Origin of the sequence: Dactylosporangium sp. NPDC050688, assembly GCF_040654515.1 — a bacterium.
In the GTDB taxonomy this organism is placed as follows: Bacteria; Actinomycetota; Actinomycetes; order Mycobacteriales; family Micromonosporaceae; genus Dactylosporangium.
The window spans coordinates 1-56825 of sequence record NZ_JBFAIC010000063.1 but is presented as its reverse complement, the minus strand read 5'-3'; the positions used below and the strand labels follow the sequence as shown (position 1 = coordinate 56825).

Genomic DNA, 56825 nt, shown 5'->3' with positions numbered 1-56825 from the left:
CTGGAGAAGGACGTCGGCGGAAGCGATCAGTGGCTACAGCTCTGAACAGCTTTGGAACCTGGTCCCGTCCGAGGGCAGCGACCTGTTCCGCAGCGAACAGCGTCAGGGGGTCGTGGTCTGCGCTGAGGACACCGGCGACTTGATGAAAGCACTGATCCGCTTCGGGGTGACCGACGCATCCCAGGCTCCGGCCGAGGCGCTGTTCGGACGTCTACCACGGGACTGGGACGAGGCCTGGCTGGTTGGCACTATGCCTCCGGATGACGTGCGTCAGGTGGCGGCCCTATTCGCCGAGGCACCACTTGACCGCTGGGTCGAGGAACATCGTGTCGCGCTCGACGCCGAGATCGTGGAGTTGGGATGGGGAGGATGGGGAGCGGAGGATTGGATGCCGCGGCTGCGCAGAGATGCACAGGCAGTCGCGGAGCTCTTCCACGCCGCCGCCGCCAGCGGTGAAGCGGTCATCGTCAAGATTTACGCATAGCGCCAGGCCAGCGCGACTTAAGCCCCGCCGGAACCCAGAGGCCCCCGGCTGGAGGCCCCGCCGGAGGCAAGAGGGCAACTACACGTCGGGATGGCAGGGAGCGCAGCGACCGGTGTCTGCCGGGAGCTACGAGCAACACGCCCGATGAACCCGAGTCATCGTCTGGCCGAGCTCCGACGAGCCGCGAGCCGACTGCTGTCTTTCAAGAGCGCATCGTCCGGCCCAGACGTGGCGTCCCGGCCGGACGGGCTTACGGCGCCGGCGCTTGCGCCGGGCGCCGCTTGCACGCCGAGCCGGGTGACCGCATCCGGGCTGCGCCGAAGGCGCCTTGATCTATCCGCACCGCAACGGCTTCGCCGCGTACGTCTGGGTGATGAAGCCCGACGGCAAGCGCACCCGCAAGTACGTCTACGGCAAGACCCGCGAAGAGGTTCACGACAAGTGGGTCAAGCTGCACGCGGAGGCTGCCAAGGGTCCCGTCGCCACGAAGACCCCGACGATCGCCAGCTACGCCGCGTACTGGCTGGAGGAGATCGTCAAGCCCAACCTGTCGCCGGGGACGTACGTCGCGTACGAGGTTGCCTGCCGCCTGTACATCGTCCCGGGCCTCGGCAAGAAGAAGCTGAACCTGCCCGCCCGCGACGCGCAGACATGGATCAACGAGGTTGCTCGGACCTGCCAGTGCTGCGCCCAGGGCCGCGACGAGCGCCGGCCGAAGGGCAAACGTCGCTGCTGCGCGGTCCGCCGTTGCTGCAAGTCGACGCTGTCACCGACGTCCCTCGGCCACATCCGCCGCACGCTCCGGTCGATGCTCGGCCAGGCGATGATGGAGGAGACCGCGTCGCGCAACGTGGCGAAGCACCTGCGACTCCCTGTCCAACGTCCCGCCCGACGCAACTCGTGGGGCACCGACGACGCGCGCAAGTTCTTGGAGTCGGCCCGCGCTGATGGCGACCCGCTGTACGCCGCGTACGTCCTGGTCCTCGTGCTCGGCCTCCGCAAGGGCGAGATGCTAGGCCTTACCGACGACGCGATCGACTGGGCCGGCTGGGACAGGCGCTGCAAGGAACACCGGGAGAGCTTCTGCGTCGACTGCGTCGCCGAGTACGACGTCACGCTCCAAATTGATCGGCAACTCCAGCGCATCGGCTCGCAGCTCCTCCACCGCGAGACGAAGACCCCGACGTCCGACGCCGGCCTTCCGCTCCCACCGATCTGCGCCGTAGCCGTTCGGCAACGCCACCTCGACACCGAACGCGACAGCGCCGAGGCCGGCCCACTCTGGCACGGCCTCCGTCTGCTGTTCACTACCAAGTTCGGCATTCCGATCGAGCCAAGGAACTTCAATCGCTACTGGGACCGCCGCTGCCTCGCTGCAGGCGTCCCGCGTATTACCGTCCGCGACGCCCGACGGACTTGCGGCCAGGTCTCCTCACAGAAAACCCGCGATGCGCTGAGGCGGCTCGGCGCCAGAGAGAAGTTTGGGTAGCGCCTCATAGATGATCGGCTGCGAAGAAGACTGGACGGTGCCTACGCCGCCACTGAGAGAAGGCTAAGAGGCGCCGATCAGATGAGGTGAACACGCGGAGCTGAGCCGAGAATTTATTGACGCATTCCGACTAACCTTGGATCTGACTTGACGGCAGCGGAGCAGAAGCACATGCGGGTTACGGGCGACGCAGATGGTAGGCAAGGCCTGCTTGACCTGACCGTCAACCTCTCATCGCCACAAATCTTTTCGGGCGAAGATTTTGCTCTGTACCTTCACGTCAAGAACCCATTCGACCGCCCTGTCTGGATCCATCGAGTAGTCACCAATCTACCAGCGACGGTCCGCCAGAAGGTTGCTGATACCGCTCGACCATCAAACGAAAAAGAGGGCGATAAGGGCAAGCCTTCGACCGATCGGTCGTCTGCAATCGATGCAGTTATGTCGCTTATCGAAACCAGGCGAGCCGAATTGAAGGATCTAGAGGATTCGGAGAATCGGACCGACAATGACGTGGTGCGCATACACAGACTGCGGAGACAGATCGACGAACTCCAGGATCGCTTGATTTTCACCGCCTCCAAGGGCGCGTTCGACACGATCTCAGTGCGCGACGCTTCTACGCTCAATGTAAGTGCACGCAACCGGCCGATGCACGTGACCCTTTGGGATGCCTCGACTGTCAACTTCGACGGTTCTGATAATGAGAGCTATGTCGCGTTGCGTGGATCACTTCCCGAAGGTTCTGCCCTCATGCCCGGGTGTGAAGATGCGATGACCATCACACTCTCCACCGCACGTAATCCATTCTTTCTGCCCGCCACCTATCGCTTGAACCTTGTCGTGCATTACAGCTTCGAACCGGAAGCCACGGCGGAGGTATTCTCGAATACAGTTCAATTTACGGTCGCAATTCGGGCGGCTATGCATTCGGTAATGCTCGGTTCGGTGATCGGAGCGGTAGGCGGGGCGGTAGGGAGACTGCTACAGCAATCTTCGGGAAATCTGAGTTCGCTCGACTGGCGCTCTGCGTGGATGCCGATCATTCTTGCTGCGATCTTGAGTATGGCCGCTGCGGTGTTCTCGGCTCGCAAATCTGAAACCCAGTCTTTTGTGACTGTTGAGGATTTCTGGGGTGGGGCGCTGGTCGGCTTCCTGATCGGGTACTCGGGAACAGCGGCATTTCAGAACCTCACGCGGATCCCTGCACCGGGACCAGCGTAGGTACGGGAGGTGGCGACCCAGTGGCACCGCACCTTGGTCGACGTAGGCCCTGTTGCTGTACTTCGTTGCTGTACGAGCCTCCAAAGGTCAGGGCCGGTGCTCGTCGCACCGGCCCTGACCTGCACCTCTGGTGGGCCGGAGGCATCACCATGCGAACCCGGTAGCCACGATCGCCGGTGATCCGCTGCCGCTGCCTTTGGGCAGGTCACGGAGTCGGGCGGGTGCCCGATGACCCGTGAACCGAACTCGCTCGACGCTATCCTCGCTCGTCTGGGCGACCGTGATCCGTTCGGTCATGCACTCTGGCAGGCGCTGACGTGGCCGACACCGAAGGCGGTGCGGTCCGGCCCTGCCGGTTGTGGTCAGTCGACCGGGGAGTCGAGGACGACGAGGATCGCCGCCGCGACCTGTTCGATGTAGTCGATCGTCTGGGTGGTGGTGGCGCCGTCGATCGGGCGTTTGCGGGTGGCATCGTCTGGGTCCTCGTCGTACTCGTGGGCGATCTTGTGCCGTCGTTGTACGAGCTGGCGCAACTCCAGCTGGACCTGTTTGCCGGTGAAGGCAACACCGTCGTCGCTCTGCCGGGTCAGGACAAGCGCGACCCGGTTCCAAAAGTTCGTCGTGTCGTGGACAAGCGCAAACCCTTCGCGGATCTTGTCCGGGTTCTGGTAGACGAGGTGGCCCTGCTCGCGCAGTCGCTGGTCGAGAGCATCGACCAGGGTCTTCTCGCCGGCCTGTACCTGCTCGACCAGGCCGAGCGGAATCTCGAAGGCCGAGAACGCGCGCGGTTTCGGTGTCGCCGGCTGGGCTGCCAGGGCAAGCATTCGGCAGCGGATCTCCTGGCGTACCCAATGGTCGAGTGCGGCGACGCTCTGAACCCAGGCTGCCCGGTAGACATCGGAGACCTCGAAGGATCCGACCTTGAGCTGATCCAGGTGCTGCCCTGCGGTGGCCAGGCTACGCGCGTAGCTGAGGTTGCGCTGCAGACCGGTGAACGGCGCGGAACCGTTGGTCGCGACGGGCAGCTCGGGTGGCGACAGCAGCGGCTGGCCGGCAGCGAGTAGCTGTTCGAGCCGGGCGACGCTCTCCGCCTGGGTGATCCGGTAGACGGTGGTCAGCGACGGTAACGCGCGCACCTCGGCCTCCAGCGAAGCACGCGGCACGTCGGTGCGGGCCCACTGCACCGGGCGGGTGTGACGGATGCCCCCGGGCAGGTCGGTCCTGTAGCGGTAGTCCCCGGCCAGTCGGCCGACCGCCACGTCCGGGCTGGTGCGCCGGAGGAAGAGCACGATGTCCCCGACGGTCATCTTCGAGCGGAACGCGATCAGCTGGATCGCGTAGTTGTCCACGGTGCGCTGGTCGACATCCGGGTAGGCTGCTCGTACCCGCTCGCGGGTCTCGGCCTGCGTGGTGACCGTTGCCAGGTCGCCGGCCGCGGACCAGCCGAGCGCGATCAGTTCCCGTTCCAGGGCGAGTTCGTCGTAGCTGTCATCGCGACCGGCCCGGACGATCCATGCTGTCGTCACTCGTTGTCCTCCGTGGTCGCGATGTCAGTCGGTGCTGGTGACGGGGAACTTGGTGACCTCGCCGTGCCACTGCTTCGTCTCCATCGTGGGGAAGGCGGACAGCGGCAATGCGGTTTCCAGCTCGCGGTCGAACACCGCCCGCCATTCCTCCGGGGCGCCGGTAACCAGGAACGGCCCGATCGGCACCTGCAATGACTCCTCGATCATCTCGACCGGCACGGACTCGCCGGCGATCGTCACATCGCTGTCGAGTCCGGCGATCCGGGCCGACTCGATGGCGCTGTCCAGCTCAGCCATTGCAGCCCAACCGGACCAGGAGATGCCCTCGCCGGAGGCAGAGAAGACGATCCGGCCACCGTCGCGCAACGTGCCGTAGAGCGCGAGGTCCAGGGCGAACCCAGCGCTCGGATCGGCGTTCTCCACTGGTCCCTCGTCGAGGAAGCTCGGGCGGAAGCTTTCCAGCAGCGCGTTCATCGCCTCAGCTAGCAGCGCGCGGCGAGCGTTGAGGAACCGCGAGTAGTTCTCGGTGTCGTGCAGCGCGTCGTCCAGCGGGATCAGGTGTGCGCGCAGTTCGGCCTCGCTCAGCGATGCGACGTACTCACGAGGGCTGCGGCCGTTGATCCGTTTGCTCGCCTGCGCAGAGATGAAGACGAGGTTGGCGAGATCGTTCACCATCACCTTGTCGAACCGGCCCGAGTCCAGCGTGGCTGGGGGGTGGACGTGATGGTGCTCAAGCTTGAAAAGTTCCTCGGCGGGCGGCAGCAGGTCGGCGCCCGACCACCAGTCGCGTGCGCCGTGCGCCAGCGCCACCAGCAGACTCAAGAAGAAGTAAGGGCTCTCCTTAGTCCGGCCGCGCAGGGCCCGCTCGGCGACCTCGGCCCGGGAGGTGTCGATGTCGAGACCTTCGAGCAGGGATCGGATCGGGTCCTCGTGGCGGACTGCACGGATGTCCTGGCTCAGGCGGGTGTCGGTGGAGCCGCTGTAGCGGGTGCGGATAGTGGCCAGCAACAGCCAGTAGACGACGCCGTTCGAGGTGTCCTGGTCGAGGTCGTCACCGCTGCGCTCGCCGAGCAGAACCACCAGCGGAATGAGCACGATCATCGAGGGCAGCGGCTCCGACCGGGTCAGCCCGAGGCGGCTCTGCAACAGCGGGATCAGCCGCCGGAGGCCGCGTTGGACGACCTTCCATCCCTGTTCGAGCTCCGCGTCGCCCGTCTGGCGGAGTTTGCTGTGTGACCAGACCGAGAGGCCGCGGCCGAGGACGACACCGGCCAGCGCCCGGGACAGAAAGTTGACGTCGATGCCCCCGTAGCCCTCGCGCAGCCAGTGCTCGGACTCGCTCTGCAGCTGCGTCAGCACTCCCTTCCACCGGGTCGACAGGGTCGCCATGGCAAGGTCGAGGGTACCGAGACGGCGGCCGCCGCTGTTGACCCGGACGAAGATCTCGGCGACTTCCTCGTACGGAAAGCCTTTCAGGACCTCCATGACGAAGCGCCGGTCACGCAGGGCCTTGATCTTGCTGAGCCGTTCTTCGATTTCGTGATCGGCGAGGGCCGAGCCGGCGTCGAGCAGACGCTGGGTCAGGCGCAACATGCTGGTCTTCGGGTTCAGAACGTCGGCCACCTTGACCCACTTGGGGTCGCGTCCAGTGGCGGCGCTCTGATTCTGGAACTTCTGGTTCTCCACGTGGAAGACGACCTGCGCATCAGGGTGGTCGGTGAACACCCGGTGCAGCGAGGTCAGACGCTGCTGGCCGTCGAGCAGGAAAAGTGGCGGCTTCGTAGGCTCCGCACCGGCACCGTTGACCGACATCGCTCGGGTCTCCGGAGCGTCGTCGGTCTCCCAGAACAGTAGCGAGCCGAAGGGGTAGCCGCGATAGATGGAGTCCATCAGCTTGGCCACCTGGGTCGGCTTCCAGACATACTCCCGCTGGATCTCGGGGAGCAGGATCTCGGCGTCCGAGATCTCGTCGATCAGTTTGCCGATGGATCGCTCGATCCGGTCGACGTGCATCAGCAGCCTCTTCGTCGCGACGGTCCGGAAATGCCAACTGGGCCAGTGCGGATCACTGTTTCCGCCTCGGTGCAGGGATACACAAACTCGGACCCGACTGAGTGTCTACCCCGCAGGAAATTTCCTGTCCACCCCGAAATCGGGCCGGCCGTACCTCCGACGCATCGTCACGACAACTATGGGTGATATGCGGTAGTAAAGCTTCGTCCGATGTGCGCTCCGCGCACCCGAACCCATGCTGAACCCTACGGATCGGTACGGTCAGCGGCATGCCACAGCCCAGCGTCATACCGCTGCTTCGTGAGGTCATCGAGATTCCGGAGCGCACGAGCACCAGCGACTTCGGGCTCCAACTCGCCGGCAGCGACTCCGACGTCGATGCCACCCCTCAGACAGCGCGTGGTCACTGACCGGCTGCAGGGAGACTTCGGACGAGGCACTGGGCCTCCGCGGTCGAAGGGCATGCCTCCAAAGCCCATCTGCACGGCTCGTTCGATTCTGGTTAGTCGCACTTCATGCCGGTTCTGCATGCGCCGTTGCGTGGCGAAATGCGCCCGCGGGCGTACGAGGAAGACAGCGGACGTCATCGCACGCATGCTGGCGGTACGCCCGGACGCGCGTCCGGCAGACATCGCCGCGGAGGCTGGCATGTCCGAGCGGCATGTCCGTCGCCTGTTGACGTCCACCTCCTCTGGCCCGTCGGCTGCGGGTTCGGTGAGAGTTGGACGGGTCGACGGGCAGCCCTCGAACCGCAAGGTGCACTGGTCCAGGCTGTTGACGTGAGCGGAGCCAGGGCTGCGTCAGGGTTCGTCTCGACTTGGTGTGCTGAACGAGATCCCGCCGTGGACGTCGCGTGCCTGCACCACATTGCCCTCGACGGTTCCGGAGACGTTGTTGGCCACGGCGCCATCGCTGGCGGTCAGGTGCGGTGCGAGCTCGCGCCACAGACCTCGCAGGTCCGTCTCGAACGCGGGGTCTTCTGCTGCGGTCTGGGCAAGCGCCTGCTGGAGTTCCTCGATCCGGGTCTCGTCCGCCGGATCGGCTTCGGCGCCGGTGAGTGCGGCCTGTGCGGAGGCCCGACCCTGGAACGCCCGTTGTACCAACCGCGCCAACGCCTCGAACGCGGCCCTGCCGCCCTCGCTGAGGCCTTCGGCGGCCTTCGTCGCCAAGGCGACCGCGATCGCAGTCACCATTTCCTGATCCATCCCCACCACACCCGTCCTGTGCGCCTGGCTGTCGCTGGCTACTGCCGACTGAGTCATTCGAGCGTAGACGCCGATCTATGACTCTGACGCTTGCCTGTCGCACATTCGTCATGATAGCGTCACCGTGGGTAATCTTGATCTCGATTCCTGGAGCAGTGTCGTGGCCGAAAAGTGGGAAGCGAAGCCCTCGGCGTCATTCCTGCGGCGTTGGGGGAAGTCGTCCCATGAGTTGGGGCAGACGTCCGGCGACGGAAGTTGCCCGGATATCTGGGAGCTCGACAATGGTGATGTCGCGATCATCGGATCGGACCTAACCGCTGCATATGAGGCCAGGTTGCCCGACGGGGTGAGCGTCGATCCCGGCGAACGGATCGTGATCATCCCGCGGAAGACGATCCTCGCGGCGAAGGCGGACATCCCGGATGCGTGACCTTCTCGCCGGAGCCGCAGGCGAACGGATGGAGCTGGACGCCTATCTGGCCGACTTCGAGCGGAACTTCTGGGCGACGACCGAGCCCGGGTTCTGGAAGCTGGAGCGCCAGCAGTTCTTCAAGGAACCAGGAAATGCAAGCTGGGAAGCGTTCGCAAAAGGAGACTGGGACGAGTCGCTGCGGATTCTCGAAGCCGGTCGTGGCGACATGGCCGACTACTATCGCAGGACCGCCGAGCGCGAGTTCGTGACACGACGCGTCCGCGTTGTCGAAGAGCCCATCATCCCGTATCTGCAGTGGGAACTTCACGTATTGCGGATGCGGGACGAGTTCGGCGGCGCCGTGCGCGTCGTGGACCGGAACCAGGTCGCCGAGTTCGAGCACGACACTCCGCTCCCGGAGCTCTACACCCTCGGATCGACCGTGATGTACCAGGCCATATACGACGATGACGGGGTGCTTGAGTCGGCCCGCAAGTTTGTCGATCGTGACCTCGTCGTGCGGTGTCAACGGTTCATCCAGGATATGTACGAGATCGGCCGGCCGTTGGCGCCGTTCTTCGCCGATCGCGTCGCGACGCTTCCGCCGCCTCGTCAGCAGTAGTCGAGCTGGACCGGGATGCGGCGATGCCGGTTGGCGAGCCGAACCCGACGCAGCACGTCAACCGGCTGGAGGCGGCGGTCTCGGGCGACGTGGTCCAGGCCCGGGACGTGCACGGCGGGGTGCACTTCCATCGCTCCGAGCCAGGCTTGCAGGTGCTGCCGTCGCAGCTTCCCGGTGACGTGCGAGGGTTCGTCAACCGGCACACCGAGCTGGCGATCCTGACCAGGGTCGTGTCCGACGACCACGGGGATCCGAATGCTGCTGCCGTCACCGTGATCACCGGCACCGCCGGGGTCGGCAAGACATCGCTGGCACTGCACTGGGCGCACAGCGTCCGCGACCGCTTTCCCGACGGCCAGTTGTACGTGAACCTGCGCGGCTACGACCCCGGCCAGCCTGCCGTTCCGGAGCAGGTCCTGGACAGGTTCCTGCGCGACCTGGGCGTGCCCGCCACGGCTGTTCCAGCGCTCCTGGAGGACCGGGCATCGCTGTACCGATCGCTGCTGGCGCCCCGACGGATGCTGGTGGTGCTGGACAACGCCGCGACAACCGGCCAGGTCCGGCCGCTGCTGCCGGGCACCGCCAGGTCGTTGGTGCTGGTGACCAGCCGAAGCCGGCTCTCCGGCCTCGTCGCCCGGCACGGCGCGGTCCGGCTCGGTCTGGACATCCTGCGGGAGGACGACGCCGTTGCTTTACTGGGAACCGTGACCGCCCGGTATCGCCGGAACGACCAGCACCACGAACTGGTCGAGCTGGCCAGGCTCTGCGCCCGGCTGCCCCTCGCGTTGCGGATCGCCGCCGAGCGGGCCGCGAGCCGGCCGATGATGCGCCTCGATGAGCTGATCGCCGACCTGCGCGACGAATCGGGCCTGTGGGATGCCCTCACCGCCGAGGGCGACGACGACGCCGACGCGGTCCGCACCGTGTTCGCCTGGTCCTACCGCGCCCTCCCCGAACCTGCGGCCCGCCTGTTCCGGCTCCTCGGCCTGCACCCCGGCAACGAGTTCGGGCTACCCGCCGCCGCAGCCCTCGCCGGCACCACCGTCCGGCACACCCGGCAGCAGCTCGATGCCCTGGTCGGCGCGCACCTGCTCGAACAGCCGGCACCGGGCAGGTACGAATTCCACGACCTGCTCCGCGCCTACGCCGTCGACCAGGTCCGCCACCTCGAACCCCCCGACACCCGCACCGAGGCGACGCGACGGGTCCTCGGCTGGTACCTGCACACCGCCGACGCCGCCCAGACCCGCATCGCCCCCTTCGACCGGTACCAGCTGACCGCACCCATCCCGGCCGACGTCGAACCTCTCACCTTCGACACCTACGAGGCCGCGCTGCGGTGGTACCAGACCGAACGCGTCAACCTCATCGGCGCGACCCGCGCCGCCGCCGACGCGGCCCTGCACGGCATCGCATGGCGGCTCGCCGCCGTACTACGCGGCATCTACATGCACCAGAACGCCTTCGACGACTGGCTCACGACCAGCAGGATCGGCGTCGCCTCCGCCGCACGCGACGGCAACCCCGGCGGCCAGGCCGAAGCCCTGGAAAGCGAGGCCAAGGCGTACTTCCAGTCGCGCCGGCTCGACGAGGCGGAGACCAGCCACCGCGCCGCGCTGGCCATCCGCCGCAGCCTCGGCAACCGGTTCGGAGAAGCCAAGTCCATCAACGCCCTGGGGCTCATCGGACTGCGCCGCCGCCGACTTCACGACGCCAAGGAGCACTTCGGGCAGAGCCGGGCCATCTTCGGTGAACTCGGAGAACGTCGCTGGGAGGCCCTCATGCGATGCAACCTTGCGGAGACCCTGTGCGAGGTGCAACAACCGCAGGCGGCAGAAGGCCTACTGGGGAACGCGTTGACGGTGTTCCGGGACATCGGAGACCGGTTCGGCGAAGGCAACGCCCTGTTCCTGCTCAGCTGGGCGCAACGAGCGTCAGGCGACACCGACAGCGCGCGGAGCTCCATCGACAGCGCTCTCGCCATCGCCGACGAGGACGAGAACCAGGTATGGCAGGCGCACTGGTCGGTCGAGCTGGGCAACGTACAACGTGCCGCCGGGCAACCCGCCGAAGCGCTGGTGTCCTACCAGCGGGCCGCCGCCATCCAGCGGCAACTCGGCGACCGCAGCCGCGAAGCCCTCGCCCTCGACGGCACCGGCCAGGCATACCTGGACATGGGGCGGGTCACCGAAGCCGCGGACTTCTACCGTGCCGCGGCTCACGCTCACCGCGACCTCGGCGACGGGTGGAACCTCGCACAGACCCTGGACCACCTCGCCGACGTCCTGGACCGCACCGGTTCCGCAGAGGACGCCCGGACGCATCGGCGGCAGGCGCTCGATCTGCTTGTCTCCTTCGACGATCCTCAGGCAACGGCGCTGCGACGACGCCTCACCGAGGCGCTGGAACCCCGGTAGCAGGCGCCGACTCCACGATCCAGATCGGGGCATCGGCACACTCGACCCGGACACCGTCCCCCGGCGTCAAGCGGGTGCGGAAGACTTTCTGGAAGCCGTCGCCGACCTGGGCGACCGGTGCGTGGTCACGACCCATGAACGCGAACATGCGCACCTGGTTGTGCACCTCACGCGCCGAACGCGACCAGTCCACGGTGGAGAACTCCGGTTCGATGAAGCCGGCCGAGGACGCGTCGCCTTCGAGCTGCGGCACCCCGGGCACGCCCCGTACCACCTGGTCGAGGGCGGTAGCGAGCAGATCGGCGAGGACGGGCCGGATCCGCGACGACAGGACTCGCGGCGTGACGTCCTCGTCGAGCGGAATGCCGCCACGCTGAGCCAGAATCGGACCGGCGTCGAATCGTTCATCCATCCGATGGATCGTCACGCCGATCTCCGGGTCGCCGTTGCGGATCGCCCACAACACCGGCGCCGGACCCCGGTACTTCGGCAGCAACGACGTGTGAATGTTGATCACACCGCACCGGGGCGTGTCGAGCACAGCGGCGGGAAGCTTCCAATTGAAGCCGTACACCACCAGCAGATCCAGCCGGTACCCGGCAAGAGCCTCCGCCAGCCCCACCGCGTTACCCGGAAGCAGGAGATCCATCCCCGGCGGCAACGCCCCCACGATCCCACCGATCGATGCGGCAACGTGAGCGTCAACGATGCCGTTCGGCTTCATCGACCGGCAGCACACGTACGCAACGGGAACATGGCCAGCTGCCACACAAGTCGCATGCAGAAGGGCGAACTCGTCCACACCGAACGTCGCCAGCGCAACACGCATCGAACCCGCCATCTCCGCGAGAATACGCGAGCAACCTTTGTGCCATACGGCTTCCTGGAGCCTGGCCAGTCGATGCGCCCGATCACAGCCATCGGCACCTCCTCCTCAATCTGGGCTGCCCCGACTGCCTCGGCGAGAAACGGTCACCCTTACCGGGTCGGCTCATGTCTCCGTCGCCGCGATCGCTACCTTGACCGGCACTACGCTTCGCGTGAATCGGGTCCTCGCTGAGATTTCGGCGTGCCGCCGGGAAAGCAGGACCACGTACGGTTCGGGACTGCTGGCCCGTCATCGGCCTGCTCAGCGGCGCCGACGGTCATCAGGCCGCGACATGGCTTCTGGACCGGTTCGCAAAAGAAGCGTGCGGTAGTGCGCTGACGCGGCAGACCGGTCGACAAGATGGTGGGTGGTACTCGATGTCCGAGGAAGGTGTGGCCGCCGCTGTGGCATCCGCGCGGGCGCTGAGGCAGGTGGCCGCGTTGACCCGCTGGGTGGGTGCGGGCCGCAAGTTGACCCAGACCGGCCAGCTGACCATGGCGGACGCGCGGCATCTCGTCGCTCTGCTGGAGACCGGCGACGCAATCGACCCCGTGATCGGCGACCGGGTGTTCCGCACCCGCAGCAGCGCGGACCTGACCGGCCTCGCCGTCGTGGTGGCCTGGGCCAAGGCCGCCGGCCTGCTCCGGATCGTGCGAGGCCGGTTGGTCCCGGTGAAGAAGAACCAGCGGCTGCTGGACCAGCCGACGGCGCTGTGGGACGCCATGTTCTCCGCATTCGACCAGCTCGGCCCGTCGATCTGCCCCTCCGGTTGGTTCACCTCGCTGCTCCGCGAGGACTTCGCCGACGGGATCGCGGTGCTGCTCGCCAGCATCGCGGAAGGCGGCGGTGCCGTGGATGTCGACAAGGTGCAGGAGCGCGTCTGGTCCACCCTCGCCGCCCGCTATCACCTTGACGATGCCACCGATGAACAGTTGCGTAGCCTGCGCAAGGTCACCGCCCGCGACCTGCGCCGTGCTGTCGACGAACTGGTCGCGCTCGGCGCGCTCGCCGAGGACGACGCGGACAACGGAAGGCTCCGGCTGACCCCGTTGGCCGACCGGACACTGCGCACCCGGCATGGCGCCGTGACGCCCGGCGATCCGGTCGCCCAGATCAAGGTCACGCTCATGGACACCGACCCGCCCGTGTGGCGGCGGCTGCTCGTGCCGGCTGCGATCCGCCTCGACCGGCTGGACCGTGTCATCCAGGCCGCGATGGGTTGGACCAACTCGCACCTGCACCTGTTCATCCACCCCACCGGCCACTACGGCACCCCCGACCCCGAGCTGCCGCTGCACGACGAACGCAAGGCCACCCTGCGCGACCTGGCCGGACGGGTCGGCGACGCCTTCGGCTACGAATACGATCTTGGCGACGGCTGGGAACACGAGGTCATGCTGGAGAAGCTGGTTCCCGCCGAACCGGGCGGCCGATACCCGGCCTGCCTGGACGGCGAACGTGCCTGCCCGCCGGAGGACTGCGGCGGCACCTCTGGATACGAGCAACTCATCGACACGCTCGCAGATCCCAACCACCCCGATCATCACGACATGCTGCAATGGCTGGGCATCGAGAAAGGCGCCGACTTCGACCCGGCACACTTCGACCCCGCCGACGCCGACCGGCGACTCGACACGGTCGTACACACCGCAACCCGCACCGGCTGACCAGGAGACCACTCCCCGATGGCCCGACAGCGACGAGCCCCGGCCCTGAAGGCACTGCGCCCGCACGAGGCCAAGGAGATCCTGGACGCCCTGCTCAAAGCACACCCGGACCTGATCCCCGAGGCCGAGCGACTCGCCGCGGGCATCCTTGACGACACCACCTGGGAGTCGGTCCGCGAGGACGTCACGTACGCGCTGCTGTCGCTGCCGCTGGAGGCGCTCAACGAACGTGCGGGCTACCATCCCGGTCGCGGCTACACCCACGAGTGCGACGCCGCCGGTGAGATCGTCGAGGAGACGCTTGCGCCGTTCCTGGACGACGTCGCCCGGCGGTTGAAACTGGGCATGACCGCATCCGCACACCAGGTCGCCGTCGGCGTGCTCGCCGGCCTGCACACCTGCGGCGACGTCCATGACCGCGACGGCCTGCTCGGCTACGCCGGAGACATGGACACCTATGCCCATTCCGTCTTCACACTGCTGGACAAGCACCGGCAGCCGCTACCTGACGATCTACTCGACACCGCATGCCCAGGCTGGTCATCACGCTAACGGGACATCGTGTCGTCGCGCACCCCTCGGATAGGATGCCGTGTCCCGCAGGGAGAAAGACACCGTCAGCCGTGGGCCTTCGCCCAGGCACGGGGCATGGGCACCAACCGGCGACGGGCGCATGGCCAAGCGGTACGGCTGGAGAAGGACCAGGCAGATGAGCACGGATGACGAGTTGGTCAAGCGGGTACGCACGCTGCGGGCCCAGGGATGTACGCCCAAGCAGATCGCCCGTATGGTCGGGGTTCCCGCCGCGCGGGTGACGGCGTTGGTGCGGGCCGTGGCCGCGGAGCAGGCCGCCGCCGACCCTCACCAGTTGGTCGGCTGCTGGGTGAGTCCGCGGTGGAGTGGTGGGCTGACGGTGACCGGGCATCCCGAGTGGCCTGATGTCGACTTCGACCGGTCCGGGCTGCACGGCGGTCTGGCCGGCGTGGTCGTCGCCCGTCAGGAGCGTCGCCATCGGGTCACGGTCTGCGGGTACCTGGTGGACACCTACTGCCTGGGGTTGAAGAACGCTGTCGGACCGAGGTCGATGGCGTCCGGGGACCTGGACGCGTTCGTCGCCTACTACTTCGACGCCCACGGCGAGCCGCCGCTGCCGGTCGGACTGGATCTCGTCCAGCATCTGGTGTTCGGCGCTGTCGAGCATGCCCGAGGCCTGGGATTCGAGCCTCACCCCGACTTCGACCTGGTCGCTGGGCATCTCGGGGAATGGATGCCACCCAGCACGATCACGTTCGGCCGAAATGGCCAGCCCTTGTACGTCCAGGGCCCACGGGACAACGCGGCCTCGATCACGGCCACCCTCAACCGCACCATCGGGCAAGGCAACTACCACTACGTTCTTCAGACCCGCGGTTAGCCCATCGCCCGCAGCCAACCGGCGCCAGACCCCGGGGCACTCCCACCCGTCCGTCGTGGATCATCGCGTCAGGCACAGAGATCACCTTCCGAGATATCGGCCCGGCCGGCCACAACGAACCTGTCGACCCACCGCCCGGACACCGATCAGGCAACGGCAACCATGACCTGCCGATATCCGACCCGGAACGCAGCCGCCCGCTCGCGCCCCTCTGTTTGGGTATCCGTTTCGGGTGGGCCGCCAGGGACTCGAACCCTGAACCTACGGATTAAAAGTCCGCAGCTCTGCCATTGAGCTAGCAGCCCGCGGATACAGGGTACCGCTCGCCGCCCGGCCGAACATATCGACTTACCATTGAGGCACGTTTCCGCAGCTCAGATGCCCGCAACGAGGGCGTCTCGCCGGCCCGGCCGACGGTCGAACGACCCGAGAATTGCCGTAGGAGCCGGCGGGTGGCGTCTCGGGTGGCGAAGGTGTGCCGAGAGTATTTCGGTGGTCACTGCGGTGGCGGGCCGGGGACTGCCGCCGCTCGGTGGTAGGCGGCGACGAGGGTCGAGCTGATCCGGCCGAGGTCACGCACGTCGTAGCCGGCGGCTCGGCCCCATTCGCGGATGGCGGTGTTGTCCGCCCGGCGCTGGGCCGCATCGGGTCGGCGCTGGTCCGGTCCGCCGGCGCGGTCACTGCCGCCGCGGCTTGTGCGGCGCTGGCTGTCACGGGATGGGCCGCTCCACACGGGCTTCTGCGGCTGGATGATGGTCGCGGCTCGGACGAACGGGTCGAGTGTCTCGCGGAGCGCCGCGGTGTTCGCCGCGGACAGGTCGATCGTGTAGGCGGTGCCGTCCAGTTCGAACAGGACGGTCTCGTCCGCGGAGCCGCCGTCGAGGTCGTCCTCGAGGACGTGGATGGTGCGCTTCACCGTGAGTTCCTGCCATTCGCAGTCGGGTCGGAGTTGGTGTCGCTGGCACCGCGCCATCCCGCCGCGTGAGGTGCGGTTTCAGCAGCGCCGCGGCGGCCGCTGTGTCCGCAGCGAGCAGCGCCGCGTACGCACCCTGCAGGGCGTGATGCAGCGCCGCGTGGGCCGCGGTCATGATGCCGTGCCGTTGGGCGACATCGCGATCGACGCCGGTGTTGGAACGCGGCGCTGCCGGGGTGCCCGCCACATCGGCCAGAGGCGTGGCCCGCCGTCGGGCAGGTCGATCGGTGTGCCGTGGTCGGTGTAGCCGTGCCGCAGGTACAGGACTCGGCTGGCCTCGCTGGACGCCTCCAGGTAGGCCGGTAACCCGGCCCATTCCAGGCGCTCGTGATTGCGGTCCAGCAGGGCGGTGCCGATCCTGTGGCCCTGCCGGTCCGGGTGTACGGCAAGGAACGCGAGGTGGTGGTGCTCCGCAGTGGGGTGGTGCGCGTCGAACGCTGTGTCCAGGGCTTGGAACCGGTCGGTGTACGGGCCGCAGGCCAGCCACCGCCGCCGCTCGTAGTCCGGGATCTGCGGCAGCGGGCTGTCGCGGGGAAACCACACCGCCGCTCCGCACCGGTCTGCGGTGAGCAGCACATCGCCATGGTTGAAGGCGTGCTCGACGAAGATGCTGAAGTTGGCGTACAGCACCCGCTGCCGCTCCAGCGGTTCCGGCACCAGCCACGCGGCGACGTCCAGACCATGGAACGCGGTGGCGATCAGATCCGCGACATGATGGGTGTCGCCGCGTCCGGCACGCACGATCACCGGCGATGGAGTCGTCGGCGGGGTCATCGGACCGGCCGCCCAGTGGTGACGGTGTCGGTGGTGGGTCGCGTGCCGGGCACGCTCAGCCCGAGGCCGATGGTGGCGGCTTTGGCACCCATGCCGATGTTGGCGTACACGTGCGGGCGGGTGACCTTGAGGACCAGCGCCCACCCGACCCCGAGCACCGCGACAGCCGCGTACGTGGCCGGGATGGCCCAGCGCAGCGGGGAGTCGGGGGTGACGCCGAGCAGGGTGTCGAAGTTCGCCGTCGCCAGGTACGTGATGGTCAGCAAAGCGGCCGCCGCCAGCAGCGGCGCGAGCAGCCGCCGCCAGACGTTGTCCAACGCCCGGTGCCGGGCGAAGTACGAGATCACCGCGACAGCCGTGACCGTGACCAGCAGCAGGACCCCGTACCCGCCGCCGGTGCCGGCGGTGAAGAACAGGTGCACCAGCGGGTCCCAGCCGGCCACCGCGTAGGTGATGATGACGGCGAGGCCGACCAGGCTCTGCAGCAGCGACCCCACCTTCGGCGCGCCAGTGCGGGAGGTGTTGCCCAGCCAGCCCGGCAGGACCTGTTCCCGGCCCAGGGCGAACGTGTACCGGGCGATCAGGTTGTGGAAGGAGATCAGCGCCGCGATCAGGGAGGTCAGGAACAGGGCGTGGCCGATGTCGGCGGCCGGGCCGCCGAGCTGGGCGGCGGCCAGGTTGAACACCACCTCCGGTCCCTGCTCCCGCGCGGCGGTCACGATCCGGTCGGGGCCGACCGCGACCGTCATCGCCCACGCCGAACACGCGTACAGGCCGGCGATCAACGCCACCGACGTGTACGTGGCGACCCGCACCGTGCGGCGGGGGTCCTTGGACTCTTCCGCATACACCACCGCGGACTCGAACCCGACGAACCCGAGCACCGCCAGCGCCAGGATCGCCCCGACCCCCGGCGCCGCCAGGTTGCCGGGGGCGAGGGTGTCGAACCTGACCACCCCGTCGGCCGGGTGGAGCAGGTCAGCGGCGTTGAACACGAGCATGACGGCGATCTCGGCCAGCAGGAGCACGGCCAGGACGGTGCCGTTGACGTCGACGCGCAGCACGCCGAGGACGGCGACCAGCGCCCACGCGAGCAGGGCGATCACCCACCAGGCGACATCGAGACTGAGCCACTGGCCGAGCAGCGGTTTCGCGGCGGCGCCGATCGCTCCGTACAACGCCACCTGCAACGCGTTGTACGCCACCAGCGCTACCCACGCTGCGCCGACCCCGAACGGGCGGCCCAGCCCTCGGGCGACGTACGCGGAGAACGCGCCCGCGTTGGCGACGTGCCGGGCCATCGCCACGTAGCCGACGGAGAACACGGCCAGGACCACGCCGACAGCCAGGAACGCCAGCGGGATACCGGTCACCCCGGTTACCGCGAACCCGGTCGTCACCAGGCCCGCCACCACTGTCAACGGCGCAGCCGCCGACATGACGAAGAACACCACCGACGGCACACCCAGCCGGTTCCGCGCCAGGGTCCGAGCAACGACATCAGCACGAGGGAACACATCAGGTCCGGACATCACGACACTCCAGGAATCGAGGGGACGGCAAGGGAATCGAAGCGATGTGCAAGGAGTCGAGGGCATCGGCGAGCCCAGAGATGGCAGCAGGAGAGAGCCGTTCGAGCACGCGGCGATGGGACCGGTCAACGAGGAGCAAGGACGGCGTCACCCACGGCGGCCTCCACGAACGCCAGCAGGTGAAACAGCGACCGGTCCAACCGCGCCACCTCGGCCGACAACCGGGCCATCCCCACCTCGCGGAGCTCCGGCTGCCACAACACCGCACCGGTCAGCCCGGTCACCGCGACCAGCCCCGCCAACACGACATCCGGCACCTCGATCGGTTCCGGTGAGGTCAGCCGCCCGGCCAGCCGGATCGGCCGCCACGCCACCACATTGACGTCCGCCGGCAGCCACGACACCCGGACACGACCGAACCGGCGGCGCTCCTCCCGCCGCCACACCCCGGCACGCGCCAACCGCTGCCCCACCTCGTCCGTTGCCGTCTCAGCCAAGTACGCCAGCCAGGTCCGTACATCACGGTGCTGCGGCTGGGTTAGCAGGTGCGTCAACGTCTCATGCGCCAACGGGTCCTCCGGCGGGTCGCGGCGCACCACACAGATCACGCTGTCGTTGATGGCGATGCGGCCGAACAGCACCAGCTCGCCCAGCAACGCACCCGCCAGCCCCAACCCGAGCGTCCGAGGATGCAGCAGAGACCGCCCGTTCCAGTCCTCACGAGCGATGCAGAAGAACTCATCGGCTAGCAACACACCCCGCACCTCCCACCACACGGCAGGAACGGTCACAGCCCACCCACACCCCGCGATGCCGACCGTGCGGTCTGACGCCATCACTAATCGAATCGTCCACTACGCCTCCCCAGCACGCTCTGGGCGTTGATGCGTATCAGCGCCTCGTCACTCCCGGCATCGAACATCGCTGACGATCCGCACACCCGCCATATCCATGGTGGGTGCCTACCGTGAACCTCACCGTCTTCAGCGACACAACTGGTCAACAAACGCCTACCCGCGAATCCGGATTACTGCGAGCCGACCTGCTGCCGAAGATGCACCGATGCCCGCGCGTTTAGATTGCCGAATGTAGCCGCGCTAGAATTGGCGACTTGCGGCACAAGGCAACAGGCACGTTAGATCGTTGAATTGTCTAGCGCAGTCCGTTCGGCGTCGGTAACGCCGGGCGGCGAAATTCGCCCAGGATGGCTGTCTTGTCCTCCACTGGACACCGACCGGTGGGGCCGTCACGGCGCTGTCACATTCGCGAGCCGGGCTTCATTGCGCGTTGGGCACCGTGCCGAGCCAGGGACGAATGGAAATGTCGGCGGCGAGAAGAAGCAGGATTGTTGCGAGACTTGTCACCTTGCATCGCGAGTCGCAGGCTCCGCTTGCGTCAGCGAATTCTCAGATGATATTCCATCGAGCCAGTTCGTCACGACCACTGCGCAAGGCCGCGATCCGGCGATGAACTTCTCTGGCGGCAACAGAATCAGATTGCGATTTACGAGCGTTTGTAGTGATCATTTTAAGTTCCCGCAATCGGCACAGGTCTTCGAAGTCGGCCCATTTCATGGAATCCCAACCGTATGCGGCGGTGAAGCTAGCAAACGCCACTGGACTTGCTTGAGCGAATCGACGGCAGTGGACCGCAACCGTCGCCACGTCCCACTCAGGCGGACCGATCGACGCACCATCCCAGTCAGCCAAGACGGGCGTGCCGTCAAAGCGACGGAGGGCGTTGCGTGCCTGCGGGTCGGACTGCAACAGGGCCTCGCCGAGCGCGAAGTGCATCCTTGACCACGCCTCAGCGAGGTGTTCGAGGCGTGAACGTAGCAGCTGACGATCTTCGTCGCTGAGTATCGTGGAGGTGGCGATCGAACGATGAATCCCCTCGATCGGCTCGAGTCGTCGCAGTTCGATCGGTGGTGCCGGAAGCGCGTGCAGCACACGCAGGAGCGTGCCGAGTTCCGCGGCGTTGACGGGGTTGGCGTTCGCGGGGTCGAGACGCTGCCACATGGTGATCACGTGCCCGGAGACCTCGAAGGGCTGGTCGAGTCCGGGATACAACTCCACGGTGGGGAAGCCATGGTCACTCAGCCACTCGACGACTGTCACCACAGGTCGAAGGTCGTCCAACGTGACCCCCGGTGGGGCGATCTTCACGACAACATCACCGACGGCGTAAACCGCGTTGGTGTGGTGCCGAAGCAGGATCGCTTCTGCGGCGGAGCGGCCCAGTCGGCGGCAGATTTCGTCAAGCACTGGACGTGTTCGTGCCTCGACGAACATCAGGCTCCTACGGGTCAGGCGAGACGGTTCCTCCAGCCAGCGTACGGGTCTGCGATCGGCACGCCGCAATATAGTGCGACAGGGCCACCACCTCGGGCCCCCGCTTGGACCGCGGGACAGCCTCGACAACATCGGCAGCCCGGGCCAGAACGAGTTCGGTCCGCTGGAGCCGAGGCAGCTCATCGACCGCCTTCTGAGCTTCCGCCGCCGCTTCAGCCGTGCGCCGATCGCTCGCCAAGCACATCGCCTGGTCCAGCCTGATCAATGCGGGATCGATCAACGTCTTGACGGGGCTCGCCTGGTACAGCTGGAGCGCCGCTTCCTGCACACCGTATGCCGCAGCGGTGTCCCCGATCCAGGTGGTGGCGCCAGACAGGTAGAACAACAGCCGCTTGGCAGGGAATCGGAACGCCTCGTCGCTGTCGGCATCGCCAACCTCATCAAACGACCGGCGGGCCTCTCCGATCGCAGCACGCGCCGCATCCACCGCGCCCAGCCGCGCCAGCGCCCGCGCCCGGGCAGCAGCGGCGAGCGCGCTCGATGGCGACGCTGCCTCGGACAGAGCCAACGCCGCGTCCGCCAGGGACACAGTGCGGCGCGGATCCCCGAAGTAATACGGCAGCATCGCTGCCTGCGCCCGGACCAGGACACGTAAACGCGGCTCTGCACTGTCATCGGACGCGACGAGGGCTGTTCGATACCACAACTTCGCCTGCCTGATTTCACCAAGACGCATCAGGGCATCCGCACACATGGTGGCAAGCAACGCCGCGGCACCGGAGAGTCGAGCCTGAAGCATCGCCGGCTGCCTGCGACGCGACAGCGCCTGCACCTCGGCGCACTCACCAGCAAGCCGAGTCAACATCAGTGAAGGCGCGGAGGCCGGATATGCCTGAACGTGCTCGGCGACAGATTCTTCGATCAACTCCATCTGTCGTGGCGAGACGGTCGACGAAGCCAACGCCTCGTCAAGCCCAGCCCGAATCCCGGCCAGCATGTCCAGATCGGCCGTGGGGCCATGATCTGCTGCAATGTGCCCGACTGAGCGCCCATCCACGTTGTCGCTGTGCCGATTGAGGGCGCTGAGCGACTCGGACTCCAGCAGTCCGACACCCATCGCGGGCCGGGGAATCTGCAGGCCGACAGCGACGCGTTCCAGCACCTCATAGGCCGTTACTTGGCGGACATCTTTTGCGATCTCAGCAACCCGGTTCGCCGACAGTCCGACGAGCGCGCCGATCGCGTTGTACGAGATGCCTCGCGCATGCACGAACCGGAAGATCGTCGCAACATCGCGCTTGGCCAGGAACACTCCGATGGGTCGACCGTCCCATGTTCCGGTGACCCACCACGCTGGATCGACTGCTCCCGGCAAGTCAGACGCACCTTTCTCGATCACTACTTCGATGCTGAAGACATTCCCGGAGATGCCAGGTGTCCATCCAGAATTGACCAAACCCGCTCCGGGACGGGGTATCAGCGAGGAATGCAACGGTACGCACGCGCCGACGAATTTCAAGTGCTTCGGGTCCCGCAGGTTACGGCGCAAATTTTCCGGTCCGACGAAGTGATTGGGCCTGACGAGCGCTACTGCGACGATCACTGCCGCTCAACCTATAAGCTATGCGACGTGACTAGTTCTGCGGTTCGCGTCCGCTTCGCCCCCTCTCCCACCGGCATGTTCCATGTCGGGAACGCCCGGTCGCTTCTGTTCAACTGGGTGCTGGCCCGGCAGTCGGGCGGGACGATGGTCCTGCGGATCGAAGACACAGACACCGCGCGGAACCGTCCCGAGTGGGTGCAGGGCATCCTCGACGCGATGGCGTGGCTTGGCGCTGGGCCCGAGGAGTACGAGGGGCCGCTGTTCCAGTCCGACTACGTCCAGCACCACCAGGCCGCCATCGACCGGCTCCTCGCAGCCGACCGGGCGTACTACTGTGACTGCACTCGTGATCAGGTCATCGCGCGAACGGGTAGCGACCATAAGGGTTACGACGGCTTCTGCCGCATGCGCGGGCTGGCCGGCGGGGAAGGACGCGCCCTGCGGTTCAAGACACCCGACGAAGGCACCACCGTGGTGGTCGATCTGGTCCGGGGCAAGCCGGCGTTCGAGAACGCGTTGATCGAGGACTTCGTGATCGCCCGAGGCGACGGTTCTCCGGTCTTCCTGCTGGCGAACGTCGTGGATGACATGGTCATGGGCATCACGCATGTGATCCGTGCCGAGGAGCACTTGCCGAACGCGCCGAAGCAGCAGTTGCTGTGGGAGGCCCTCGGCGCGGAGCCGCCGGTGTGGGCGCATGCTCCGATCCTGGTCAACGAGAGACGGCAGAAGCTGTCGAAGCGTCGTGACCGTGTCGCCATGGAGGATTTCCGTGCCGAGGGGTACTTGGCCGAGGCGATGCGGAACTACCTGATGTTGCTCGGGTGGGCGCCGTCCGGTGACCGGGAGATCATCCCGTGGGAGGACATCGTCACGGAGTTCCGCCTGGAGGACGTCAACCCGTCTCCGGCGTTCTTCGACGTAAAGAAGCTCCGGGCGTTCAACGGCGACTACATCCGAGCGCTGTCGGTTGCCGAGTTCATCGAGGCGTGCCAGCCGTGGCTTCGCTCGACTGACGCTCCGTGGCTGCCGGAGGCGTACGACGAGGCGACGTTCGAGGCCGTGGCTGAGTTGGCGCAGACGCGTATCGCGCTGCTGTCCGAGGTGGTCCCGATGGTCGACTTCCTCTTCCTCGACGAGCCGCCACATGACGACGCCGCCTGGGCCAAGGCGATGAACGGCGACGCCCGCGGACTGCTGGACGCTGTGGTCCAGGCTTACCAGTCGATCGAGTGGACCGCGGAGGCGCTCAAGGCCGCGCTGGAGGCCATCGGCGCCGAGCGTGGACTGAAGCTCGGCAAGGCGCAGGCACCGGTCCGGGTAGCGGTTACCGGCCGGACGGTCGGGCTGCCGCTGTTCGAGTCGATCGAGGTGCTTGGGCGGGACAGGACGTTGGCGCGGCTCCAGTCCGCCATCAGTCGACTGGCGTAGGCCACTGGGCGGGCAAGCTTTGCCTACCCGCTCAGTGCGTCTTGGACGGCCCAGTCCGGCGCTATCGCCGGGGATGCACATTGTCCGGCGAGCTGCGTTGGGCTGGCAGGTAGCGATGGTGCTCTTCGGCGACCTGTGATCGCAGGTCGCCGAAGTCGGTGCCGAGCACCTCGTCGCTGAGCGCGAACACCGTCGGCGCAGCCGGTCCCAGCAAGCGTCCGGGCGGAAGGCGGTCGCTCTTCAGGGTTGCGGTCAGCAGCCAGCCCCGCGGGGATCGAGTCACGGCGAGTCGCCCGTCGCCGGTGCCTGCTTCGGCGAGCGTGAGCTGCCGGTCGTTCCACTGGACAGTCGCAGCCCGTGGTCCGTTCTCATCGATACGGCTTGCCGCAGCGTAGAGGGTGTAGGTGCTGCTCGCGGTGAAGATCTCTCCGGCGAGTCGTTCGACCGTGCCCGTTTCAACGTCGCGGTGGTCACGGGCGAGCATGTTCGCCAAATGGAGCTGTACACGGAGGTGCGACGGCACGGCTTCCATCGCCGAGGTGAGTCTGGCGTTGAAGTCGGTCGGTCGGAACCCTGCGTGTGTGAGGATGCCGTCGACGGAGAACCCTCCGCGGAATCCGAGCCGTTCGCGAAGGCCGTCACCGAGGTGCCTTGTCATCGTGGCGAGTTCGGCCATGTCGGCGAGCGTCGGTACGGCACCGGTGCAGAGGAACGTTCCGGATGCGGGCCGCAGCAGCGTGACGACTTCCATCGGCGGGAACGGCACGACGTGCCGGTCGAGGACGAACCCATGGAGGCGTACCGGCGTGCCGTCGAGCATCGGCATGACCCGTGCCCTGTACGAACCCGCCTGCAGGATGGACAGCGCCGATGGCGGGTCGGTGCCCCGCCACCACCACATGCCGTCGGCGCCCGCCGTCGGACCCGCGCCGGTCCGTTGACAGGCGCAGACCACGCCGGCGCCGAGGTCGACTTCGGCGCCAGCCGTGGCGAGGTTGGAGGGTCCGTCCACGATGATCGAGGCGGCTCGTGGAACGGCGAGGCTGTCCCACAACGCGTCGACCACAGTCTTGTCCTCCCCGAGCCGCCAACTCGGGTGCCGCGCACCGAGTCGGCGCCGGTCGCCGGTTCGGGGTGGGTCGAGTGGGTCCGGCAGCACCAGCGTCGCCCGACGGCCGGGATCGAATGCGTTTGCTGCCTCGGTCATCCAACCCGAGCCATCCAGGCCGGCAATCAGATCGTGGTAGCGGGCCACCTGCTGGCTCGCGCCGCGCACGGCGCGGTGCGTGGCGTTCGGCAGCGCGTTGTCCAGTGCGAGCGCCAGGCATCGGTTGGCTCCGAGCAGATCTCGCCAGGCGTCGGCGTCGTCTTGGCGCCCGCAGACGGCGATGAACGGTCCGTCCGGCAGCGCGCGGAGCAGTTCATGCGTCGACGCGTTCATGGCCGTCGTGTCCATCGCCGGTCGGTGCGTTCGAGGATCAGATTGGCCGGCGTTCGGTGGATGACCTCGTAGGCCGAAGGGCCGAGGTGGCGACGTATCGTCTCGCGGGTCCGATCCGGCTGGGTGTCGTCGTATTCGATGATGACGATCGACGGTCGGTGGCGGGTCGGCTCGAAGGAGTCCCAGACGTCGAGTTCCGTGCCTTCTACGTCGATGCTGATCAGGTCGATCTCGTCGATGCACGCACGTTCGAGGAGGGTGTCCAGTCGTTCGCAGGGCACCATAATCTGCTGGTAGTCGTCGCCGTGTCGGTGCAGACCCGACCATGACGGCTTGTGCGCGTACATGCCAAACGGTCGGAGCCCCGGGATCGACGAGACCGCGCTGGTTTCGACGACACAGCGCCGTCGCCGGAGCGGCTCGTGGTTGCGTGGATCGGCGTCAACGCAGAGCCCGCGCCAGCCAAGGTGCTCAAAGTAGAGACTGTTGCTGCCGCGTCTACCGTCGCCGGCTCCGACATCGACGAAGACGCCGCCAGGTGCGATGTCGAAGGTGGTCGCGAGCCAGTGGTCCTCGCCCCATTGCGCCGAGAACGGTGGTCCCTGGGTGTACGGCTGCATGACTACGCCCTCCATTGCTGGATCAGGTGCTGTTCCCGGGCGGGGTCGAGCCAACGCTGGGACCAGGAGCGACGAACTGTGTGCCAGGCGAGGCAGTCGTCGATCGTGTCCCGCAGCGAGCGGTACGTCAGCCCTGCGGCCAGCGCGCGGCTGCTGTCCACCGCCATAAGGGCTCGTTCGGGGCTGTCGTTGGTCAGCCAGAGCGGGACCTCGGTCCACGGTCGCACGCGCTGGCTTCGGGCGTACCGTTCACCGACCCAGCACGGCACGGGCGGCTGCGGTGACCGGTCCAGCAACGCCTCGATGAGGTTCTGGGCAGTGATCGAGCGGCCAGCCACGTTCACGATGCCCTCGACGTCACGGTCGACGGCGTCGCGGAGAAACTTGGCGACATCGGAGGCGTCGATGATCTGTACCGGTTGGTCCGGGTCCATCGGTACGAGCGCCTCGCCGCCGCGGAGGACGTGTTCCAGCCAATATGTGAATCGGTGGCTGTAGTCGTGCTTTCCGACAACGAGGCCGAGACGGGCAACGAGGAGCGGAATGCCGGTTCGCCGGGCGCGTCCGCGGAGATGTCGCTCGCAGCGCAGCTTCCTGGTCGCCGATGCGCGGGTCGGGTCGGTGGTGTCGGCCACGATGGTTGGAGACTGCTCGCGCAACGTGGACGTCGTGAACTGACGACGGTAGACGGCGCAGGACGAGACGAAGACGTACCGGCCCACGTCCGTCAGCAACGGCGTCAGCGGTGTCACGTCATCGAGGTCGACGGCGCTCGTATCGATGACCACGTCCCACGGTTCGCTGAGCACGGCACGCGCTTCGGCTGTAGGGGCACGCCGGTCGGTGAGGATATGGCGGGCGAGGCCGGCGAAGGGTGAAGGTGAATGCCCGCGGTACAGGACGGTCAGGTCGTCGCCGCGGGCGAGGCATTCGGCCACGAGGTGTCGGCCAATAAAGCGGGTCCCGCCGAGCACGAGGATCTTCACGGTGCACCGGCCCCGGCCGCCGCTGTCGCGGCGTAGCCCAGCACCAGCAGGCGTCGCGGGCGCCCGGATTCGTTCGGGCCGCTGGCGTGGACCAGTGCCGAGTCCCAGACCAGCATCGAGCCCGCCGGGGCGAGCAACGCAACGGCGTGGCTGTCCGGTGCGGCGTTGTCCGGCACCACGGGTCCCTGTCGTTGGGTCGCGATCATCTCAATGTCGCGGTGGTGGGTGCCGGGCCAGACCTTGAGCGCCCCGGTCGTCGGCGTGCAATCGTCGAGGCAGAGCGCGACCGTGACGACCTGGTCGTGTCCTTTCGCCCGGTAGTACACGGCATCGGTGTGCTTGCAGACCTCCTCGCCGAGAACCGGCAGATCGGTCCATGCCGCAGGGACGTCAACGGTCTGCTTGTACATGAACTTGCTGTCGATCAACTGGGCGGCGCTGCCGAGCAGGTCGGTGGTCACCTGGTGCAGCAACGGCCCCGCTGCGAGCACGGCTGCGGTCGCCGCGAGATCCAGCACGGATTTGATCTTCAGGACGTAGAGCCGGCCGGACGGCAGGCGCCACCACGTGAGCCGAGGGTCGGTGACGCGCTCATGCGCCATCGTGTCGAGCATGCCGGTCAGCGCCGCGTCGGCCTCCGCCCGCAACCTCGTGATCATCGCTGGCGGAACGATCTCGGGCAGCACGAGGTACCCGTCCTTGGTGAACTGCGTGCGGTTGAGCGGTACCGAGTTAGGGACGGTCGAGGGTGTCACCTCAGGCTCCTCGCTTGGTGGCGATCGGGACGAGGAAGTCGCGGGTCGGCTTCGTCCAATGCGCCGGGGTCTCGTTCGCCGGCAAGGTGTACGGACGTGCCTCCCAGGTCGCGAAGTGCCGGTCGAGGACGCGCCGCCGGACCGGGTCGAGCACGTTGCCGCTGTGGAAGAAGCTGAACCTGCCGCCGGGTCGCAGGCACGGCACGGCGACCTGCTCGACGAACTGCGCGAAGTCGGCATTGGCATGGCCGTCAGGCGGCCAGGTGTCGTACATGATCGCGTCGAAACCGTCCGCGGGCAGGTTCAGCACCTGCCACGGTTCGGTGAGGACGGTGGCTCGGCCGCCGAGCCGGGTGAGCACTCGTCGGTGGGTCAGTCTGGCAACGCCGTCGTGCGGTTCTACCGCGGTGTACGACCCGACGCTCGTCGTGGCGAGTTGCTCGGCGAAGACGCCGAGACCGAGCCCGATCTCCAGCACGTCGGATGAGGAGCTGCCGTCGGTGAGACCGGTGGCGTGGAGGCGCATCAGGTCCGCTTCGGCGAAGAACATGACGTACTGGCTGCCGATCCGGAGACCTTCCGAGTCGACGATCGCGGGCAGGCTCCGCAACGTGGCGACGTGGCGCTGATGGATCTCGGAGAGCTGCAGCGTCATCGGGGATCACCGCTGCGGAACCGGGTGAGCGGGTCGGTGGCCAGGAAACGGTCGGCGAACTGCGCTGCCTCGTCGATGCTGCTCCGGACGATCCGTTCGATAGCGGTTCGGGTGGCGGTGTCGACCGCTCGGTCGAGGGCTACAAGGACGTGGGCGGGTTCGGTCAGGCTCCCGCCGTTGCGTGCGGCGATGGTGACCTCGGCGTAGACGGATGTCTCGTCGAGGACGCGGCGGGCCGCTTCCGCGGTGACGGCGGTGTAGATCTTGCCGACGTGATGGACGGGGTTCTTGCCGGCGGGTGCCTCGCAACTCGCGGGACGGAGCGGCTCGATGGCACCGCTGTAGCGGTTGCCTCGCCCGACGGCTCCGCAGTCGCCCTTGCCGAGCGACGTCCCGAACGGCGCGAGGTAGCCGCGGCCCGGGGCGTCCTTGGTGTTGAGGTGCAGGGCGAGGTCGGTGATGTCGTGTGCTCGCGGGTCTTGGTCGAGCAGCGCCTTCAGCTCCGCGGACACCGCCGTCTGCGTCTCTGCCAAGGCGTCGCGGTAGGTGGCCCAGGAACCGACCGCTTCTGGATGAAACGGCACTGCGGCGGTCACGTCGAGCATTGAGCCGACCCGGACGACCATGACCTTGACGTCGGTGCCGATCATCGGACGCAGTTCACCGAGCCCGTTACCGGTGACGAGGCGTTCCAGCCGGATCGCGAGATCGGCGGCGAGTCCACGGCGGCCGGCGCCGACGCAGATCACCGTGTCATTGGCGACGGTCTCAGCGGCGAGGACCCGCGGGATGTCCGCGACGCCGGTCGGCCGGTAGAACGCCGGATCGTGGTCGACTGCTGTGCCCCGGGTGTTGTTCACGTGTAGGCGGATGTGGTCGAGCACGCGGGCGTCGCCCAGCGCGGCGGGCAGCACCTCGCAGGTGACCTCGCGGAACAGTTGCTCGATCGGCACTGCGGTGGCGCCGACCTGATCCGTGACCTTCCCGAACAGGTAGGCATCGACCGGCTTGTGGATGTCGAAGCCGCCGAAGCGGACGTCGGCCGCGGCGCCGACGAGGTTGACCTTGTCGACCCAGTGGTTCGGCACGGCACCGAACTGGCGCAGGCACCACATGGAGTACCGGCGGGAGAACGCGTCGGCGACGAGGTCGGCGAGGCTGTCCGGGTGACCGACGCCTTTGCGCTCGGCGGTGTCGAACGGGAGCCGGTCCGGGTCAGTGCAGGCGTGACGGACGGTGAGCTGCATGCTGAGGTCCAATCGTCCGAGGTTCTACAGGTCGTCGGCGTCGTTGGCCGGGTCGTTGAGCTCGGGCGGCTCGACGAGGTAGGACAGGCACTGCGACAGCACCAGCACCCGCTTGGCCGGGCAGGGCTGGTTCACCTGGGCCGGCTGGAATGTGCCGTCGTAGAGGTTGCCGTAGCCGGTGGGCACGGACGCGCATCGGCGGACGTCGCCGGTGACGGTCACCTTGAACGAGGTCACACCAGCGGTGCACGCCTGGCCGCGGAACGCGAGCATGCCGTCGAGGTACGGCCGGTTGAACGGGTACTCACCGGAACCGGCGAGCACGACGGCCTTCTGCTCCTCCGTGTAGCCCTCCGGGTACCGCACGCCCTTGTGCACGCCCTTGAAGACCTTGGCGCGTACGTGGTCGACGCCGAGGGTCTTCAGGCGGTCCAGGTCGGCCGCGAACCGGTCGAGCAGGGGCGGGTAGAGCACGTACAGGGCGGTCACGTCGAAGCCGTGGCGTCGCAGGATCAGATAGTTCTCCGCGTAGGCGTCCAGCTCCAGGCCGCGGAGTTCCCGTTCGGGCTGGTGGATCGCCGCGACGATCTTCGCCACCCGTGCAGGCGGGACCTGCTCGGCGAACGCGGTGATGTCCTTGGACGTGAGGTTGGTGTTGATGCTGATGTAGTGGTGGTCGGTCAGTCCCGCGCACAGCTCGACGAAGCCGGGAAACTCGAACGGCTCCCCGCCGGACATGTGCACCAGGCACACCTTGTCCAGCGCGTCGAAGCGCTGCACGACCAGCGCGGGTGGTGGCTCGTCGAGGTGCTTCTTGTTGAGGACGTGGCGAATCTGCGGGTGGCAGTATTCGCAGAAGAAGTTGCACCTGTTGGTCAGGTGCCAGTCGAACTCCCACTCCCAGGGTGGGGGTGCCTGGGTCATCGCCGAGGTACGCATGCCGGGTCTCCGCTCGCGTCGAGGCTGTCACCCGCCGGCGCAGCCGGAGGCGGTACGCCGGCGGGGTACGTCCAGCACATCCCGATCCGGGAGCTGCGGGGAGGCCATCAAACCGTCAAGAACGTCAATTGCGGCGCCCGTCGATCAATACAATCCGCTACCCTCGCGGTACCGTCAGTCGATCGCGGGAGGGTCGGTGGCCGCTCCGTCGGATCGCACCAACCACGCGATCGCTGCGCACCTGGCCGAGACGGGCCTGACGCCCCGAGGGCTGGCGCGTGAACTCAACCGGCTGTTCGGCGCGGGCACCCTGGCCGAGACCGCCCCCTACCACTGGCGCGACGCCGGCGGCGTACCGCGCAGCCCACTGCCAGCGCTGACCGCGTACGTCATCTCCCGCCGGCTCGGACGGGTCATCACCGCTCGTGACCTTTGGCCCGGGCACAACGAGGTCGCGGATGGCACGCTGGTACTCGAAGCCAGCGCCGGCATGGACGGACCGTGGGTACCCGCAAGCACCATGCGGATCGCGGAAGACTGGCTGCTGGGAGGGCTGGTGGACCGCCGACTGTTCCTGTCCGTCTCCGGCGCGGCCCTCGCCCGTGCAGTCGGGGTGTACCTCGACGCCCAGTTCGGCACCGGGTCCACCGGACTTCCCGCCACGTCGGCCGACGACCCGCTCGTCGACCAGATCGAAGCCAGCGTTCCCCGCCTGCAACTCCTCGACGACGAACGAGGCGGCGCCGCCGGCCTGAACTACGTCGGCGCCCAGATGCGAGCGGTGCTGCTTGTACTTCGCGACGGCGGGCACACCGATGGCGTACGTCGCCGGCTACTCCATGCGCTCGCCGACCTGGCCCAACTGGCCGGCTGGAAGGCCATCGACGCAGCCCAGCCAGGACTGGCCCAGCGATATCTTTTCACCGGGCTCCGCGCCGCCCACGAGGCCGGATACCGGGCGATGGAAGCACACATCCTGGCCGACCTGTCGTTCCAGGCCGCGTCACTCGGCGACGCGGGCGACGGCGTCGTGCTCGGCGAGGCCGCGTGGCGCGCCGCAGCCAGATCCGCTGCCAGCGTCCAAGCATCGGTGCAGTCGCGACTCGCCTATGCCTACGCTGCGGCCGGACGGCCACAAAACTGCGAGCGAAGTTGGCAGGACTCTCACGAACACCTCGCCCGCCGCCACACCGACCGCGACCCGCCGTGGATGTACTACCTCACCGCCAACCATCTCGACTGCCAGGCCGGATACGCCATGATCCTCGCCGGACGTCACGCGGTCGCCAATGGAGCCGGCGCGAACGGACGCGTACTGCTCCGCAAAGGCGCCGCCCTCCTGCGCACCGGCGCATACGCGCGGCGACCTGACGTCCCGTACCAGCGCCGTGCGCTGTACGAAGGTGCCTGGCTCGCCCTGGCCTACACCGCACACGGCAAGCTCGACGACGCGTGTGCGGTCGCCGAACTCGCCCTGCCCCGCCTGGGCCAGGTTCGCTCACCCCGCAGTACCGCCCTGCTCAACACCCTGGCAACCGAGCTACGCCGCCGCAAACGCAACCACACCGTCGGCGAGTTCCTGCCAGCGCTGGAGACCGCCCTCAGCAACCAGGCCATCGAACGACTACCGTCAACGCCGTGAACCAGGTCAAGCCTGACGCGATCGTGATCGGCGCTGGCGTCTCCGGACTGACCACCGCCATCTGTCTCGCCGAAGCCGGTGTCCACGTCACCATCTGGACGGCCGAGCCCACCGAGGAGACCACCTCGATGGCCGCCGGCGCGATGTGGGGGCCCTATCATGTGGAGCCGCTCGACCGGGTCCAGGCATGGGGCGCCGCCACGCTCGACATCCTGAGACGCCTCGCCGATGACCTGGGCACCGGGGTACGCCTCGTCTCCGGCATCGAGGCCGCACGGGAACTGGTCGACCCACCGGCCTGGGGCGGCCAACTCGACCGATTCCGTATGTGCGCAGCGGATGAGCTCCCGCCTGGGTTTGCCGCTGGCTGGCGGTACACCGCGCCGCTCGTGGACATGCCGACCTATCTGGGATATCTGCGACGGCGGCTGGCCGACGCTGGCGGTCACATCGAGCGGCGACGGGTCACGGCCTTCACCGAGGCGGTCGCCGAGGCGCCGGTCGTCGTCAACTGCACGGGCATGGGTGCACGCGAACTCGTGCCCGACCCGGACCTCTTTCCGATCCGCGGACAACTCGTCGTCGTTGAGAATCCGGGACTCACGGAGTTCTTCTCCGAGGACACCGGCTCGTCGCCTGACCTGCTGCACTACTACCCGCACGGCGACACCCTTGTGCTCGGCGGCACCGCGCAAACGAACGCGTGGAGCCGCGAACCTGACCCCGAGGTCGCGGCCACGATCGTGCGCCGATGCGGCGAGGTCGAACCTCGGTTGCGCGATGCGCGGATCATCTCGCACCGTGTCGGTCTTCGACCCACCCGGGAACAGGTCCGTGTCGAAAGCCAGGAGCTGTACGGGGGCCGCATCATTCACAACTACGGTCACGGCGGCGCCGGTGTCACCCTGTCGTGGGGATGCGCCGCCGACGCAGCCGCTCTCACGATCGCCGCACTGGCTTGAGACTGCCGACGTGATCACCCACAACGCCCAGCGCTGGTGCCTGTGACGCGGTGTCCGCCCCGTCTGCACCTCGAACTACCGAGCCGCGCGGACCGGTAGCCGTAGCCCAACGCCGTCAATGCGGGTTCGGGGTGATCGCGTCGATGAGGGCGGCCCAGTTCGTCTCGATGAACACCTTGACGGTTGCCGGTTTCAAGTCGACCGGCAGGATGCCGTCCATGCCGAGCGCCACCCGGTCGAGGTCGTAGCCGCCGCGGCCGGGTTCGAAATAACTCCGGCCCGTGGCGCCGGTCAAGGTCCAGGTGCAGCAGGCGGCACACGAAGAAATGCTGCACGGTGACGCCCGCGTCTCCGGCCAGTCCGGAAACTTGGAGCACCGGCTGCACGTCGCTGACCTCGGCGCCGAGTTCCTCCCGCAGTTCCCGGACTATGGCCTGCTCCACCGACTCGTCGGTGGGTTCGACCCCGCCGCCAGGGGTTGTCCAGTATGGCTCGAGGCCTGGCCTTGTTCGCCGGATTAGCAGCAGCCGCCCGCTGTCGTCGATGAGGATGGCACGCGCCGCGCGCCTGACCACCCCCGTCATCGAAGGCTTCCCGCACTGACCGGCGAAGCCGTCTGACCGGCCGCCTGTCCATGGCTCATCGCGATGCAGTGTCGGGCCGACGCTCAGCGGTGTACAGCGCGGTCACGTAATGATCGATCACCATGGCATCGGGCTGGCCGGCGACCACGTCGGCCACACCGTCGAGTAACGCCTCACGCCGGACTTCGTCGAGCTCACGCACGTTCGGGAAGGTGCCCCACAGCCCGCGTGCGCCGGTCGGCGTCAGCGGGTGGTCCCAGCGGATCGTCTCCACCTCGACCGGCCCGAACCGGCCACCGGACTCCAGCTCCGCTGTCCGCTCGGCGACCCGCATCGGCGCCGGCACCTCTGCCGGGTTCCGCCGCTCGTCAGGCATCCACCGCCGGTACAGGCCGTCGAGTTCGGCGCGCCAGGCCGGGGGACGATCCGGATCGCCGAACACGGTCCACCACACCGCCAACCACCCACCCGGCCGGACCAGCTCTGCCAGCCGGCGCACCGCGACTTCCGCGTCCAGCCAGTGCAACGCCGTCGCGCACACCGCCAGATCGAACTGCCCACCGGGCACCCCCACGGTGGCGAAGTCGCCCTGCACCACTGTCACGTCGTGGCCGGCGAGGTTCGCCCGCAGCTGGGCCGCCAGCTTGGCGCCCAGCTCCACTGCCACCACCGACGCCCCTTCGGCAACCAAACGGGCGGTTACCTGCCCGGTCCCGGGCCCGACCTCCACCACTCGGGCGCCGGGCCGCAGCCCGCAATCGGTGAGGACCTCGAACACCCGCGGCGGGTATCCCGGCCGCGCGGCCTGGTAGTTGTCTGGGTCCTCGTCGAAGCTGCGCCGACGCCGCGCTTGTCGTTCGTCGTCAGCCACAGCCGCCCAACCTACCTGAGGCCGGAAACACTCCCTGTCACGCCGCGCACCAGCGCCGGCACCTGCGCGGCAAGCCCGTGGTCCTGATCTGGGACGGACTGTCCGCACATAGTCCTGTGAGCAGCGGCTTGGCCGGGTTCTTGCCCAGATACGCCAACCATGCGACGAGCAGTGCCGCGACCGCGATGACGACGATGAACAGCAGGGTCGGCGTGAGGCCGGTCGCGGCGGCCAGCAGGCCGACCGCTCCGCCGGCCGCCGCGAGCACGATCCAGGCGGATAATCCTCGTAGGCTGTGTTCCGCCCCGGGTTTGATGGCGCTGGCGACGGCGACCGGCGACCGGCGACCGGCGACCGGCTCGACCACGTCAATTTAGAGGATGCCTTGCCCACACCCGATTACCTGCGCGATCAGCTGGCGAGACTGAAGAAGGAAGAAGCCGATCTTGCGGATAGCCAGAGCAAGGAACGGGACACCGCCGCGAAGCTTCGAGAAAAGGCGGCAGCGAAGGCCACGCAAGCCGGGCGAACAAGGAGCGCATCGTCCGTGACGCGGCTGATCAATGAAGCCAACCGGGCGGAGCGCGACGCCGTAAAGCACGACGAGAAGTCTGCCGATCTTGGGAAGAAGGTTGCCGCGGTGACGAAGAAAATTGCCTCCGTGTCGCGTGCACTGACTCAAGCCGAGCAGACCGCCGCCAGGTCCCGCGACCGCGGTGACCAGCAGCGACGACGAGCCGAACTCCAGCACGCCCGCCAACTCGCAGCACTGTTGAACCCCTCGCCTCAGCCGCCCGCGTCGCCGAAGCCGGAACCCCTGCGGGTCGCCTACCTCACGGCAAGCCCGGAAGGTGAAGAACTTCTGCGCGTTGATCGGGAGGTCCGCGAAGTCCGGGAAGCCGTCAAGCGGGCCCTCCACCGCGATCAGGTAGTACTGGAGTCCTGGCCGGCGGCCACGTTCGACGACCTGTTCAACGCACTCAACGACCAGCGTCCCCACGTGATGCACTTCTCGGGCCATGGATCGCCCACAGGCCTGTTCTTCGACGGCACCGACACCACCGACCCGGACGGCGTAGACGTCGACTTCAGCATCCTGGCGCGCCTGCTGAAGGGCACCGACCGGCCGCCGACCTTGCTGGTGCTCAATGCGTGCGAGTCGTACGAGGGGGCCGAAGCACTACTTGACGCCGTACCGGTCGTAGTGGCGATGGTCGACGAGATCAGCGACATCGCCGCGAAGGCGTTCGCGATCAAGTTCTACGCCGCGATCGCGAGCGGTCAGTCCCTTGCTTCCGCCCTCGTCCAAGGGCAGACCGCGATCGAGTTTCTCACCGGTGAGGGCAGCACCCCGGAAGTACTCACCCGGCCTGACATCGACCTCCAGAACGTCGTCTTGGTGACACCGTCGCCGGTCTAACGTCGCACCATTCGATCGGCCTTCCGTCCGGACGCAGGCTGGCCATGCAACGGCCATGCGGACGGACACAACTCGAACGCTGCTCAAACAGACGAGCGACCGTCGAGCAATACAAATCCACACTGGACTATCAGCCGGTCTAATTTGCGCTGCTCAGATGGCATCTCGCGGTCCGAGCACGACCGAAACCTGACGATTAAAAGTCCGCAGCTCTGCCATTGAGCTAGCAGCCCGCGGTGAACAGCGTACCGTTCGCCGGGCCGTCGGCCGTATCGACTTACCGCTGCGATGCGTCTGTGCAGCTCAGCAGGGTTGCGCGTGGTCTCGGCGGCAGGGGGTGAGGGTGCGGGCGCCGGGGGTCCGGGGCAGGTGATCATGGTCTGGGCGCGGTAGTGGGTGAGAAGCTGTGCGGCGTGGCGGTGACGGAGGATGCCGAGGAGACGATCACCGGGGAGTTGCGGCTCCTGGCGATGTTGCTCGGGGCGGTGCTCGGGACGTGGATCGCGTGGACGAGCCCGCAGCACGGGCAGGAGCCGCGGTGGGTGCTGTTCGCGGTGCTGGCGGCGGTGCTCGGGGCGGCCAGCGGGGAGGCGTTCGGGTTCGGGGCGGCGCGGTGGCGGGATCTCGGCACGGTGCACCGGGTCCGGCTGTTCCACGTGATGCACCTGGTGCTCGCGTCGGTGGCGGTGGCGATCGGGCTCGTGGCGGCCACCCCGTACGTGCTGGGTGAGCAGGGGCTTACCAGTCGCGGGCTGGCGCTGTCCACGATCGCGATCTGCGGGGCGTTGCCCTCGGCGGCGACGTTGGGGGCGGTCCAGCGGGTGGCGCGGCGCAGGATTGACGGCACGCCGGGGCAGCAGCTCAACACGCTGCTCAGCCTGCGGCGGCTGGTGAGCCGGCTGCTGAACCAGCTCGGGTTTCTGGTGCTGCTCGTCACGCTGGTCAACGGGGCGGCGACCGGGTGGGGTGCGGAGCTGCCGAAGGCGGCCGTGCTGTTCTCCGGGGCGGTCGCGTCGTTCGTCGTCGGTGTCATGTACGTCCCGGCGAGCACCACCCTGCGCCGGCGCTGCGCGTTGTTCGTGGACCGGCACTTCCCGCTGACGGACGTGGCGCTGGAGGACCTGGTCGACAAGGCGGAGGAGCGCGCGAAGCTGGAGAAGCTGCTCGGCATCGACCAGACGACGTTCGGGGAGCTGCGCTCGGGGCTGGTGATCATCAGCCCGTTCGTGGTGAGTGCGCTCGCCGCGATCATCCCGACGAAATTCTGAGCAGCACGAAAAAGGGGCCCCGGAGGGCCCCCATTTCACAGATGTCAGTTCGAGGCGTACGTGCCCTCGGCGAACGCGGCGTCGAAGCGGGCCTGCAGCGCGTTGAGCTCGTGGAACTCGCTGGCGTTGTAGGACTCGGAGCCCTCGGCGGCGAACACGCTGTCGGTCTCGGCGGCCGAGTGGTCGTACGAGGTGAAGTCCGACTCCTCGTAGTGCGAGCCGTCCGCGCCGGTGTACTCGACGTGGTGGCCCTGGTCGAAGGACGTGGACTCGGCGGCCGCGTGGTCCTGCTGGAACACGCCGAACTGCGACTGGTAGTCCTCCTGGCTCGCGTCGACCTGGTGCAGCTCGTCCAGCGCCTCGTGCTGCTCGCCGGTGGAGAAGTCGCCGTACTCGCTCATGTCATTTTCCCCTTGTCGTGGAAGCTGTCGTGAAAGTCGTTGTGAAAGCTACGTTTTATGTGGTGTGCGGTGCGTTCTTGCGATGTGCTGAACACTACGGGCCCTGGCGGAGGGTCAAATCCCGAAAACGTGCCACGAGGAGAAGAGCCGGATGCGGGTGAACGAACTGCTGGTCGAGGGCTACGGGCGGTTGCCGGAGCTGGTGCGGGGCGCGGTCGAGGGGCTCAGCGCGCAGCAGCTGACCTGGGCGCCGACACCCGGCGCGAACACGGTCGGCTGGCTGGTCTGGCACCTCACGCGGGTCCAGGACGGGCACGTCGCGGAGCTGATCGACGGCGCCGAGCAGCTGTGGGTGACGGGCGACTGGGCGGGGCGGTTCGGGCTGGACCCGGACCCGGGCAACACCGGCTACGGGCACACCGCGGCGCAGGTCCAGCTGGTGCGGCCGGACGGTCCCGAGGCGCTCGTCGGGTACTTCGAGGCGGTGTCGGCGCGCACGCTCGAGTGGCTGGCGACGCTGACGGAGCAGGACCTGGACCGGGTCGTCGACGAGGCGTGGGACCCGCCGGTGACGCTCGGCGTGCGGCTGGTCAGCGTCCTGGGCGACGACACGCAGCACGTGGGCCAGGCGGCATACGTACGAGGGCTCATTCCCTGACGTCATCGGCGCAAACGTCATGGAGGACACAGGGCCGGCACCGCGATGTGGTGGTGTACTTGATTTGCACGATCCACACCCTGATCGGGAGATACAGATGGACGAGCGTGCACAAGGACGTCACCGCGTCGTGGTCGTCGGCGCCGGGTTCGGTGGGCTGTTCGCGACGAAGGCGCTGAAGAACGCGCCGGTCGACGTGACCCTCATCAACGGCACCGCCCACCACCTGTTCCAGCCGCTGCTGTACCAGGTGGCGACCGGCATCCTCTCCGAAGGGGAGATCGCGCCGCCGATCCGGGAGATCCTCAAGCGGCAGCGCAACGCGAAGGTACTGCTGGGCACGGTCACCGAGGTCGACCCCGAGGCGAGGACCGTCACCGCGGTCGCGCCCGGGACCAGCTACACCGTCGAGTACGACTCGCTGATCGTCGCCGCGGGCGCGTCGCAGTCGTACTTCGGCAACGACCGGTTCGCCGAGCACGCGCCGGGCATGAAGAGCATCGACGACGCGCTGGAGCTGCGCGGGCGGATCTTCGGCGCGTTCGAGCTGGCGGAGCTGGAGACCGACCCGGCCGCGGTCGAGCGGTGGCTGACGTTCGTCGTGGTCGGCGCCGGCCCCACGGGGGTCGAGATGGCCGGCCAGATCGCCGAGCTGGCGCACCGGCACCTGCCCGGGCAGTACCGCAACATCAACCCCAGGCAGGCGCGCATCATCCTGATCGACGCGCTGGACACGGTGCTGTCGAGCTTCGGCGACCACCTGTCCACGAAGGCGCTGCGCCAGCTGCACACCATGGGCGTCGAGGTCGAGCTGGGCACGAAGGTGGTCGACGTCGACGAGACCGGCATCGAGGTGGAGACCCGCAACGGTCGCCAGCGCATCGAGTCGATGACGAAGATCTGGGCGGCGGGTGTCTCGGCGCCGTCGCTGTCGACGCAGCTGGCGAAGGCGACGGGCGCGACCACCGACCGTGCCGGGCGGCTGGAGGTCAACCCGGACTGCACCGTGCCGGGCCACCCGGAGATCTTCGCGGTTGGCGACATGATGGCGCTCAACCGGCTGCCGGGCGTCGCGCAGGTCGCGATCCAGAGCGGCCGGCACGCCGCCGGGCAGATCAAGAAGCGGCTCGCCGGGCAGCCTGACGGGCAGCCGTTCCAGTACTTCGACAAGGGCAGCATGGCGACGATCTCCCGCTTCTCGGCGGTGGCGAGCGTGGGCAAGCTGCACTTCTCGGGCGTCATCGGCTGGCTCATGTGGCTCGCCGTGCACCTGCTGTACCTGGTCGGCTTCAAGAACCGGGTCACCGCGGTGCTGCACTGGTTCGTCAGCTTCATCGGCCGTGGCCGCTCGGAGCGGGTCGCCACGTTCCAGCAGGTCTTCGCCCGGCGCGCGCTGCAGGAGTACCGACAGCACCTGCGGTAGCGGCTATCGTGGCCGGGTGGCAGCGTGTCCCGAGCAGACCAGCGATGGTCGCTCCGGGGTAACCCCGGGGACGCAGGATTGAGCACGGCAGCGCATCGCCGGCGCGCCTCCGCGCTTCGCGCGACTCGGCGCAGGCACGACCGGGACTCGTCGGGGCACGCTGCCCGCGTCGTCGCCGGCGCGCTCGCCGACGCCTTCCTGACTGTCGAGTGGGCGCGGGGCCCGCTGCTCGAGGTGGGCCGCGAGGTGCTGGGCCGCCGGCCGCGGTGGCTCGGCCCGGTCGTCACGGCCGTCCTGCGGGCCTACCCGGAGGCGCCCGCGGACCGGCCCCGCGAGCTGGCCGAGCTCATCAGCGTGCCGTCCCGCCAGCCGATCCGGGTGTGGCGGGCGACCGCGACCCGCACCGTCCGGCAGCGGTGGGACTCCCCGCGCATCGACGACCTGGCCGCGCTCGCGGAGTTTCTCGACGTGACCCCGGACGAGCTGGACTGGTTCGCCGACCGTCGCGGGATCAACCGCAGGCACGGCGACCAGAGGGTGCGGCACTACTCGTACACCTGGATCGGCGACAGACTCGTCGAGGCGCCCAAATCCCGGCTCAAGGCGATGCAGCGCCGCGTGCTGGACGAGCTGCTCGGGCCGTTGCCGGTGCACCCGGCCGCGCACGGGTTCGTCCCGGGGCGCTCGGTGCACACGTTCGCCGCGGCGCACGCCGGGCAGGCGACCGTGGTGCGGCTGGACCTGCGCGGATACTTCTCCAGTGTCACCGCCGGCCGGGTGTACGGGCTGTGGCGCACCGCCGGCTACCCGGAGCCGGTCGCGCACGCCCTGACTGCGCTGTGCACCACCGCGACCCCGCACGCCGTGTCGCGGCGCATCGAGCACCGCACGCCGCACCTGCCGCAGGGCGCGCCGACCTCGCCCGCCCTGGCGAACCTGGTCACGTTCCGGCTGGACCGGCGCCTCACCGGCCTCGCCGCCAGGTTCGGCGCGACGTACGGCCGCTACGCCGACGACCTGGCGTTCTCCGGCCCGCTGTGGCAGCCGGCGCGGCTGGTGGCGGCGGTGACCGCGGTCGTGGCCGACGAGGGGTTCCGAGTCAACCCGGCGAAGACCCGGGTGCGCGGGCGCGGTGACCGGCAGCGGCTCGCCGGGCTGGTGGTCAACGAGCGGCCGGCGGTCCCGCGGGCCGACTACGACCGGCTGCGCGCGGTGCTGCACAACGCGGCCCGCGACGGCCTCGACGCGGCGAACCGCGACGGGCATCCGGACTTCGCCGCGCACCTCACGGGGCTGGTGGCGTGGGCGTCACACGGGCACCCGGCCCGGGCCGCGCGGCTGCACCGGCTGCTGCGCGCGGCAATCAGCCAAAGCGCGGTAATCAGCCAAAGCTCGACAATCGAACAAGGCTCGGCAATCGGATAGCGCACGGCTGCCGGGGAGCTGGCAGCAAGAAGGGCGCCCCACTCCCCGGGACGCCCTTCTGGTCCTTGCGCGTCAGCGCGCGTTCAGCAGCTCAGCGAGCCCGGCCCGACCCCCACCCCGAGGATGCCGACGAAGCGCTGGTACGCCGCCACCCGGCTCTGCACCTGCGCCGGGTTCCGGCCGCCGCACTCGAGGCTGCCGTTGATGCTGCGGATCGTCTCGCCGAACCCGGCGCCGTTGACCATCGCGTTGTGCGGGGTCATGGTGCCCGGGCCGCTCTGCGTGTTCCAGTACCAGAGCGCGGTCTTCATCGCGACCGCCGGGTCGGTCTGCACCAGGTTCGGGTTGCGCAGCAGGTCGATGCCGAGGGCGTCACCGGCGGCCTTGTAGTTGAAGTTCCAGCTGAGCTGGATCGGCCCGCGGCCGTAGTAGGCGGCCTGCCCGGCGGGGCACCCGTACGGCTGGCTCAGGTCGCAGTAGTGCGGGTAGTTCGCGGTGTTCTGCTCGACGATGTGCACCAGCCCGCCGGTCTCGTGGTTCACGTTCGCGAGGAACGCCGCCGCCTCCTGCTTGCGGGTGGCGTCGCTGCCGGTCTTCGCGAACGCCGGGTACGCGTTCAGTGCCGCGACCAGGCCGTTGTACGTGTAGAACGGGTTCCTGTTCGGGAACATCTGGTTGAACTGCGCCTCGCTGACCACGAACGCCCCGTTCGACGGCGGGTTGGTGGTCGGGTTGTTCGGCGGCGGCGTCGTGCTCCCGCCTCCCCCGTTGCAGGTGTACGGATCCCAGTACCAGGTGCTGATCGTCGGGCTGTACCCCGGGTTGTCGTGCTCGGCGATGTAGTACTTGCCGTCGGTGAACTTCACGATGTCGCCGGTGACGTAGTTGCGCCCCTGCACCCACGCCGGGAAGCTGCACCCGCCGGCGGACCCGGTCTGCGTCGGCGGCTGCGGGGTGCTCCCGCCGCACGCGCCCTGGTCCTGCCAGACCCCGCTGGTCCCGGGCGGCGCCTCGTTCTGCGTCCACCACTTGGCGAGGAAGTTGCGGCCGTTGTGGGACACGGTCGCGCCGCCGGTGTAGACCGCCGACGACTGCCACGCGGCCGCGCAGCTGGCCGCCGACGCGGGCAGCATGTTGAAGACCGCGACGACCCCACCGGCGACTGCGGTCGCGGCGAGCATCGCCAACAGGCGCACTCTGGACACCAGATCACTTCCGTTCACATCGACTGCTGTACGCCCATCCGACCAGGCGGGCCCGGCCGGAGCAGCGAACAACATCGAATAATGAACAACCTTTACGGTTTCCCTAAGCTGCCGTGCCCGGGCGGCGCCGGCACGGGCGGGAGCCGGTTCGATGGTGACGGTGCGCGATCGGCGAGTTGCGGAGAACAACCAGGTCAGGCGGGGTATTACCGCAAACGACCAAATGATTTCGTGATTTGCGTCACGTGTTTTTCTTTCCCCCGACTTAGGCGACCTGCTGAGATGCCACCGTGTCGCGAGGTGGGTCACAGCGGCGGACAAGCCGTGCGCTGCGCGGGCTGATCGCCCTGAGTAGGCTGGCCTTCGGTCTCGTCCGACAGGGCACCGCCCCCCGCGGTGCCGGACGCGACTGCCGCCTAATCGCCGGCTCGACACCGGCGAATCGGGGACCCAACCGTAACTGGGGTGAATCTGCGGGTGACCGCGGTAGGGATCGTTCCGTCCCGAACCCGTCAGCTAACCCGGTCGGCGGCCGACGGAAGGAACAACGAGCCAGATGTCTTCACGACATCCCGGTCGGCGGATGCTCGCCGTCCTGATGACGGCCGCCGTCCTGCTCGGGATGGCCGCCATGCCGGCCGCCGCCGAGCCGGGAGACGACACCGGCGACGAGGGGTCCAACGCGACCCTCGCGCAGGTCCTCGACCAGAGCACCCGTGCCTGGATCGAGGCGAAGGACAAGTACGACGCCTCGATCAAGCACCAGGCCGAGCTGACCGCCAAGCTCGCCACGACCGAGGCCGACCTCGCCCGGGTCACCGAGCAGGTGTCCGCGATCGCCGTCGCGGCGTACCGGACGGGGCCGCTGACCACGTTCATGGCGCTGATGGACTCGGGCAGCCCGACCGGGTTCGCCGAGCGGGCCGGCTCGATCGACGAGATCGCCCACCACAACGACAACCTGCTGCGTGAGCTCAACCAGCTCCAGAGAGACCAGAAGGCGCAGAAGGAGGCCCTCGAGGCTGAGGTCAAGCTCCAGCAGGAGCAGGTCGCGGTGATGGCCGCGAAGAAGAAGGAAGCCGAGAAGGGGCTGGCCCAGGCGGGCGGCCCGAGCAACGGCTTCGTCTCCGCCAACCTGCCCCTCGCCCAGCCCTCGCCGCGCAACGCGAGCGGCGGCTGGTCGTCGGAGTCCTGCAAGATGGATGACCCCACCACCTCGGGCTGCCTCACCCAGCGCACCCTGCACGCGATGCGGCAGGCGCAGGCGGCCGGGTTCAAGCGGTTCGTCTCGTGCTACCGGCCGAGCGGGCCGTACGAGCACCCGAAGGGCCGCGCGTGCGACTTCTCGGTGCAGGCCAAGTCCGGCTTCGGCGGGGTCGCCGCCGGCGAGGACAAGGTCTACGGGGCCAACCTGGCGACCTACTTCGTCAAGAACGCGGACCGGCTCGGCGTCATGTACGTCATCTGGTTCAAGCAGGTGTGGACGCCGGCGGTCGGCTGGCACCACTACAGCGGCGTCGGCGGGGACCCGTCCAGCGACCACACGAACCACGTACACCTGTCGATACTGTAAGAACCTCACATCCGCGCCCGGCCGGCCGATAGGGCAACTGTCGACCGGCCGGCGCAGGGTGAGGGGATCCGAAGTGAAGTACCGACTCGTGACGCGCAGCGACTTCGACGGCCTGGTGTGCGCCGTCCTGCTGCGTCACCTGGACCTCATCGGGGACATCACCTTCGTGCACCCCAAGGACGTTCAGGACGGCACCGTCGAGATCGGGCCGGGCGACATCCTGACAAACCTGCCGTACGCGCCGGGCGCCCACCTTGTCTTCGACCATCACCACTCGGAGACCTTGCGCAACACCGGTGACCGCGCCAACCACATCATCGACGCGGAGGCCCCGTCGGCGGCCCGCGTCATCTACGACCACTTCGGCGGCGCCGAGCGCTTCCCGACCGTCTCCGACGAGCTGATGGAGGCGGTCGACAAGGCCGACTCCGCCCAGTACGACATCGCGGACATTCTGCAGCCGGTCGGCTGGACGCTGATGAACTTCCTCATGGACAGCCGGACCGGACTGGGCCGCTTCCGCCAGTTCAGGATCTCCAACTACCAGCTGATGATGCAGCTCATCGACGCCTGCATCGACCACCAGGACGTCGAGGAGATCCTGACGCTGCCGGACGTGGCCGAGCGGGCCGAGCTGTTCCGCGAGCAGCAGGAGCTCTTCGTCGACCAGCTGCGCCGCGTCAGCCACGTCGAGGGCGACGTGGTCGTCGTCGACCTGCGCGACGAAGAGGTGATCTACGCCGGCAACCGTTTCATGGTGTACGCCCTGTACCCCGCGGCCCGGGTCTCCGTCCACGTCATCTGGGGCAAGCAGAGGCTCAACACCGTCTTCGCCGTGGGCAGATCGATCCTGGACCGCACCTCCCCGACCGACATCGGCTCGGTGATGCTCGAGTACGGCGGCGGCGGCCACCTCGCGGCCGGCACCTGCCAGGTCCCGCACGACGCGGCCGAGCGCGTCCTGGCCGAGATCATTGCCAAGGTGGGCGCGCCGCGCGCGGCGGCCATGAGCTCCTAGGCCGAGCCCCTAAGCCGCGGCCAGCTCGGTCTTCGCGCGGTCGGTGACCAGCAGCAACACCCGCCCGGCGGTGGCCAGCTCCTCCTCGCTGAGGCCGCCGTAGAGCCGGGCGGTGATCGCGTCGATGCCGGCGCGGATGTCCTCGAACCGCCGCCGCCCCTCCGCGGTCAGCGCGATGTCCCCGGTCAGCAGGCCGGCCCGCACCGCTGCGTCGACGACGGCCGCGACAGTCGCGGGGTCGGCCCGCAGCCCGCTCGCCATCCTCGCCACCAACGCGTCTCGCGTGACGGATTCGGTGCCGGTGAGATTCAGCGCGACCCACTGCTCGAACGATGTGCTGGTCCGGGCCAGCAGCAGCTCGAGCACGGCGCGCGTGCTGCGCTCGGCCTCGCCGATGATCCGGCCGTTGAGGGTCGTCGGTGCTGTGCTCATGGCGCACTCCTTCGGGTTCAGGGTCAGAACGTGGTGTCCAGCAGGGCGTGCAGGTCCTCGACGAACGCCTCCCGCCGCCCCTGGTCCAGCGGCGCGAGCAGCTGCTCCATCAGCTCCCGCACGATGCCGACGGCCTGAGCGGTGACCTCCCGCCCCCGCGCCGTCAACACCAGCTGCACGGCGCGCGTGTCGGCGGGGTCGGGCAGCCGGTCGAGCAGTCCGGCGGCCTCGAGGGTCCGGGCGAGCTTGGAGACGTAGAGCGGTTCGAGCCCGGTGTGGTCGGCGAGCCGTCGCTGGCTGGGCCGCTCCAGGCCGAGCAGGCTGGCCAGCAGCGAATACTGCGCATGGGTGAGCCCGACCGGCGCGAGCGCCCGGTCGACGGCCACCCGCCACTTCATCGACAGCCGCCAGACCAGGAACCCGGGCGTAGGACCGCTCATGCCCAATAATGTACATGGCTACTATAGCCATGGCTAGTATTCCCGGCCGGGACAGCGAAGAGCGCCGGGGCGGAGGTCGCCCCGGCGCTCTTGGTGTCGCGTTACCGCATTACCCGTAGGTGAGGGCCGGCGTGGGCTCGACTCGGTCGGCCGCGCGGCGCAGCGTGCGGGCGGTGAAGTTGCGCATCTTGGCCATGCTGGCCGAGTCGCGGCGGTGGTCGTCGACGACGGGGGCGTTCGGCATGGCCGAGTTGGCCTCCAGGCGGACGGCTTCCAGCGACATGATCAGGGCGATCGGGGTCATGACTTCTCCTTGGCAGTGTTCGGTCCGGTGGTCGACCTGACCACCAGGGATACGGGCAGCGTCAGGCGACGCAGCGCCGGGTCTTCGGGCGGGTCGAGCAGAAGCTCGCCCGCGAGCCTGCCGCGCTCGACGCTCGGCTGGCGGATCGTGGTGAGGCCGGCGGCTTCCGCCTCCGGGATGTCGTCGAAGCCGGTGACCGAGACGTCCCGGCCGGCCTGCAGGCCCCGCACCCGCAGCGCGTCGAGCACGCCGAGGGCCAGGACGTCGGAGGTGCACAGGATCGCGGTCGCCCGGTCGAGCCGGTCGAGCGCGTGGGCGGCGGCCTCAGTGCCCTCCTCGCGCTGGTTGGCCGCCGCGTTGATCAGCACGACCCGCTCCCACGGCACCCCGGCGGCCAGCAACGCGTCGCGGAAGCCGCGGACCCGCTCGCCGGTCACGTAGTAGCGCAGGTCGGCGAGGTCGGCGTGGACCTGGCTGGTCACGCCGTCGTCGACGATCCAGTGCGCCACCACCGCGATGTCGCGGTGGCCGAGGTTGGCGACGTGCTCGCCCAGCCGTCGGGCCGCGGCGCGCTCGTCGATGCCGACGTAGCTCGCGTCCGGCCCGAATGCCTGCGGGTCCTCGCCGATCACGATCGGCACGCCGCGGGAGCGGACGAGCTCCAGCGCCGAGTGCCAGTCGGGCACGCAGTAGAGGCAGAAGGCGTCGACGGCGGCGTTGCTGATGACGCGCCGGCCGGCCGCCTCGTCCTTGGGCAGGTTGAGCAGCAGCAGCGAGGTCTCCCGCGCCGAGGCCGCCTCCGCGAGTCCGCGCAGGTAGGCCACCGCGTAGGGATCGGTGAACGCCATCGACAGGTTGTCGGTCAGCAGTACGCCGATCGCGTTGACCTTGCCGCTGCGCAGCGAGCGTGCCGTCGGGTTGGGGCCCGCGTAGCCCAGCCGCTGCGCCGCCGAGAGGATCCTGGCGCGCAGCTCCGGGGAGAGCTGATCCGGCCGGCTGTAGGCGTTGGACACCGTGCTGCGGGACACGCCGAGCTCGTCGGCGATGGTCTGCAACGTGGCCTTCACGGGTCAGGTCCTCCCTTCACTGTATCGATCCAGTTCCTTCTGTATCGATACAGTACGTCGGGAGGGGGTCCGTCCGCCAGCCTTTTGCCGGGTCCTGGCATGTGTGCCCTGACACGTGCCCTGACCTGGCCTTTTAACTGTTACGCAATGGCGCGCCACCACGGTTCAACTGCCGGCAACGCATCGATGTTGAGCCGGTCACCTGGCCGGGGGACCGCCAGCGTGATGTCGCGCGCGGCGGCCTCGTCCAGCAGCCGCTCGACCGGCTCCGACCACGCGTGCACGGCCAGGTTGAACGTGCACCAGTGCAGCGGGATCAGCACCCCGGCCCGCACGTCCAGGTGCGCGCTCGCCCCGTCCTCGGGCTTCATGTGGATATCGGGCCAGGCGTCGCCGTACGCGCCGACCTGGATCAGCGACACGTCGAACGGCCCGTGCTGCTCGCCGATCTCCTTGTAACCGCCCCAGTAGCCGGAGTCGCCCGTGTAGAACACGCCGCGCCGCTCGCCTTTGACCGCCCACGACGCCCACAGCGTGCCGTCCCGGCTGAACCGGCGGCCGGAGAAATGCCGCGCCGCCGTGGCGGTCAGCGTGACGTGCCGGACCGCGAACGACTCGTCCCAGTCCAGCTCGATGATCCGGGCCAGCGGCACGCCCCACCGCTCCAGGTGCGCACCGACGCCCAGCGGTACCAGGAACGGCGCCTGCTGGGAACGCGCGAGCGCCTTGATCGAGGCCAGGTCCAGGTGGTCGTAGTGGTCGTGCGAGATCACGATCGCGTCGATCCTGGGCAGCTCCCCGATGCCCAGTGGCATCGGGTGCAGCCGCTTCGGCCCGATGAACGACGTCGGCGCGCACCGCTCGCTCCACACCGGGTCGAACAGCACCCGGACGCCCTCCACCTCGGCGAGCGCCGTGGAGTGCCCCAACCAGGTGACGTGCAGGTCGCCGTCCTGCTTCGCGGGGAACGCCGGTTTCACCACCGGGATCACCCCTTTCGGCCGCCGCGGCTGCTGACCGAAGATCAGCTCGCGCAGCGCGCCGGCCATCGCGCCGTCCGGCAGTGCCTCGCGCGGTACGGGATTGACGAACCTGCCGTCGCCGTACTGCGGGGAGCGCCGCATCCGCTCCGCCCGCGCACCGGACGCCTGGGCGCCCAGCTGGGCCGGAAGGTCACGCAGCGCCCACGCCACCCCACCCGCCGCAGCCGCGACCGCTGCCAGCGTCAGGACCCGTGTCGTCTTGCCCATGCTCCGTCGACCTCCAGTTCACCCGCCATGTCGTGAGCTTCAGCACCAAGCTTTCCATCGGCACCACACCAACGGTTGCACGGATTTTTCCCCGTACCGGATATCACCGCCCGTCACACGGCCTCCCATCTGCGCAAATACGTCGCGTGGCGACGGGGCGCGCCGGGCACCGTGTGGGCGAACAGACAGAACCGGCAGGTCGTGCCGTCTTTCCGGCCCTGTTGCCGAGCATCGAGGTATGGAAGGCTGCGCGCAAACTTCCCCCTTCACGCGTCGGTCACTTTCCCCCGGAGGCCCGTCGTGACCTGGTTCATCAACCAGTCACTGTTGTTCATCATCGTCGCGTTCCTGCTCGGCCTGCTCGTCGGCTACCTCTGGTGGGGCCGTCAGGTGCGCCGGATCCGTACCCAGGAATCCACCACCACACCCTCCACCGTGCAGCCGCTCGTCGCGGCGACGCCGGCCGAGTCGTTGCCGGCCGAGCCCGCCGCCGCCGAACCGGTCGTCGAGGACCCGGCGCCGGTCGCGGTCGCCGTCGCGGAACCCGAGCCCGAGCCGGTCGCGGTCGCGGAACCCGAGCCTGTCGCAGAACCCGAGCCCGTCGCGGAGGCCGAGCCGGTCGCCGAGGCGCCCGCGGAGCCCGCACCGGCCACTGTGGACGTCGAGGTCGACGACGAGCTCGTCGCCGACGTCGAGTCGGCGTTCGCTGCGGTACCGGTGGCAGACGCCGGGCCCGAGGCGGCTGACGCGCCGAAGGCCGAGGACGACCTCGCCAGGATCGAAGGCATCGGACCGAAGATCGCCGCGGCGCTGAAAGCGGCCGGCATCACCACGTTCGCGGCCCTCGCCGACGCCGAGCGGTCCACTTTGGAGGATGCGCTCGCCAACGCCAACCTGCGGTTCGCCCCGAGCATCGGCTCGTGGGGCCGCCAGGCGCGGCTGCTCGCCGACGGCGACGAGGCGGGCTTCAAGGAGCTGACCGACTGGCTGATCGCCGGTCGCGAGCCCACCGCGAAGCCGGCCGCCGCGGCGCCGGCGCCCGAGGTCACCGCGGCATCCCAGGTCACGGCGCCCGCGGAGGCGCCGGCCGAGGTCGCGCTCGCCACCGAGCCCGAGCCGATCGTCGAGCCGGAGCCGGTCGCGGAGCCCGAGCCGGTCGCCGAGCCCGAGCCCGTCGCGGAGACCGCAGCCGAGCCGGAGCCCGAGCCGGTCGTGGCCGTCGAGCCCGAGCCCGAGCCCGAGCCGGTGGTCGAGCCCGAGCCGGTCGCGGCCGTCGAGCCCGAGCCGGTCACGGCCGTCGAGCCGGAGCCGGTCGTCGAGCCCGAGCCGGTCACGGCCGTCGAGCCGGAGCCGGTCGTCGAGCCGGAGCCGGTCGTCGCGGCCGCGGTGGTCGACGACGGGCCGCCGGACGACCTGCAGCGCATCGAAGGGATCGGCCCGAAGATGTCGGCCGCGCTCGTCGCCGTCGGCATCCGCACGTACGCGAAACTCGCCGAGTCCGACGTGGACACCCTGCGCACCGCGATCGAGGCGGCCGACCTGCGGTTCGCGCCGAGCATCGTCACGTGGGCCAGGCAGGCGCGGCTGCTCGCCGACGGCGAGGAGGAGGCGTTCAAGGCGCTGACCGACTGGCTGATCGCCGGTCGTGAGCCCACCGCGAAGCCCGTCGCGGGCGGCGACGCCGGGTCCGCCTCCTGATGGCGGGCTCGACGAAGACCACGACCGTACGGCACGAGCTGCGCAGGGTCAACCCGTTCGTGCCGATCGTGGTCGGCGTGGTCGGGCTGGCCGCGCTCGTGGGCGGCATGGAGGTGCCGTTCCGGCACCACATCGAGAACGTCCTGACCGACCACACGAAGGTCGCCCTGAGCAACGCGGGGATCGACGCCGAGGTGTCGTTCACCGGGCGGGACGGAACGGTCCGCGTCGACTCCGCCGACGAGCGGCAGAAGGCCGAGGACGTGGCCCGCGCGGTCGAGGGGGTACGGGTCGTGACGGTCATCGCGCCGCCGAAGGTCGAGGTGCCGCCCGCGCCGGTCGCGGTGAAGCTGCTCGTGGACGCGGGCAAGGTCACGCTGACCGGCACCGTGTCCGACGCCGCGGCGAAGTCGGCGCTCGGTGACGCGGCGAAGGCGGCGTTCGGCGCCGAGAACGTGCTGGACGAGCTGACCGTCGACGCCAAGCGCAGCAGCGACGGCGTCAAGCTCGCCGCGCTCGCGCCGGTGCTCACCGCGCTCGGCAAGGACACCAAGGCCGGCGTCGTGGACCTGCAGGGCGGCACCGTGACCCTGACCGGCACGGTGGCGTCGCAGGAGGTCAAGGACCGGGCGGAGGTCGCCGCCCGGGACGTGACCGGCATCGTGCGCAACGAGCTGGCGATCGGCGAGGCGAAGGCCGAGCAGGTGCAGACCCAGCTGGTGGCGCTGCCGACGGTCGAGTTCGAGAACGACAGCGCGACGCTGACCCCGCAGGGCCAGGCGGTCGTGGCGAACGTCGCGTCCATCCTCAAGGCCAACCCCAGCATCCGCATCAGCATCGAGGGGCACACGGACAGCACCGGCACCGAGGCGCGCAACCAGGGGCTGAGCGAGGCCCGGGCCAGGACGGTCCTCGACACGCTGGTCTCGCTGGGCATCGCCGCGGAGCGGATGACGTCCAAGGGCTTCGGCGAGTCCCGCCCGAAGGTGCCCGACACCAGCGACGCGGCGAAGGCGATCAACCGCCGGGTCGAGTTCATCGTCCAGCAGTAGGCGCACAAACAAAGCGGGGCCTCCGATCGGAGGCCCCGCTTCGCGTTGCTGGATCTAGTGGTGCACGGGGTACAGCGGCTCGCGCGTGAGGCTGTCCGCCCGCAGCGACTTCGCCTGCAGCGACGCCGCGGTCGGGTCGGGCTGCGGGAGCGCCTCGCACGTGGCGTCGGCCTTGTCGCCGGCCTTGCGCTGCGGCAGCTTGCCGGTCGCGAGGTAGTCGGCGATCGCGTTGTCCACGCACTCGTTGCCGTTGAGCGAGTTGGCGTGCGTGGTCTGGCCGACCTCGGCGAGGAGCGAGCCGTTCGGGAAGCGGCGCCGCGCCTCGAGGCTGCCCTCGAACGGCGTGGCCGCGTCCAGCGTCGTGCCGACGAACAGCACGCTCTTGACCTTCGAGCCGTCGACCTTGACCGGCTTGGACACCTTGCCGGGCCAGAAGAGGCACGGCGCGTTGTACCAGGCGTTGTTCCAGGTCATGAAGGGTGCCTTGAGGAACGTGCGCCAGTTGTCGCGCTCCCAGGTGCTCCAGCTCTGCGGCCACTGGGTGTCGGTGCACTGCACCGCGTTGTAGACCGCGTAGCCGTTGTCGTCGCCGGGGGCGACGTAGTTCTCGTACGCCGCGACGATGAGGTCGGTGTCGCGGTCGTTGGCCCAGCCGGCGAACGCCTCGGCCAGCTCCAGCCACGTCGACTGGTAGTAGCCGGCGTACAGGAAGATGTCGGCGAACTCGTCGGGGCCGACCACGCCGCCGGCCGGTGTGCTGCGCAGCTTGTTCTGCTCGGCGTACCAGCGCAGCTGCACCTCGGTGCCGGTCTTGCCCAGGTGGTAGACCGAGTCGTACTTGGCGACCCAGTCGAACCAGATGCGCTCGTTGCGCTCGAAGGCGACGTCCTGGTCGAGGTTCGCCTGGTACCAGACCTTGCGCACGTCGACGTTGCCGTCGAGCACCATGCGGCGCACCTTCTGCGGGTAGAGGGTGCCGTAGACCTGGCCGAGGTACGTGCCGTAGGAGAAGCCGTAGAAGTTGATCTGGCTGGCGCCGAGCGACTTGCGGATCGACTCCATGTCGTTGACCGAGTCGACCGTGGTCATGTGGTCCAGCAGCGCGCCGCCGGCCTGACCGCAGGCCTTGGCGTAGTTCTTGGACCGGGTGAGCCAGGTCTTCTCGATGCTCTGGTTCCACGGGATGTACTCGGGCCGCGGACCGTTGAAGTAGTCGTTGTCGCAGGACAGGGCCGGAACGCTGGAGCCGACCCCGCGCGGGTCGAAGCCGATCCAGTCGTAGGCTTCGCCGGCGCCGTTGGGGACGAACTCGCCCAGCACCGACAGGGTCAGGCCGGAGCCACCGGGGCCGCCCGGGTTGACCAGCATGATGCCCTGGTAGTCCTTCGCGGCGACCTTGGCCTTGATCCGCGAGACGGCGATCTGGATCTTCTTGCCGTTCGGCTTGCTGTAGTCGAGCGGGACGTCGAGCAGGCCACACTCGGCGCCGCGGCGCTGCAGGCCAGGGCTCGCACACTGCCCCCAGGTGATCTTCGCGGCCCCTGCCGAGTCCGCTGCGGGCGCCGCCGAGGCGCCGCCGGCCGGGGCAACGGCCAGGGCCGTCGCCGCCGCGGTGAAGAGGACGAGCCCCTTCACGGTCTTCCGGTTCACAAATCCTCCCAAAATTGCCCGGATGGGTGTCTCCGGGCAACCGATTCGGGCAAAACACTGTCATGCCGATCGTTGAGGGCGAACCTGACGCGCGGAAGGCGCAGCACCCTTTCCTCCACCCGAGCAAAAACCGCTGTCCAGGGTGGACGGAGTTCGTTACAACGGTCAGGTGCTGCGCAAGTACCCGAGAACACCCCATCTGCAGGGATCCCGCCTGCAGCCGGGCGACCACGACCTGGCCCAGGTTCCCTTCGCGCAGCTCGCCGGCCAGCCGCTGGTCGTGGAGGAGAAGCTCGACGGCGCCAACTGCGCGGTCAGCTTCGACGACACCGGCCGGCTGCTGCTGCAGTCCCGCGGCCACTACCTCACCGGCGGCCCGCGCGAGAAGCAGTTCGGGCCGCTGAAGGCGTGGGCCGCGACCGTGCGGCACCAGCTCCAGCCGGTCCTCACCGACCGCTACGTCATGTACGGCGAATGGCTGTACGCCAAACACACCGTCTTCTACGACGCGCTGCCGCACCACTTCTGCGAGTTCGACATCTTCGACCGGGTCACGGAGCAGTTCCTGGCCACCGATCGGCGCCGCGAGCTGCTGGACGGGCAGCCGGTCAGCTCCGTGCCCGTGCTGTACACCGGAAGCTTCGGCAAACTCGCCGAGCTGACGGCGCTCGTCGGGCCCTCGACCTGCCGCACCCCGGGGTGGCGCGACGCGCTGCGGGCGGCTGCCGTGGCCGGTGGCGCCGACCCCGACCAGGTCGTCAAGGAGACCGACATGTCCGAGGACATGGAGGGCCTGTACCTGAAGCTCGAGGCGGACGGCGCGGTGCTCGGCCGCTACAAGTGGGTGCGGCCCAGCTTCCACACCGCGATCCTGGACTCCGGCAGCCACTGGCAGGACCGCCCGATCGTGGCCAACCGGGTGCGGTCGTGAACGCGTTCGAGCGGCTGTGCCCGGCCGGGCCGGCGTGGACAGTGCCGTGGTCCGGCATCCACGCGGAGTTCGACTGGGTGCGCCGGCTCGACGGGGTGCCGCAGGACGCCGTCCACCACGCCGAGGGTGATGCCGCCACGCACACGCGGCTGGCGTGCGAGGCCCTGGCCGCGCTGCCCGCCTGGCGCGAGCGCCCCGCGGACGAGCGGGTCCGCCTGTTCGCCGCGGTCCTGCTGCACGACGCCGCCAAGCCCTACTGCACGCAGGTCGAGGACGGCGGCCGGATCACCGCGCACGGGCACTCGCGCCGCGGCGACCTGATCGCCCGGCAGGTGCTGTGGGAGGCCGGCGTGCCGATCGCCTGGCGGGAGCACGTGGCCGCGCTGATCCGCCACCACCAGGTGCCGTTCTGGGCCCTGGAGCGGCCCGCCGGCGACCTCGACCGGATCATCCACCGGGTGAGCCTGCTGGCCCGCAACGACGACCTCGGGCTGCTCGCCACCGCCGACATCCTCGGGCGGGTGTGCGCCGACGCCGGCGGGATGCTCGACAACGTCGCGCTCTTCCTGCAGTACGCGGAGGACGACGGCTGCCTGGACCGGCCCCGGCGCTTCCCGTCGGAGCACGCCCGGTTCACCTACTTCCGCAACCCTGCGCGGCTCGCGGACTACGAGGCGTACGACGACACCAAGGTCACCGTGACGGTCATGTCAGGGCTGCCTGGGTCCGGCAAGGACCACTGGATCGCGGTCAACCGGCCGGGCGTGCAGGTCGTCAGCCTCGACGACTGGCGCGAGCGGCTGCGCGTCGGGCCCACCGACGACCAGGGCCCGGTGATCGCCGCGGCGACCGACCAGGCCAAGACGCTGCTGCGGGCGGGCACGCCGTTCGTCTGGAACGCGACGAACCTGACCCGCCAGCTGCGCGCCCGCTGCATCGGGCTGGTCGCCGACTACGGCGGCCGGGTCGAGATCGTCAGCGTCGAGGCGCCGCCCGAGGTGGTGCGGCGGCGCAACCGGGCCCGGTCGCGGCCGGTGCCGGACGGGGTCGTGCGGCGGATGGTCGGCCGCTGGGAGACGCCCGACCCGACGGAGGCGCACCGCGTCGACTGGGTGCTCAACGTCTGACCGGGTTGTGCCGGGGCTGACCGCTCGATCAGCGCCTGATGGGTGACGAGGCGGCGGCGGCGGCGCGCTGGCGCTGCATGGCGAGGGCCTGCAGCGCCGATGAGCGCACCAGCAGCAACGGGTTGAGCGGCTCGTTGGCGGCGATCGGCTGGGCGTACGGGCGGTTCTGGACCGACCAGCCGTCGTGCAGGTCGTACTCGACGCTGAAGCTGCGGTCGGGCGACTTGGCGTAGTCCAGCATGATGCCGGGGCCGAGCGCCCGCGTCGCGACCTCGCCGGCCATGTGCGGGATCGGCGAGAAGAAGAACGCGACCTTCGGCACCGGCTGGAACAGGTCCACGTCGATCAGGTCGAAGATGCCGACCGGCTGGTACATGCCGTGCGTGTCGTGGATGCACAGGCCGGCGCCCAGCTCGACCCGCCCGGTGTTGTCGATCTCCAGGTGGCCGGCCGGTCCGCCCGGCGTGACGATGCCGGCGCCGTCGTTGCCGGCGACCGTCAGCACGCTGCCCAGCGGCGCCGGGTAGTTGTGCGTCGGCACGACCTTCGTGCTCGGGGCAATGCTCTGGTGGCGCGCCGTGAACATCGAGTACGTCTCCTGCCACGTGACCTCGAGATGGCGTTCGAGGTAGTGCACGGAGAGCCAGATGGTCGGGGCGCCGCTCGCGGACGTGGCGACCGCGTGGAGGCCGAAGAGCGCGAAGTGGTGGTCGCGCAGCTGCTCGATCGTGGCCTCGTTCATGTCGATCGTGAGTTTGTGCTGCTCCACGGCTTCCTCCAGGCTTCTGCGGCGGTAGGACCCCAGTGTGGAGCGGTTCGGTTGCACAATCAGGGCATTTCGTGAAAATCACACGCGTTTGGTTCGAGCCGTCTCGATGACCGCGCGGGCCGCCCGGTCGAGCTCGGCGGGGTCGGGCCGGAAGGCGGCGGCGATGTCCGGGTGGAGGCTCGACCTGGCGACCTCCAGCAACCGGGCGCCCACCTCGGCGGCGCTCTCCCCGTGGTAGTCCTGTCCGACCTGCTCGGCGGCGCGCTGCAACGCCGAGCCCAGCTGGGCTTCGAGTGGCTCCTGCAGCTTCTGCGCCGCCGGGCTGAGCTGGGCGTCGTCGAGTGAGACGTGGAGTTCCTGCATGATCCCGCAGTACCCATGCGCCGCCTGTTTCAAGCGCTGCGGCGAGGAGCCGGACCGAGCCCGGCGCGTTGCGCCGACCCCGATACCGGCCTGCCTGGACGGCCTTGTCTGAACGGCATTGGGTCAGGACCCCATGCGGTAGTACTTCCTGGCACCCAGGCGGTGAACACCCGTCACCACGCTGTCGCCGACGTTTCCGCTGACCGTGTGGACATAGTCCCCGTCAACCTGCACCACGATTTCGGTGTGATGATTCGGGATCACCGCGACATCACCCGGCTTGGGCCTTTTCACCTTGGTGAGCGCAGCCGCGAATTCCCTCACCCTGAACGTCACCGGCGGATTCGGCACGCGCGCTTTCATCCATACCCAGCTCGCGAAAGCGGTGCACCACTGGCCTTCGTCGTCGTCGTCGCAGTTCAGGTCCGAGCCGAAGTCGCGGAAGTACTTCTGGCAGTTGTCCGCCTTCCGCTTGGTGGTGCCTCGCTCACGCACACCAATCTGGCTCCTGGCGATGCAGACGACTTTGTTCCGCAGGCTGCTGTATTTCAGACACGCCTTCGCCGCCTTGTCGGAAGCGATGGGGTTCGGGGGCGGGATGCCCGCGTCGGCCGCCATCGCACTACCGAACAGCAGGGCCGCGACGGCCGCGAGCGCCACCAGCAGCGGCGCGACCTTCTTCCGCAACATGTCTTTCATCGAAT

Annotated in this window: 55 protein-coding genes, 1 tRNA gene, 1 pseudogene and 1 riboswitch (1 of these 58 running past the window's edge); of the genes and pseudogenes, 24 read left to right on the top strand and 33 right to left on the bottom strand. The window is 68.6% G+C overall.

Going from position 1 to position 56825, the window contains the following annotated elements:
* The 3 genes from AB0H83_RS40385 to AB0H83_RS40375 form a co-directional block, all read left to right on the top strand.
* Positions 1-484, top strand: partial view of a hypothetical protein gene (locus AB0H83_RS40385; RefSeq protein ID WP_360105172.1) — the 3' portion only. It extends 17 nt beyond the left edge of the window; the window shows 484 of its 501 coding nt (coding positions 18-501); its start codon lies beyond the left edge, outside the window; the stop codon is at positions 482-484.
* 373 nt (positions 485-857) lie between these two features.
* The gene (locus AB0H83_RS40380) at positions 858-1973 is read left to right on the top strand and encodes a site-specific integrase (protein ID WP_360105202.1); all 1116 of its coding nucleotides are present in this window, start codon (positions 858-860) and stop codon (positions 1971-1973) included.
* Between the two features lie 147 nt (positions 1974-2120).
* Entirely contained in the window at positions 2121-3197 is a 1077-nt protein-coding gene (locus AB0H83_RS40375) for a hypothetical protein (RefSeq protein WP_360105169.1), read from the top strand.
* Between the two features lie 362 nt (positions 3198-3559).
* Here AB0H83_RS40375 and AB0H83_RS40370 read toward each other — a convergent pair whose 3' ends face one another.
* Both AB0H83_RS40370 and AB0H83_RS40365 read right to left on the bottom strand, forming a co-directional pair.
* A complete protein-coding gene (locus AB0H83_RS40370; protein ID WP_360105166.1) occupies positions 3560-4546 on the bottom strand; it encodes a hypothetical protein in 987 nt (328 codons plus the stop codon).
* Positions 4547-4747: 201 nt separating this feature from the next.
* Positions 4748-6736 (bottom strand): DUF262 domain-containing protein, encoded by a 1989-nt coding sequence (locus AB0H83_RS40365; RefSeq protein ID WP_360105163.1) that lies wholly within the window; start codon positions 6734-6736, stop codon positions 4748-4750.
* 269 nt (positions 6737-7005) lie between these two features.
* On the opposite strand from AB0H83_RS40365, the gene AB0H83_RS40360 reads away from it, so the two are divergent.
* On the top strand, positions 7006-7146 hold the full coding sequence (locus tag AB0H83_RS40360; protein WP_360105160.1) for a hypothetical protein: 141 nt from the start codon (positions 7006-7008) through the stop codon (positions 7144-7146).
* A 390-nt stretch (positions 7147-7536) separates the two neighbouring features.
* Here AB0H83_RS40360 and AB0H83_RS40355 read toward each other — a convergent pair whose 3' ends face one another.
* Positions 7537-7929, bottom strand: coding sequence for a hypothetical protein (locus AB0H83_RS40355; protein ID WP_360105153.1), 393 nt, complete (start codon positions 7927-7929; stop codon positions 7537-7539).
* Positions 7930-8065: 136 nt separating this feature from the next.
* On the opposite strand from AB0H83_RS40355, the gene AB0H83_RS40350 reads away from it, so the two are divergent.
* The 3 genes from AB0H83_RS40350 to AB0H83_RS40340 are packed head-to-tail and all read left to right on the top strand — an operon-like array spanning position 8066 to position 11392.
* Entirely contained in the window at positions 8066-8371 is a 306-nt protein-coding gene (locus AB0H83_RS40350) for a hypothetical protein (RefSeq protein WP_360105150.1), read from the top strand.
* Entirely contained in the window at positions 8364-8975 is a 612-nt protein-coding gene (locus AB0H83_RS40345) for a DUF6879 family protein (protein ID WP_360105147.1), read from the top strand. The genes AB0H83_RS40350 and AB0H83_RS40345 overlap by 8 nt, the downstream gene beginning before the upstream one ends.
* Positions 8976-8998: 23 nt before the next feature.
* Positions 8999-11392 (top strand): tetratricopeptide repeat protein, encoded by a 2394-nt coding sequence (locus AB0H83_RS40340; RefSeq protein WP_360105144.1) that lies wholly within the window; start codon positions 8999-9001, stop codon positions 11390-11392.
* Here the strand turns inward: AB0H83_RS40340 and AB0H83_RS40335 are convergent.
* Positions 11367-12233 carry a formyltransferase family protein gene (locus AB0H83_RS40335; RefSeq protein ID WP_360105141.1) on the bottom strand — a complete coding sequence of 289 codons (867 nt, stop codon included), beginning with the start codon at positions 12231-12233 and terminating at the stop codon, positions 11367-11369. The genes AB0H83_RS40340 and AB0H83_RS40335 overlap by 26 nt on opposite strands.
* A 404-nt stretch (positions 12234-12637) precedes the next feature.
* Here AB0H83_RS40335 and AB0H83_RS40330 point away from each other — a divergent pair, with 404 nt between their 5' ends.
* From AB0H83_RS40330 to AB0H83_RS40320, 3 genes are all read left to right on the top strand, one after another.
* Positions 12638-13927, top strand: a complete 1290-nt coding sequence (locus tag AB0H83_RS40330; RefSeq protein ID WP_360105138.1) for a plasmid pRiA4b ORF-3 family protein — start codon at positions 12638-12640, stop codon at positions 13925-13927.
* Between the two features lie 18 nt (positions 13928-13945).
* Complete coding sequence (locus AB0H83_RS40325) at positions 13946-14479, top strand: hypothetical protein (protein WP_360105135.1); 534 nt, start codon at positions 13946-13948, stop codon at positions 14477-14479.
* 157 nt (positions 14480-14636) lie between these two features.
* The gene (locus AB0H83_RS40320; protein WP_360105132.1) at positions 14637-15341 is read left to right on the top strand and encodes a hypothetical protein; all 705 of its coding nucleotides are present in this window, start codon (positions 14637-14639) and stop codon (positions 15339-15341) included.
* 233 nt (positions 15342-15574) lie between these two features.
* On the opposite strand, the gene AB0H83_RS40315 is transcribed toward AB0H83_RS40320, so the two are convergent.
* The 7 genes from AB0H83_RS40315 to AB0H83_RS40285 form a co-directional block, all read right to left on the bottom strand.
* Positions 15575-15646 (bottom strand) — tRNA-Lys (locus AB0H83_RS40315).
* A 191-nt stretch (positions 15647-15837) separates the two neighbouring features.
* A complete protein-coding gene (locus tag AB0H83_RS40310) occupies positions 15838-16257 on the bottom strand; it encodes an Lsr2 family protein (protein ID WP_360105129.1) in 420 nt (139 codons plus the stop codon).
* 168 nt (positions 16258-16425) lie between these two features.
* Positions 16426-17055, bottom strand: a complete 630-nt coding sequence (locus tag AB0H83_RS40305) for a GNAT family N-acetyltransferase (protein ID WP_360105126.1) — start codon at positions 17053-17055, stop codon at positions 16426-16428.
* Between the two features lie 29 nt (positions 17056-17084).
* Positions 17085-18620 (bottom strand): APC family permease, encoded by a 1536-nt coding sequence (locus tag AB0H83_RS40300; RefSeq protein WP_360105123.1) that lies wholly within the window; start codon positions 18618-18620, stop codon positions 17085-17087.
* 125 nt (positions 18621-18745) lie between these two features.
* Positions 18746-19396 (bottom strand): GPP34 family phosphoprotein, encoded by a 651-nt coding sequence (locus AB0H83_RS40295; protein ID WP_360105120.1) that lies wholly within the window; start codon positions 19394-19396, stop codon positions 18746-18748.
* Positions 19397-20026: 630 nt separating this feature from the next.
* Positions 20027-20911 (bottom strand): aminoglycoside phosphotransferase family protein, encoded by an 885-nt coding sequence (locus AB0H83_RS40290; protein ID WP_360105117.1) that lies wholly within the window; start codon positions 20909-20911, stop codon positions 20027-20029.
* A 7-nt stretch (positions 20912-20918) separates the two neighbouring features.
* Complete coding sequence (locus AB0H83_RS40285) at positions 20919-22514, bottom strand: hypothetical protein (RefSeq protein ID WP_360105114.1); 1596 nt, start codon at positions 22512-22514, stop codon at positions 20919-20921.
* Between the two features lie 27 nt (positions 22515-22541).
* On the opposite strand from AB0H83_RS40285, the gene gltX reads away from it, so the two are divergent.
* On the top strand, positions 22542-23945 hold the full coding sequence (gltX, locus tag AB0H83_RS40280) for a glutamate--tRNA ligase (RefSeq protein ID WP_360105111.1): 1404 nt from the start codon (positions 22542-22544) through the stop codon (positions 23943-23945).
* A gap of 61 nt (positions 23946-24006) precedes the next feature.
* On the opposite strand, the gene AB0H83_RS40275 is transcribed toward gltX, so the two are convergent.
* Genes AB0H83_RS40275 through AB0H83_RS40245 form a run of 7 tightly spaced genes read right to left on the bottom strand, consistent with a single transcriptional unit; the run spans position 24007 to position 30573 of the window.
* Complete coding sequence (locus AB0H83_RS40275) at positions 24007-25401, bottom strand: hypothetical protein (protein ID WP_360105108.1); 1395 nt, start codon at positions 25399-25401, stop codon at positions 24007-24009.
* Positions 25383-26006: an FkbM family methyltransferase gene (locus tag AB0H83_RS40270; protein WP_360105105.1), complete on the bottom strand. Its 624-nt coding sequence runs from the start codon at positions 26004-26006 to the stop codon at positions 25383-25385. The genes AB0H83_RS40275 and AB0H83_RS40270 overlap by 19 nt, the downstream gene beginning before the upstream one ends.
* A 2-nt stretch (positions 26007-26008) precedes the next feature.
* Positions 26009-26992, bottom strand: coding sequence for an NAD-dependent epimerase/dehydratase family protein (locus tag AB0H83_RS40265; RefSeq protein ID WP_360105102.1), 984 nt, complete (start codon positions 26990-26992; stop codon positions 26009-26011).
* Entirely contained in the window at positions 26989-27747 is a 759-nt protein-coding gene (locus AB0H83_RS40260; RefSeq protein WP_360105099.1) for a phytanoyl-CoA dioxygenase family protein, read from the bottom strand. The genes AB0H83_RS40265 and AB0H83_RS40260 overlap by 4 nt, the downstream gene beginning before the upstream one ends.
* A gap of 1 nt (position 27748) precedes the next feature.
* Positions 27749-28402, bottom strand: a complete 654-nt coding sequence (locus AB0H83_RS40255; protein WP_360105096.1) for a class I SAM-dependent methyltransferase — start codon at positions 28400-28402, stop codon at positions 27749-27751.
* Positions 28399-29649, bottom strand: a complete 1251-nt coding sequence (locus AB0H83_RS40250; protein WP_360105093.1) for a methionine adenosyltransferase — start codon at positions 29647-29649, stop codon at positions 28399-28401. The genes AB0H83_RS40255 and AB0H83_RS40250 overlap by 4 nt, the downstream gene beginning before the upstream one ends.
* Before the next feature lie 24 nt (positions 29650-29673).
* A complete protein-coding gene (locus AB0H83_RS40245; RefSeq protein ID WP_360105199.1) occupies positions 29674-30573 on the bottom strand; it encodes a radical SAM protein in 900 nt (299 codons plus the stop codon).
* A 13-nt stretch (positions 30574-30586) separates the two neighbouring features.
* Here AB0H83_RS40245 and AB0H83_RS40240 point away from each other — a divergent pair, with 13 nt between their 5' ends.
* Positions 30587-32230 carry a carph-isopro domain-containing protein gene (locus AB0H83_RS40240; RefSeq protein ID WP_360105091.1) on the top strand — a complete coding sequence of 548 codons (1644 nt, stop codon included), beginning with the start codon at positions 30587-30589 and terminating at the stop codon, positions 32228-32230.
* Positions 32227-33192 (top strand): FAD-dependent oxidoreductase, encoded by a 966-nt coding sequence (locus AB0H83_RS40235; protein ID WP_360105088.1) that lies wholly within the window; start codon positions 32227-32229, stop codon positions 33190-33192. Before AB0H83_RS40240 ends, AB0H83_RS40235 begins: the two co-directional genes overlap by 4 nt.
* 115 nt (positions 33193-33307) lie before the next feature.
* On the opposite strand, the gene AB0H83_RS40230 is transcribed toward AB0H83_RS40235, so the two are convergent.
* The 4 genes and pseudogenes from AB0H83_RS40230 to AB0H83_RS40215 form a co-directional block, all read right to left on the bottom strand.
* Complete coding sequence (locus AB0H83_RS40230; RefSeq protein WP_360105205.1) at positions 33308-33487, bottom strand: hypothetical protein; 180 nt, start codon at positions 33485-33487, stop codon at positions 33308-33310.
* 82 nt (positions 33488-33569) lie between these two features.
* Positions 33570-33776 (bottom strand): annotated as a pseudogene (locus tag AB0H83_RS40225) (NUDIX hydrolase); the annotation flags it as partial.
* A 55-nt stretch (positions 33777-33831) separates the two neighbouring features.
* Complete coding sequence (locus tag AB0H83_RS40220) at positions 33832-34554, bottom strand: class I SAM-dependent methyltransferase (RefSeq protein WP_360105085.1); 723 nt, start codon at positions 34552-34554, stop codon at positions 33832-33834.
* A 130-nt stretch (positions 34555-34684) separates the two neighbouring features.
* Positions 34685-34915, bottom strand: a complete 231-nt coding sequence (locus tag AB0H83_RS40215; protein WP_360105082.1) for a hypothetical protein — start codon at positions 34913-34915, stop codon at positions 34685-34687.
* A 27-nt stretch (positions 34916-34942) separates the two neighbouring features.
* Between AB0H83_RS40215 and AB0H83_RS40210 the strand changes: the two genes are divergently transcribed.
* Both AB0H83_RS40210 and AB0H83_RS40205 read left to right on the top strand, forming a co-directional pair.
* Positions 34943-36067, top strand: a complete 1125-nt coding sequence (locus tag AB0H83_RS40210; RefSeq protein ID WP_360105079.1) for a CHAT domain-containing protein — start codon at positions 34943-34945, stop codon at positions 36065-36067.
* A 413-nt stretch (positions 36068-36480) separates the two neighbouring features.
* On the top strand, positions 36481-37335 hold the full coding sequence (locus AB0H83_RS40205) for a hypothetical protein (protein ID WP_360105076.1): 855 nt from the start codon (positions 36481-36483) through the stop codon (positions 37333-37335).
* A 44-nt stretch (positions 37336-37379) separates the two neighbouring features.
* Here the strand turns inward: AB0H83_RS40205 and AB0H83_RS40200 are convergent, their stop codons facing one another.
* Positions 37380-37736: a hypothetical protein gene (locus tag AB0H83_RS40200; protein ID WP_360105073.1), complete on the bottom strand. Its 357-nt coding sequence runs from the start codon at positions 37734-37736 to the stop codon at positions 37380-37382.
* Between the two features lie 151 nt (positions 37737-37887).
* On the opposite strand from AB0H83_RS40200, the gene AB0H83_RS40195 reads away from it, so the two are divergent.
* The 3 genes from AB0H83_RS40195 to AB0H83_RS40185 all read left to right on the top strand — a co-directional run bounded on the left by AB0H83_RS40195 (position 37888) and on the right by AB0H83_RS40185 (position 41242).
* Positions 37888-38394, top strand: a complete 507-nt coding sequence (locus AB0H83_RS40195; protein ID WP_360105071.1) for a DUF664 domain-containing protein — start codon at positions 37888-37890, stop codon at positions 38392-38394.
* Between the two features lie 97 nt (positions 38395-38491).
* Positions 38492-39817 carry an NAD(P)/FAD-dependent oxidoreductase gene (locus AB0H83_RS40190; protein ID WP_360105068.1) on the top strand — a complete coding sequence of 442 codons (1326 nt, stop codon included), beginning with the start codon at positions 38492-38494 and terminating at the stop codon, positions 39815-39817.
* A 78-nt stretch (positions 39818-39895) separates the two neighbouring features.
* Complete coding sequence (locus AB0H83_RS40185; RefSeq protein WP_360105065.1) at positions 39896-41242, top strand: reverse transcriptase family protein; 1347 nt, start codon at positions 39896-39898, stop codon at positions 41240-41242.
* 83 nt (positions 41243-41325) lie between these two features.
* Here the strand turns inward: AB0H83_RS40185 and AB0H83_RS40180 are convergent, their stop codons facing one another.
* Positions 41326-42447: a glycoside hydrolase family 19 protein gene (locus AB0H83_RS40180; protein WP_360105062.1), complete on the bottom strand. Its 1122-nt coding sequence runs from the start codon at positions 42445-42447 to the stop codon at positions 41326-41328.
* Positions 42448-42850: 403 nt separating this feature from the next.
* A riboswitch (cyclic di-AMP (ydaO/yuaA leader) is annotated at positions 42851-42994 on the top strand.
* A gap of 36 nt (positions 42995-43030) precedes the next feature.
* On the opposite strand from AB0H83_RS40180, the gene AB0H83_RS40175 reads away from it, so the two are divergent.
* Positions 43031-44020: a hypothetical protein gene (locus AB0H83_RS40175; protein WP_360105059.1), complete on the top strand. Its 990-nt coding sequence runs from the start codon at positions 43031-43033 to the stop codon at positions 44018-44020.
* 73 nt (positions 44021-44093) lie between these two features.
* The gene (locus AB0H83_RS40170; RefSeq protein ID WP_360105056.1) at positions 44094-45038 is read left to right on the top strand and encodes an exopolyphosphatase; all 945 of its coding nucleotides are present in this window, start codon (positions 44094-44096) and stop codon (positions 45036-45038) included.
* A 9-nt stretch (positions 45039-45047) separates the two neighbouring features.
* Here the strand turns inward: AB0H83_RS40170 and AB0H83_RS40165 are convergent, their stop codons facing one another.
* The 5 genes from AB0H83_RS40165 to AB0H83_RS40145 all read right to left on the bottom strand — a co-directional run bounded on the left by AB0H83_RS40165 (position 45048) and on the right by AB0H83_RS40145 (position 48531).
* Complete coding sequence (locus AB0H83_RS40165; RefSeq protein ID WP_360105053.1) at positions 45048-45470, bottom strand: hypothetical protein; 423 nt, start codon at positions 45468-45470, stop codon at positions 45048-45050.
* A 23-nt stretch (positions 45471-45493) separates the two neighbouring features.
* Entirely contained in the window at positions 45494-45910 is a 417-nt protein-coding gene (locus AB0H83_RS40160) for a MarR family winged helix-turn-helix transcriptional regulator (protein WP_360105050.1), read from the bottom strand.
* A 109-nt stretch (positions 45911-46019) separates the two neighbouring features.
* Positions 46020-46214 carry a hypothetical protein gene (locus AB0H83_RS40155; RefSeq protein WP_360105047.1) on the bottom strand — a complete coding sequence of 65 codons (195 nt, stop codon included), beginning with the start codon at positions 46212-46214 and terminating at the stop codon, positions 46020-46022.
* Complete coding sequence (locus tag AB0H83_RS40150) at positions 46211-47281, bottom strand: LacI family DNA-binding transcriptional regulator (protein ID WP_360105044.1); 1071 nt, start codon at positions 47279-47281, stop codon at positions 46211-46213. The genes AB0H83_RS40155 and AB0H83_RS40150 overlap by 4 nt, the downstream gene beginning before the upstream one ends.
* Before the next feature lie 140 nt (positions 47282-47421).
* Positions 47422-48531, bottom strand: coding sequence for an MBL fold metallo-hydrolase (locus tag AB0H83_RS40145; RefSeq protein ID WP_360105041.1), 1110 nt, complete (start codon positions 48529-48531; stop codon positions 47422-47424).
* Between the two features lie 300 nt (positions 48532-48831).
* Between AB0H83_RS40145 and AB0H83_RS40140 the strand changes: the two genes are divergently transcribed.
* Both AB0H83_RS40140 and AB0H83_RS40135 read left to right on the top strand, forming a co-directional pair.
* On the top strand, positions 48832-50229 hold the full coding sequence (locus tag AB0H83_RS40140) for a helix-hairpin-helix domain-containing protein (RefSeq protein ID WP_360105038.1): 1398 nt from the start codon (positions 48832-48834) through the stop codon (positions 50227-50229).
* Entirely contained in the window at positions 50229-51281 is a 1053-nt protein-coding gene (locus AB0H83_RS40135) for an OmpA family protein (protein WP_360105035.1), read from the top strand. Before AB0H83_RS40140 ends, AB0H83_RS40135 begins: the two co-directional genes overlap by 1 nt.
* Before the next feature lie 54 nt (positions 51282-51335).
* Here the strand turns inward: AB0H83_RS40135 and AB0H83_RS40130 are convergent, their stop codons facing one another.
* Positions 51336-52931, bottom strand: coding sequence for an alpha/beta hydrolase (locus tag AB0H83_RS40130; protein ID WP_360105032.1), 1596 nt, complete (start codon positions 52929-52931; stop codon positions 51336-51338).
* 169 nt (positions 52932-53100) lie between these two features.
* Between AB0H83_RS40130 and AB0H83_RS40125 the strand changes: the two genes are divergently transcribed.
* Positions 53101-53862 carry an RNA ligase family protein gene (locus AB0H83_RS40125; protein ID WP_360105029.1) on the top strand — a complete coding sequence of 254 codons (762 nt, stop codon included), beginning with the start codon at positions 53101-53103 and terminating at the stop codon, positions 53860-53862.
* Positions 53859-54989 carry an AAA family ATPase gene (locus tag AB0H83_RS40120; protein WP_360105026.1) on the top strand — a complete coding sequence of 377 codons (1131 nt, stop codon included), beginning with the start codon at positions 53859-53861 and terminating at the stop codon, positions 54987-54989. The genes AB0H83_RS40125 and AB0H83_RS40120 overlap by 4 nt, the downstream gene beginning before the upstream one ends.
* 28 nt (positions 54990-55017) lie before the next feature.
* On the opposite strand, the gene AB0H83_RS40115 is transcribed toward AB0H83_RS40120, so the two are convergent.
* The 3 genes from AB0H83_RS40115 to AB0H83_RS40105 all read right to left on the bottom strand — a co-directional run.
* Positions 55018-55758, bottom strand: coding sequence for a hypothetical protein (locus AB0H83_RS40115; protein WP_360105022.1), 741 nt, complete (start codon positions 55756-55758; stop codon positions 55018-55020).
* Between the two features lie 78 nt (positions 55759-55836).
* Positions 55837-56121, bottom strand: a complete 285-nt coding sequence (locus AB0H83_RS40110; RefSeq protein WP_360105019.1) for a hypothetical protein — start codon at positions 56119-56121, stop codon at positions 55837-55839.
* Positions 56122-56244: 123 nt separating this feature from the next.
* A partial coding sequence (locus AB0H83_RS40105) for a CHAP domain-containing protein (RefSeq protein WP_360105016.1) occupies positions 56245-56825 on the bottom strand: 581 nt, incomplete at its 5' end.

Bases quoted from the DNA above. Each gene is read 5' to 3' on its own strand.
- AB0H83_RS40300 (WP_360105123.1), bottom strand. From the start codon at position 18,620: ATGTCCGGACCTGATGTGTTCCCTCGTGCTGATGTCGTTGCTCGGACC.
- AB0H83_RS40155 (WP_360105047.1), bottom strand. From the start codon at position 46,214: ATGACCCCGATCGCCCTGATCATGTCGCTGGAAGCCGTCCGCCTGGAG.
- AB0H83_RS40245 (WP_360105199.1), bottom strand. From the start codon at position 30,573: ATGACCCAGGCACCCCCACCCTGGGAGTGGGAGTTCGACTGGCACCTG.
- AB0H83_RS40135 (WP_360105035.1), top strand. From the start codon at position 50,229: ATGGCGGGCTCGACGAAGACCACGACCGTACGGCACGAGCTGCGCAGG.
- AB0H83_RS40330 (WP_360105138.1), top strand. From the start codon at position 12,638: ATGTCCGAGGAAGGTGTGGCCGCCGCTGTGGCATCCGCGCGGGCGCTG.
- AB0H83_RS40290 (WP_360105117.1), bottom strand. From the start codon at position 20,911: ATGTTCGTCGAGGCACGAACACGTCCAGTGCTTGACGAAATCTGCCGC.
- AB0H83_RS40200 (WP_360105073.1), bottom strand. From the start codon at position 37,736: ATGAGCGAGTACGGCGACTTCTCCACCGGCGAGCAGCACGAGGCGCTG.
- AB0H83_RS40360 (WP_360105160.1), top strand. From the start codon at position 7,006: ATGCCACAGCCCAGCGTCATACCGCTGCTTCGTGAGGTCATCGAGATT.
- AB0H83_RS40190 (WP_360105068.1), top strand. From the start codon at position 38,492: ATGGACGAGCGTGCACAAGGACGTCACCGCGTCGTGGTCGTCGGCGCC.
- AB0H83_RS40380 (WP_360105202.1), top strand. From the start codon at position 858: ATGAAGCCCGACGGCAAGCGCACCCGCAAGTACGTCTACGGCAAGACC.
- AB0H83_RS40255 (WP_360105096.1), bottom strand. From the start codon at position 28,402: ATGACGCTGCAGCTCTCCGAGATCCATCAGCGCCACGTCGCCACGTTG.
- AB0H83_RS40145 (WP_360105041.1), bottom strand. From the start codon at position 48,531: ATGGGCAAGACGACACGGGTCCTGACGCTGGCAGCGGTCGCGGCTGCG.
- AB0H83_RS40345 (WP_360105147.1), top strand. From the start codon at position 8,364: ATGCGTGACCTTCTCGCCGGAGCCGCAGGCGAACGGATGGAGCTGGAC.
- AB0H83_RS40240 (WP_360105091.1), top strand. From the start codon at position 30,587: ATGCCGGGTCTCCGCTCGCGTCGAGGCTGTCACCCGCCGGCGCAGCCG.
- AB0H83_RS40320 (WP_360105132.1), top strand. From the start codon at position 14,637: ATGAGCACGGATGACGAGTTGGTCAAGCGGGTACGCACGCTGCGGGCC.
- AB0H83_RS40335 (WP_360105141.1), bottom strand. From the start codon at position 12,233: ATGGCGGGTTCGATGCGTGTTGCGCTGGCGACGTTCGGTGTGGACGAG.
- AB0H83_RS40250 (WP_360105093.1), bottom strand. From the start codon at position 29,649: ATGCAGCTCACCGTCCGTCACGCCTGCACTGACCCGGACCGGCTCCCG.
- AB0H83_RS40110 (WP_360105019.1), bottom strand. From the start codon at position 56,121: ATGCAGGAACTCCACGTCTCACTCGACGACGCCCAGCTCAGCCCGGCG.
- AB0H83_RS40165 (WP_360105053.1), bottom strand. From the start codon at position 45,470: ATGAGCACAGCACCGACGACCCTCAACGGCCGGATCATCGGCGAGGCC.
- AB0H83_RS40195 (WP_360105071.1), top strand. From the start codon at position 37,888: ATGCGGGTGAACGAACTGCTGGTCGAGGGCTACGGGCGGTTGCCGGAG.
- AB0H83_RS40275 (WP_360105108.1), bottom strand. From the start codon at position 25,401: ATGGACACGACGGCCATGAACGCGTCGACGCATGAACTGCTCCGCGCG.
- AB0H83_RS40270 (WP_360105105.1), bottom strand. From the start codon at position 26,006: ATGCAGCCGTACACCCAGGGACCACCGTTCTCGGCGCAATGGGGCGAG.
- AB0H83_RS40160 (WP_360105050.1), bottom strand. From the start codon at position 45,910: ATGAGCGGTCCTACGCCCGGGTTCCTGGTCTGGCGGCTGTCGATGAAG.
- AB0H83_RS40365 (WP_360105163.1), bottom strand. From the start codon at position 6,736: ATGCACGTCGACCGGATCGAGCGATCCATCGGCAAACTGATCGACGAG.
- AB0H83_RS40175 (WP_360105059.1), top strand. From the start codon at position 43,031: ATGCTCGCCGTCCTGATGACGGCCGCCGTCCTGCTCGGGATGGCCGCC.
- AB0H83_RS40340 (WP_360105144.1), top strand. From the start codon at position 8,999: ATGCCGGTTGGCGAGCCGAACCCGACGCAGCACGTCAACCGGCTGGAG.
- AB0H83_RS40325 (WP_360105135.1), top strand. From the start codon at position 13,946: ATGGCCCGACAGCGACGAGCCCCGGCCCTGAAGGCACTGCGCCCGCAC.
- AB0H83_RS40355 (WP_360105153.1), bottom strand. From the start codon at position 7,929: ATGGTGACTGCGATCGCGGTCGCCTTGGCGACGAAGGCCGCCGAAGGC.